This window comes from Geobacillus sp. DSP4a (genome assembly GCF_013096875.1).
In the GTDB taxonomy this organism is placed as follows: Bacteria; Bacillota; Bacilli; order Bacillales; family Anoxybacillaceae; genus Geobacillus; species Geobacillus thermophilus.
In genome coordinates this window covers 1-52,636 of the sequence record NZ_SDLD01000025.1, presented here as the reverse complement: position 1 = coordinate 52,636, position 52,636 = coordinate 1, and the positions used below count along the sequence as shown (strand labels likewise).

50 protein-coding genes, 1 pseudogene and 3 other annotated features are annotated in these 52,636 nt (G+C 55.6%); of the genes and pseudogenes, 44 read left to right on the top strand and 7 right to left on the bottom strand.

The genetic code is table 11. From position 1 onward, the window contains the following. The first annotated feature begins 285 nt into the window (after positions 1-285). Together ETC02_RS10300 and argH are read left to right on the top strand one after the other, a co-directional pair. Positions 286-1,506, top strand: a complete 1,221-nt coding sequence (locus tag ETC02_RS10300; protein ID WP_033008582.1) for an argininosuccinate synthase — start codon at positions 286-288, stop codon at positions 1,504-1,506. A 42-nt stretch (positions 1,507-1,548) separates the two neighbouring features. Beyond that, entirely contained in the window at positions 1,549-2,928 is a 1,380-nt protein-coding gene (argH, locus tag ETC02_RS10295; protein WP_050367674.1) for an argininosuccinate lyase, read from the top strand. Positions 2,929-3,014: 86 nt separating this feature from the next. Here argH and ETC02_RS10290 read toward each other — a convergent pair whose 3' ends face one another. After that, positions 3,015-3,461 (bottom strand): universal stress protein, encoded by a 447-nt coding sequence (locus tag ETC02_RS10290; protein WP_171698251.1) that lies wholly within the window; start codon positions 3,459-3,461, stop codon positions 3,015-3,017. Between the two features lie 112 nt (positions 3,462-3,573). On the opposite strand from ETC02_RS10290, the gene ETC02_RS10285 reads away from it, so the two are divergent. From ETC02_RS10285 to ald, 3 genes are all read left to right on the top strand, one after another. Beyond that, positions 3,574-3,714 carry a hypothetical protein gene (locus ETC02_RS10285; RefSeq protein ID WP_011232228.1) on the top strand — a complete coding sequence of 47 codons (141 nt, stop codon included), beginning with the start codon at positions 3,574-3,576 and terminating at the stop codon, positions 3,712-3,714. A gap of 96 nt (positions 3,715-3,810) precedes the next feature. Then, a complete protein-coding gene (locus ETC02_RS10280; RefSeq protein WP_050367672.1) occupies positions 3,811-4,575 on the top strand; it encodes an SDR family oxidoreductase in 765 nt (254 codons plus the stop codon). 88 nt (positions 4,576-4,663) lie between these two features. Continuing rightward, positions 4,664-5,782 (top strand): alanine dehydrogenase, encoded by a 1,119-nt coding sequence (ald, locus tag ETC02_RS10275; protein WP_050367671.1) that lies wholly within the window; start codon positions 4,664-4,666, stop codon positions 5,780-5,782. Between the two features lie 130 nt (positions 5,783-5,912). Here ald and ETC02_RS10270 read toward each other — a convergent pair whose 3' ends face one another. Beyond that, on the bottom strand, positions 5,913-7,004 hold the full coding sequence (locus ETC02_RS10270; RefSeq protein WP_050367670.1) for a M24 family metallopeptidase: 1,092 nt from the start codon (positions 7,002-7,004) through the stop codon (positions 5,913-5,915). Between the two features lie 139 nt (positions 7,005-7,143). Between ETC02_RS10270 and ETC02_RS10265 the strand changes: the two genes are divergently transcribed. Then, positions 7,144-7,824 carry a metal-dependent hydrolase gene (locus ETC02_RS10265; RefSeq protein ID WP_015375596.1) on the top strand — a complete coding sequence of 227 codons (681 nt, stop codon included), beginning with the start codon at positions 7,144-7,146 and terminating at the stop codon, positions 7,822-7,824. 115 nt (positions 7,825-7,939) lie between these two features. Beyond that, positions 7,940-9,247, top strand: coding sequence for a CBS domain-containing protein (locus ETC02_RS10260; protein WP_094239081.1), 1,308 nt, complete (start codon positions 7,940-7,942; stop codon positions 9,245-9,247). A gap of 71 nt (positions 9,248-9,318) precedes the next feature. On the opposite strand, the gene ETC02_RS10255 is transcribed toward ETC02_RS10260, so the two are convergent. Further along, positions 9,319-9,627 carry a YtpI family protein gene (locus tag ETC02_RS10255; RefSeq protein WP_033014458.1) on the bottom strand — a complete coding sequence of 103 codons (309 nt, stop codon included), beginning with the start codon at positions 9,625-9,627 and terminating at the stop codon, positions 9,319-9,321. 100 nt (positions 9,628-9,727) lie between these two features. On the opposite strand from ETC02_RS10255, the gene ETC02_RS10250 reads away from it, so the two are divergent. Then, the gene (locus ETC02_RS10250; protein ID WP_033008569.1) at positions 9,728-10,675 is read left to right on the top strand and encodes a DHH family phosphoesterase; all 948 of its coding nucleotides are present in this window, start codon (positions 9,728-9,730) and stop codon (positions 10,673-10,675) included. A 131-nt stretch (positions 10,676-10,806) separates the two neighbouring features. On the opposite strand, the gene ytrI is transcribed toward ETC02_RS10250, so the two are convergent. Together ytrI and ytrH are read right to left on the bottom strand one after the other, a co-directional pair. Continuing rightward, complete coding sequence (gene ytrI, locus ETC02_RS10245; RefSeq protein ID WP_050367668.1) at positions 10,807-11,310, bottom strand: sporulation membrane protein YtrI; 504 nt, start codon at positions 11,308-11,310, stop codon at positions 10,807-10,809. After that, on the bottom strand, positions 11,307-11,648 hold the full coding sequence (ytrH, locus tag ETC02_RS10240; protein ID WP_033008565.1) for a sporulation membrane protein YtrH: 342 nt from the start codon (positions 11,646-11,648) through the stop codon (positions 11,307-11,309). Before ytrH ends, ytrI begins: the two co-directional genes overlap by 4 nt. 112 nt (positions 11,649-11,760) lie before the next feature. Here ytrH and dnaE point away from each other — a divergent pair, with 112 nt between their 5' ends. The 6 genes from dnaE to pyk all read left to right on the top strand — a co-directional run bounded on the left by dnaE (position 11,761) and on the right by pyk (position 20,640). Further along, positions 11,761-15,039 carry a DNA polymerase III subunit alpha gene (gene dnaE, locus ETC02_RS10235; protein ID WP_171698250.1) on the top strand — a complete coding sequence of 1,093 codons (3,279 nt, stop codon included), beginning with the start codon at positions 11,761-11,763 and terminating at the stop codon, positions 15,037-15,039. 150 nt (positions 15,040-15,189) lie between these two features. Next, positions 15,190-15,792: a FadR/GntR family transcriptional regulator gene (locus ETC02_RS10230; protein ID WP_033014455.1), complete on the top strand. Its 603-nt coding sequence runs from the start codon at positions 15,190-15,192 to the stop codon at positions 15,790-15,792. 75 nt (positions 15,793-15,867) lie between these two features. After that, positions 15,868-16,740, top strand: a complete 873-nt coding sequence (accD, locus tag ETC02_RS10225) for an acetyl-CoA carboxylase, carboxyltransferase subunit beta (protein ID WP_033014454.1) — start codon at positions 15,868-15,870, stop codon at positions 16,738-16,740. After that, a complete protein-coding gene (gene accA, locus ETC02_RS10220) occupies positions 16,725-17,702 on the top strand; it encodes an acetyl-CoA carboxylase carboxyl transferase subunit alpha (protein WP_047818862.1) in 978 nt (325 codons plus the stop codon). The genes accD and accA overlap by 16 nt, the downstream gene beginning before the upstream one ends. A 187-nt stretch (positions 17,703-17,889) precedes the next feature. After that, on the top strand, positions 17,890-18,849 hold the full coding sequence (gene pfkA, locus ETC02_RS10215; protein ID WP_033014452.1) for a 6-phosphofructokinase: 960 nt from the start codon (positions 17,890-17,892) through the stop codon (positions 18,847-18,849). 27 nt (positions 18,850-18,876) lie between these two features. Next, positions 18,877-20,640, top strand: a complete 1,764-nt coding sequence (gene pyk / locus ETC02_RS10210) for a pyruvate kinase (protein WP_050367666.1) — start codon at positions 18,877-18,879, stop codon at positions 20,638-20,640. A 43-nt stretch (positions 20,641-20,683) separates the two neighbouring features. Here pyk and ytvI read toward each other — a convergent pair whose 3' ends face one another. Then, positions 20,684-21,802: a sporulation integral membrane protein YtvI gene (ytvI, locus tag ETC02_RS10205; RefSeq protein ID WP_044743526.1), complete on the bottom strand. Its 1,119-nt coding sequence runs from the start codon at positions 21,800-21,802 to the stop codon at positions 20,684-20,686. Positions 21,803-21,895: 93 nt separating this feature from the next. Between ytvI and ETC02_RS10200 the strand changes: the two genes are divergently transcribed. The 24 genes and pseudogenes from ETC02_RS10200 (at position 21,896) to ETC02_RS10085 (ending at position 45,774) form a co-directional block, all read left to right on the top strand. Then, positions 21,896-22,351, top strand: coding sequence for a DUF441 domain-containing protein (locus ETC02_RS10200; protein WP_044743525.1), 456 nt, complete (start codon positions 21,896-21,898; stop codon positions 22,349-22,351). 270 nt (positions 22,352-22,621) lie between these two features. After that, the gene (gene citZ / locus ETC02_RS10195) at positions 22,622-23,740 is read left to right on the top strand and encodes a citrate synthase (RefSeq protein WP_050367665.1); all 1,119 of its coding nucleotides are present in this window, start codon (positions 22,622-22,624) and stop codon (positions 23,738-23,740) included. 73 nt (positions 23,741-23,813) lie between these two features. Further along, positions 23,814-25,085, top strand: a complete 1,272-nt coding sequence (gene icd / locus ETC02_RS10190) for an NADP-dependent isocitrate dehydrogenase (protein WP_049624514.1) — start codon at positions 23,814-23,816, stop codon at positions 25,083-25,085. Positions 25,086-25,109: 24 nt separating this feature from the next. After that, on the top strand, positions 25,110-26,048 hold the full coding sequence (mdh, locus tag ETC02_RS10185; protein WP_033008547.1) for a malate dehydrogenase: 939 nt from the start codon (positions 25,110-25,112) through the stop codon (positions 26,046-26,048). Positions 26,049-26,129: 81 nt separating this feature from the next. Beyond that, positions 26,130-26,596 (top strand): annotated as a pseudogene (locus ETC02_RS10180) (MaoC family dehydratase). Between the two features lie 169 nt (positions 26,597-26,765). Continuing rightward, a complete protein-coding gene (locus tag ETC02_RS10175) occupies positions 26,766-27,473 on the top strand; it encodes a response regulator transcription factor (protein WP_050367664.1) in 708 nt (235 codons plus the stop codon). Beyond that, entirely contained in the window at positions 27,466-29,217 is a 1,752-nt protein-coding gene (gene pnpS, locus ETC02_RS10170; RefSeq protein ID WP_050367663.1) for a two-component system histidine kinase PnpS, read from the top strand. Before ETC02_RS10175 ends, pnpS begins: the two co-directional genes overlap by 8 nt. Positions 29,218-29,280: 63 nt before the next feature. Then, a complete protein-coding gene (polA, locus tag ETC02_RS10165; protein WP_171698249.1) occupies positions 29,281-31,917 on the top strand; it encodes a DNA polymerase I in 2,637 nt (878 codons plus the stop codon). Between the two features lie 97 nt (positions 31,918-32,014). Beyond that, a complete protein-coding gene (gene mutM / locus ETC02_RS10160) occupies positions 32,015-32,839 on the top strand; it encodes a DNA-formamidopyrimidine glycosylase (protein WP_050367661.1) in 825 nt (274 codons plus the stop codon). A 28-nt stretch (positions 32,840-32,867) separates the two neighbouring features. After that, on the top strand, positions 32,868-33,473 hold the full coding sequence (coaE, locus tag ETC02_RS10155) for a dephospho-CoA kinase (protein ID WP_050367660.1): 606 nt from the start codon (positions 32,868-32,870) through the stop codon (positions 33,471-33,473). Between the two features lie 116 nt (positions 33,474-33,589). Further along, positions 33,590-34,618, top strand: coding sequence for a glyceraldehyde-3-phosphate dehydrogenase (locus tag ETC02_RS10150; protein ID WP_050367659.1), 1,029 nt, complete (start codon positions 33,590-33,592; stop codon positions 34,616-34,618). 299 nt (positions 34,619-34,917) lie between these two features. Then, positions 34,918-35,292 (top strand): adenosylmethionine decarboxylase, encoded by a 375-nt coding sequence (gene speD / locus ETC02_RS10145; RefSeq protein WP_033008533.1) that lies wholly within the window; start codon positions 34,918-34,920, stop codon positions 35,290-35,292. A 126-nt stretch (positions 35,293-35,418) separates the two neighbouring features. Next, positions 35,419-35,817, top strand: a complete 399-nt coding sequence (locus tag ETC02_RS10140) for a hypothetical protein (RefSeq protein WP_033008532.1) — start codon at positions 35,419-35,421, stop codon at positions 35,815-35,817. A 67-nt stretch (positions 35,818-35,884) separates the two neighbouring features. Next, complete coding sequence (gene nrdR, locus ETC02_RS10135) at positions 35,885-36,346, top strand: transcriptional regulator NrdR (protein ID WP_033008531.1); 462 nt, start codon at positions 35,885-35,887, stop codon at positions 36,344-36,346. Between the two features lie 105 nt (positions 36,347-36,451). Then, a complete protein-coding gene (locus tag ETC02_RS10130; RefSeq protein ID WP_033014406.1) occupies positions 36,452-37,843 on the top strand; it encodes a replication initiation and membrane attachment family protein in 1,392 nt (463 codons plus the stop codon). Between the two features lie 11 nt (positions 37,844-37,854). After that, on the top strand, positions 37,855-38,787 hold the full coding sequence (gene dnaI / locus ETC02_RS10125) for a primosomal protein DnaI (protein WP_033010808.1): 933 nt from the start codon (positions 37,855-37,857) through the stop codon (positions 38,785-38,787). Positions 38,788-39,073: 286 nt separating this feature from the next. Further along, positions 39,074-39,949, top strand: a complete 876-nt coding sequence (gene ytxC / locus ETC02_RS10120) for a putative sporulation protein YtxC (RefSeq protein ID WP_050367658.1) — start codon at positions 39,074-39,076, stop codon at positions 39,947-39,949. A gap of 46 nt (positions 39,950-39,995) precedes the next feature. After that, positions 39,996-40,221, top strand: a binding site (T-box leader). A gap of 49 nt (positions 40,222-40,270) precedes the next feature. Continuing rightward, entirely contained in the window at positions 40,271-42,214 is a 1,944-nt protein-coding gene (gene thrS / locus ETC02_RS10115; RefSeq protein ID WP_033010805.1) for a threonine--tRNA ligase, read from the top strand. Between the two features lie 214 nt (positions 42,215-42,428). Continuing rightward, positions 42,429-42,560 (top strand) — a sequence feature (ribosomal protein L20 leader region). After that, on the top strand, positions 42,556-43,134 hold the full coding sequence (gene infC, locus ETC02_RS10110) for a translation initiation factor IF-3 (RefSeq protein ID WP_080729625.1): 579 nt from the start codon (positions 42,556-42,558) through the stop codon (positions 43,132-43,134). It overlaps the preceding feature by 5 nt. A gap of 13 nt (positions 43,135-43,147) precedes the next feature. Then, positions 43,148-43,348 (top strand): 50S ribosomal protein L35, encoded by a 201-nt coding sequence (gene rpmI, locus ETC02_RS10105; RefSeq protein ID WP_025949458.1) that lies wholly within the window; start codon positions 43,148-43,150, stop codon positions 43,346-43,348. Between the two features lie 25 nt (positions 43,349-43,373). Beyond that, positions 43,374-43,733: a 50S ribosomal protein L20 gene (rplT, locus tag ETC02_RS10100; protein WP_011887944.1), complete on the top strand. Its 360-nt coding sequence runs from the start codon at positions 43,374-43,376 to the stop codon at positions 43,731-43,733. 107 nt (positions 43,734-43,840) lie between these two features. After that, positions 43,841-44,092 (top strand): DUF1294 domain-containing protein, encoded by a 252-nt coding sequence (locus ETC02_RS10095; protein ID WP_041470570.1) that lies wholly within the window; start codon positions 43,841-43,843, stop codon positions 44,090-44,092. 15 nt (positions 44,093-44,107) lie between these two features. Beyond that, entirely contained in the window at positions 44,108-44,593 is a 486-nt protein-coding gene (locus ETC02_RS10090) for a dUTP diphosphatase (RefSeq protein ID WP_171698248.1), read from the top strand. A gap of 92 nt (positions 44,594-44,685) precedes the next feature. Continuing rightward, positions 44,686-45,774, top strand: coding sequence for a M42 family metallopeptidase (locus ETC02_RS10085; RefSeq protein WP_033010802.1), 1,089 nt, complete (start codon positions 44,686-44,688; stop codon positions 45,772-45,774). A 28-nt stretch (positions 45,775-45,802) separates the two neighbouring features. Here the strand turns inward: ETC02_RS10085 and sspI are convergent, their stop codons facing one another. Further along, complete coding sequence (sspI, locus tag ETC02_RS10080; RefSeq protein ID WP_015375579.1) at positions 45,803-46,012, bottom strand: small acid-soluble spore protein SspI; 210 nt, start codon at positions 46,010-46,012, stop codon at positions 45,803-45,805. Between the two features lie 127 nt (positions 46,013-46,139). On the opposite strand from sspI, the gene ETC02_RS10075 reads away from it, so the two are divergent. The 6 genes from ETC02_RS10075 (at position 46,140) to pheT (ending at position 52,501) form a co-directional block, all read left to right on the top strand. Next, entirely contained in the window at positions 46,140-46,883 is a 744-nt protein-coding gene (locus ETC02_RS10075; protein ID WP_033010811.1) for an HI0074 family nucleotidyltransferase substrate-binding subunit, read from the top strand. Between the two features lie 128 nt (positions 46,884-47,011). After that, complete coding sequence (msrA, locus tag ETC02_RS10070) at positions 47,012-47,536, top strand: peptide-methionine (S)-S-oxide reductase MsrA (RefSeq protein ID WP_013144533.1); 525 nt, start codon at positions 47,012-47,014, stop codon at positions 47,534-47,536. Further along, positions 47,533-48,285 carry a TrmH family RNA methyltransferase gene (locus tag ETC02_RS10065; protein ID WP_033010801.1) on the top strand — a complete coding sequence of 251 codons (753 nt, stop codon included), beginning with the start codon at positions 47,533-47,535 and terminating at the stop codon, positions 48,283-48,285. Before msrA ends, ETC02_RS10065 begins: the two co-directional genes overlap by 4 nt. 40 nt (positions 48,286-48,325) lie before the next feature. Continuing rightward, a complete protein-coding gene (locus ETC02_RS10060) occupies positions 48,326-48,697 on the top strand; it encodes a hypothetical protein (RefSeq protein WP_011232182.1) in 372 nt (123 codons plus the stop codon). A gap of 55 nt (positions 48,698-48,752) precedes the next feature. After that, positions 48,753-48,988: a binding site (T-box leader), on the top strand. A gap of 42 nt (positions 48,989-49,030) precedes the next feature. Then, complete coding sequence (pheS, locus tag ETC02_RS10055) at positions 49,031-50,065, top strand: phenylalanine--tRNA ligase subunit alpha (RefSeq protein WP_050367657.1); 1,035 nt, start codon at positions 49,031-49,033, stop codon at positions 50,063-50,065. 21 nt (positions 50,066-50,086) lie between these two features. Then, complete coding sequence (gene pheT, locus ETC02_RS10050; RefSeq protein WP_021322144.1) at positions 50,087-52,501, top strand: phenylalanine--tRNA ligase subunit beta; 2,415 nt, start codon at positions 50,087-50,089, stop codon at positions 52,499-52,501. The last annotated feature ends 135 nt before the right edge of the window (positions 52,502-52,636 follow it).

The following is a 52,636-nucleotide window of genomic DNA, read 5'->3' as shown; positions in this document are numbered from 1 at the left end:
CGCAAAGAGCCGTTCCGCCAACCACAACTTATTTAGTCTAGCCAAAAGGCAGACAGGTTATACGAGATGCCTAAAATCGGGCACCTCTGCTTTCCTATTGCCTTTTTTGGCCATTTTCAGTATACCCTCACGGATCAGGAGCGTATACCGCACTCACCAAGTGGTGGGGATTTTCACGGAATAAGTATTGAAAAATCACGAGAAAGCTGATAAAGTGATAATGTGTTCAATTTGAATATTTATTTATATTTAAGTATATTTATGTGACAGGAGAGGAGAACGACCATGGCAAATCCAAAATTGGTGTTGGCCTACTCGGGCGGTTTAGATACATCGGTGGCGATCAAATGGCTTCAGGAGCGCGGGTATGATGTGATCGCGTGCTGCTTGGACCTTGGGGAAGGAAAAGACCTCGATTTCGTGAAAGAAAAAGCGCTCAAAGTCGGCGCGATCAAATCGTACGTCATCGACGTCAAAGACGAGTTTGCGAACGAGTATGCGCTCATCGCTCTGCAGGCGAACGCCCTGTATGAAGGGAAATATCCGCTCGTCTCGGCGCTGTCGCGTCCGCTCATCGCGAAAAAACTCGTTGAAATCGCCGAGCTCGAAGGCGCGGTGGCGGTCGCCCACGGCTGCACGGGGAAAGGGAACGACCAAGTGCGCTTTGAAGTGTCGATCAACGCGCTCAATCCGGACTTGGACGTCATCGCCCCGGTGCGCGAGTGGAGCTGGTCGCGCGAGGAAGAAATCGAATACGCGAAACAGCACGGCATTCCGATTCCGGTCGACCTGGACAGCCCGTTTTCGATCGACCAAAACTTGTGGGGTCGCAGCAACGAGTGCGGCATTTTGGAAGACCCGTGGGCGGCTCCGCCGGAAGAGGCGTATGAGCTGACGGCTTCGCTTGAGAACGCGCCGGATGTGCCGGATGTCATCGAGATCGGCTTTGAACAAGGCGTGCCGGTGACGTTAAACGGCAAGGCGTATCCGCTCGCGCAATTGATTTTGGAGCTGAACGCGTTGGCCGGCAAGCACGGCGTCGGCCGCATCGACCACGTCGAAAACCGCCTTGTCGGCATTAAGTCGCGCGAAGTGTACGAATGCCCGGGGGCGATCACGCTCATCAAAGCGCATAAAGAGCTCGAAGACTTGACATTGGTGCGGGAAGTTGCACACTTCAAACCGATCATCGAGCAAAAAATCGCCGAAGTCATTTACAACGGCCTGTGGTTTTCGCCGCTCAAAGACGCGCTTGTCGCGTTTTTGAAAGAAACGCAGAAAAACGTCACCGGCGTCGTGCGCGTGAAGCTGTTTAAAGGCCATGCGATCGTCGAAGGGCGCAAATCGCCGTTCTCGCTCTATGATGAAAAATTGGCAACATACACGTCCGAAGATGAATTTGACCATCAAGCGGCGGTCGGATTCATTTCGCTGTACGGCCTGCCGACGAAAGTCAACAGCATCGTCAACAAGCAACACAAAGCGTCGGTATCGGCCGGCCAATAAGGAAAAGGAAGGAGGAAGTCGCATTCCTCTGCGGCGAGATTCGTGAAAAAACTTTGGGGCGGACGGTTTACGAAAACAGCGGAAGAATGGGTCGACGAGTTTGGCGCGTCGATCCCATTCGACCAGGAGCTGGTGGAAGAAGACATTGAAGGCAGCCTTGCCCATGTGACGATGCTTGGCGAGTGCGGCATTTTGCCGGCGGAAGATGTCGAGAAGATCAAGAGCGGACTCCTGCGGCTGCTCGAAAAAGCGAAGCGGGGGGAACTCGAGTTTTCCGTCGCGTATGAAGACATTCATTTAAACATTGAAAAAATGTTGATCGACGACATCGGCCCGGTCGGCGGCAAGTTGCACACCGGACGGAGCCGGAACGACCAAGTGGCGACCGATATGCATTTATACTTGCGCAAGCGCGTTGAAGAGATTCTCAGTCTCATCCGCGGGCTGCAGCGGGCGCTTGTCGCTCAAGCCGACAAACATGTCGACACGATCATGCCCGGGTATACGCATTTGCAGCGGGCGCAGCCGATTTCGTTTGCCCATCATTTGCTTGCGTATTTTTGGATGCTCGAGCGGGACTATGAACGTTTTTCTGAGTCGCTGAAACGGATTAACCGCTCGCCGCTCGGCGCCGGGGCGCTCGCCGGAACGACGTTTCCGATCGACCGGCGGCGGACGGCGGAGCTGTTGGGCTTTGCCGATCTTTACGAAAACAGCTTGGATGCGGTGAGCGACCGCGACTTCATCATCGAGTTTTTAAGCAACAGTTCAATGCTCATGATGCACTTGTCGCGGCTCGCTGAAGAGCTCATCCTTTGGTCGAGCCAAGAGTTTCAGTTCATTGAGCTCGATGATGCGTTTGCGACCGGCAGCAGCATCATGCCGCAAAAGAAAAACCCGGACATGGCCGAGCTCATCCGCGGCAAAACCGGCCGCGTGTACGGCCATTTGATGGCGCTTCTCACGGTGATGAAAGGGCTGCCGCTCGCCTACAACAAGGACATGCAAGAAGATAAAGAAGGCATGTTTGATACAGTAAAGACGGTCGTCGGGTCGCTGAAAATTTTCACCGGTATGATTGAGACGATGAACGTGCGCACGGACGTGATGGAGCGGGCGACGAAACAAGACTTTTCAAACGCGACCGAGCTTGCCGATTACTTGGCGGCCAAAGGCATGCCGTTCCGCGAGGCGCATGAGGTCGTCGGCAAGCTCGTGCTGCTTTGCATTGAGAAAGGCGTCTTTTTGGCCGATTTGCCGCTTGACGTGTATAAGGAGGCGTCGCCGCTCTTTGACGCAGACATTTATGACGCCTTGAACCCGCGCACGGCCGTCAACCGCCGCAACAGCGCCGGCGGCACCGGTTTTGCCGAAGTGCGCGCGGCGCTGGCGAAGGCGAAACAGTTGCTTAGCACCCCGTAACGGCGGGGTGTTCTTTTTTGACCGTCACATGTTTTCGCATCGGACAAGGAAGTTTTTCGGTCCATCTGCTTCATGTGACGAAGACATTATTCTTTCGGCGTCCTTACAACGAGCACATCGCATTTCGCATGGCGGACGATGTTTTCGGAAACGCTGCCGATCAAGAGCCGTTCGACAGCGTTTAAACCGGTCGCCCCGCAAATGATGAGGTCGGCTTTGTATTTCGGAGCGACGTCTTTGGCGATTTTCACTTTCGGCGAGCCGAATTCGACCGCGGTGTTCACATCGTCGAGTCCAGCGGCGACGGCTTCGTTTTTATACCGCTCAAGCAATTCGTTCGCATACTGTTCCGAACGTTCGGCGAGGGCATAATCGTGCGCTTCAACGGTCGTAAAGCCGCGCAAGTCGATGATGTGGGACAAAATGAGTTTCGCTCCGTTTCGCTTGGCGATTTGGATCGCTTTTTTCAACGCCCATTCCGCTTCTTTCGAGCCATCGACGGCGACGACGATCGTTTGGTAGGTCATGGTCATGTTCTCCCTTCCCTTTGGTTAAAAATGCCATCTCTATATATGGTATACCCATCGCCCTTTGACGAGAAACTAGGCCATATATTGAGATTTTGTGAACAGGGGAGGAAGAGCAATGGAAAAGCGGTATAACGACTGGCAGTACGATGAGGAGGAAGTGCGGACGATCACCGAGCAAATTACCGAGTCGTATGAAAGCGGCATTGTTGACGAGGATGAATCGTATTACGACCCGCGCCGCGAAGTCGGCGAATAGCCATAGCGCCTGCGCGTTATGGTTATTTTTTTGTATTCGCTCCGGTTTGTAGTAAAGTAAAAATGAGACAGCAAATCGCGACGAGGAGGGAGAAGGGTGCGGCATGCGTTGATCACGGCCGGAGCGAAAGGATTGGGGAGAAAAGTGACCGAGCTGTTGCTTGATCAAGGCTACTCGGTGACGGTGAACTACCGGAGCGATGAGCAGGCGGTGCGCTCGCTTGCCGAGAAGTACCGCGGCGCCGCTGACCGCCTCCAGTTTGTGCAGGGAGATGTGACGGACAAAAACGATTTAGCGGCGCTTGTGGACGCCGCCATGGAGCGGTTTGGCCGCATTGACTGCCTCATCAACAATGCAGGGCCGTACATTTTTGAGCGGAAAAAGCTGGCCGATTATACGGAAGACGAATGGTACGAAATGATTGAAGGCAATTTGAGCTCGGTCTTCCATTTAGTGAGGCGGACGATCCCGATTATGCGAAAACAGCGGTTTGGCCGCATCATTACGTACGGATTTCAAGGAGCGGCGGATGCCCCGGGCTGGGTGCACCGTTCGGCGTTCGGCGCGGCGAAAGTCGGGCTTGTATCGCTGACGAAAACGATCGCCCTGGAAGAGGCGGAATATGGCATTACCGCCAATATGGTGTGCCCAGGCAATATTGTCGGCGCCATGAAAGAGGCGGGGATCGCCGACGCCCGCGCGAGAAGGGATGCGGAAACGCCGGTCGGACGCCCGGGGACTGGCGAAGATATCGCCCGCGTGATCGCGTTTTTATGCGAGGACGACTCGGATTTCATCACCGGCGCCGTCATTGACGTCACCGGCGGAGCGAACGTCATTTACCGCCACCTTTTCCGTTGAGACCAGCGCCTCCTCCTTTTTCGTTTGCTTTTGCGCGAAACGGGGCACAATAAAAGGAAGAAGTGGGAAGGAAAAAGGAGGAAATGTGATGAAGATCGGCATTCCAAAGGAGATCAAAAACAATGAAAACCGTGTCGCCATTACTCCGGCAGGCGTGATGACGCTCGTCAAAGCGGGGCATGACGTGTATGTGGAGACGGAAGCCGGCGCTGGGTCGGGGTTTTCCGATTCCGAGTATGAAAAAGCCGGGGCAGTGATCGTGCCGAACGCGGAAGATGCTTGGGCGGCGGAGATGGTGTTGAAAGTGAAAGAACCGCTGCCTGAGGAGTTCCGCTATTTCCGTCCTGGGCTTATTTTGTTTACGTATTTGCATTTGGCCGCGGCCGAAGCGCTCACGAAAGCGCTCGTCGAACAAAAGGTGGTTGGCATCGCCTATGAGACGGTGCAGCTGGCGAACGGCTCGCTGCCGCTGTTGACGCCGATGAGTGAAGTCGCCGGCCGCATGTCGGTGCAAGTCGGCGCCCAGTTTCTCGAGAAGCCGCACGGCGGGAAAGGCATTTTGCTTGGCGGCGTGCCCGGAGTGCGGCGCGGCAAAGTGACGATCATCGGCGGCGGAACGGCGGGGACGAACGCGGCGAAAATCGCGGTCGGTCTCGGGGCAGACGTGACGATTTTGGATATTAACGCCGAGCGGATGCGCGAGCTCGATGATTTGTTCGGCGACCACGTGACGACGCTCATGTCCAACTCGTACCATATCGCCGAGTGCGTGCGCGAATCGGATTTGGTCGTCGGCGCCGTCTTGATCCCGGGGGCGAAAGCGCCGAAGCTGGTGACGGAAGAGATGGTGCGCTCGATGACGCCGGGATCGGTGTTGGTCGACATCGCCATTGACCAAGGCGGCATTTTCGAAACGACCGACCGCGTCACGACGCATGACGATCCGACATACGTCAAGCACGGCGTCGTCCATTACGCCGTCGCCAACATGCCGGGCGCTGTGCCGCGTACGTCAACATTCGCGCTTACGAACGTCACGATCCCATACGCCTTGCAAATCGCCAACAAAGGCTACCGCGCCGCTTGCCTCGACAATCCGGCGCTGTTAAAAGGGATCAACACGCTCGATGGGCACATCGTGTACGAAGCGGTCGCGGCGGCGCACAACATGCCGTATACGGATGTTCATTCGTTGTTGCACGGATGAAATCATGAAGATGGAGCCGCCTTGATGGCGATGAGAAAACAAAGCTGTTCGAATCGGCTTGGGGATCGAGCCGGTGGACAGCTTTGTTCGTGCGCTTATTCGCAGAAGCTTTTGCCAATGGTTTTTCTCGTTATACAATGATCAATTCCTTCGAAAACGACGTCAACACCTCAACGCCGTTGTTCGTGACCGCGACATCGTCTTCAATGCGCACGCCGCCGATGGATGGGACGTAAATGCCCGGTTCGATCGTAAACACCATGCCGGGAGCGAGCGGGTCGGGGTTGGCGCCATGAAGCGATGGGTATTCGTGGATTTCGATTCCTAAGCCGTGCCCGACGCGGTGGGTGAAGTACGGGCCGTAGCCGGCTTGTTCGATGACGTTTCGAGCGGAGCGGTCGATCTCCTTCATCGCGGTTTGCGGGCGGCAGGCGTCGATCGCCGCCTGCTGGGCGCGCCGAACGGTATCGTACATGAGCCGCTGTTCGTCGCTTGCCGTCTGACAGACGACGGTGCGGGTAATGTCGGAGCAATACCCATCGACGATGACGCCCAAATCGAACAGCACGAAATCGCCCGGTGCGACCGCCGCCGTTCCCGGCACGCCGTGCGGATCGGCTGATTTGGCGCCTGCAAGCACGGTCGTGGGAAACGACATCCCTTCAACGCCGAGTTTTTTCAGCTCATATTCAATGACGGCGACAAGTTCAAGCTCCGTCACGCCCGGGCGAATGGCCGAGACGCCGATTTCGACCGCTTTGTCAGCCAGCTCTGCCGCCTGGCGCAGCGCTTTCATTTCCTGCTCATCTTTGATCAGGCGAAGCTGGCGCAGCTTTTCTTCGGCATCGAGCCATTGGGCGTTCGGAAACAGCGCCGAGAGCCGCTCGAAACGGGCGAACGACAAATCGTTTTTTTCGACGGCAATCGAGACGGCCTTGACACCGCGCGCTTTGAGATGGCGCTCGATCTCTTCCCACGGGTCGGCGCTGTCGTCGTAGCTGATCACCGTATGCCCAAAGCCGCTCCGGCGGGCGCGCGGGACTTCCATTTGCGGGCAGACGAGCGCGGGCTCGCTGTCAGGAAAGACCAAAAGCGCCAGCAACCGTTCGTGCGGGTCGCACCGAAATCCGCTCAAATAAAACACGTTCGCACTTGACGTGACGAAGGCGAATGAACTATGTTGTTGAAGCCAAGAGGAAAATGCTTGCAGCCGTTTGTTCATCGTCCCATTCCTTCCTTTTTTCACTGTTGTCCATTTTGAGCGTACCAAGAAACGGGCCGTTTGTAAATGGACAGGCAGGAAAAGAAGGGAATGGATGGGCGGCGGCGAATCATGTGTAGTGGAAAGGAGAGATGTGACGATGAAAATCAGCTACCATGGCCATTCGGTTGTCCGCATTGAGACGAACGGAAAAACGATTTTGATCGACCCGTTCATCACCGGCAATGCGACGACCGATTTGAACGCGGCGGATGTGAAAGCGGATGTCATTTTGCTCACGCACGGGCACGGGGATCATGTCGGCGATACGGTGGAGATCGCCAAGCGGAACAACGCCCTTGTCGTGGCCACATTTGAGCTGGCGACGTATTTAAGCTGGCAAGGCGTCGAGACGTTTGGCATGAACATCGGTGGGGCGCGCGAATTTGACTTTGGCACGGTCAAGTTGACGCAGGCGTTCCACAGCTCCGGGTTTGTGACCGAGGACAAGCAAATCATTTATTTAGGCATGCCGACCGGCATTTTGTTCACGGCCGAAGGGAAAACGATCTACCATGCCGGCGACACCGGGCTGTTTTCCGACATGAAGCTGATCGGCGAGCGCCATAACATCGATGTCGCCTTTTTGCCGATTGGGGACAGCTTCACGATGGGGCCGGAAGACGCGGCCGTTGCCGCCGAGTGGCTCGGAGCGAAACTCGTCGTGCCGATCCATTACAACACGTTCCCGCCGATTGTCCAAGACCCCGAACGGTTCGTCTCGCTTCTACCGTCGGGTGTCGGCCGTGCTCTGAAGCCAGGCGAAAGCATCGAGCTGTAACAGCGGCGCCCTTCCCACTTTGGGAAGGGCGCTTTCTGATGGCCGGCGCGATCGTTGAATCCCCGCTGCTGAGCCCTGTATAATGAAAGTAACAATGCGTAAAGGGTGAAGACCGTTGGCGACCAAACATGAACAAATTTTAGAATACATCCACCGGCTGCCGATCGGCGAGAAAATTTCCGTCCGGCAGATCGCCAAGGAAATGGGCGTGAGCGAAGGAACGGCGTACCGAGCGATCAAAGATGCGGAGAACAAAGGATACGTAAGCACGATCGAGCGCGTCGGCACGATTCGGATCGAGAAAAAGCGGAAGGAAAACATTGAGAAGCTCACGTACGCTGAAGTCGTCAACATTGTCGACGGACAAGTGCTCGGCGGGCGGGAAGGACTGCACAAGACGCTCAACCGCTTCGTCATTGGGGCGATGCAGCTGGAGGCAATGATGCGCTATACGGGTGCAGGGGATTTGCTTATCGTCGGCAACCGGACGAAGGCGCACGAACTGGCGCTTGAAGCCGGGGCGGCTGTGCTCATCACCGGCGGGTTTGACACGGCCGACCACGTGAAAAAGCTCGCCGATGAGCGGCAGCTGCCGATCATTTCGACGAGCTATGACACGTTTACGGTTGCGACGATGATCAACCGGGCGATTTATGACCAGCTGATCAAAAAGGAGATTGTGCTCGTTGAGGACATTGTCACCCCTGTCGAGAAAACAGCCTATTTATATACAGACGATCCCGTCGAGCGCTGGTATGCGCTAAATCGCGAGACGCGCCATACCCGGTTTCCGGTCGTCGACGACCAGTTGAAAGTGCAAGGTATTGTGACGGCAAAAGACGTGCTGGATGTCGACCGGCAGCTGCCGGTCGAAAAGGTGATGACGAAGCAGCCGATTACGGTGAACGGAAAAACATCGGTCGCATTTGCCTCGCACATCATGGTATGGGAAGGGATTGAACTGCTTCCGGTCGTTGATGACCATAACCGGCTGCAAGGGATCATCAGCCGCCAAGACGTGTTAAAAGCGCTGCAAATGGCGCAGCGCCAGCCGCAAGTCGGCGAGACGATCGATGACCTCGTCACCGCCCAGTTCCGCGAGTCAGGCGACAAAGAAACGCTGTTTCGCTGCACGATCACGCCGCAAATGACGAACTATTTAGGGACACTCTCGTACGGCGTGTTTACGACGATCGTCACCGAAGCGGCGGCGCGGATGCTGCGGGCGTACAAACGCGGCGATTTGGTGATGGAAAGCATTACGATTTATTTCATCAAGCCGGTGCAAATCGACACTACAGTCGACGTGCAGGCGAAGCTTTTAGAGCTCGGGCGCAAGTTCGGAAAAGTGGACGTCGAGGTGTACAATGAAGGCGCCATCGTCGGGAAGGCGATGATGATGTGCCAGCTGATCGACCGGTAATCGACAACGAAAAAAGGATGTCCGCCCTTTGTTGCTGGACATCCTTTCCCTTTCGCTGTGAACGGTTATGGTCAGCTTTGTTTCGCCGCTTTTTCCGCCTCTTCGATCGCCTGCGGCAGATAGCAGCGGTAGGCGCGGCAGCCGGCCCAGACGCTGCCGGCGCCTAGGGCGATAAAGATGGAGGAGATGATATAGGTGACAGTTGTCTGATACAAAAACAATTGGTTGACTCCGAACAAGGCGACAAACAGCCCGAGCGCCATGCTCGATTTCGCCGAGAGGAAGCGGCGCTCCATCGGGCGCTGCGAGCGAACGTAGCGGATTTTATAATAGACGTAAAACGAAAAGGAAAATATAATGAAAATAACCAATACGGGCATGCTGGCTCCCTCCGTAGTCCGTTTCTTTTTCCATTGTACATAGAAGCGCGGAAAAATGCCAGCGGTTGAAAATGACAAGCCATAAAAAGGGGACGAAGTGATGAAAGACGTTTGCCGGGACATTCTTGAAACGATTCGCCAATTTGATACGATCATCATCCATCGCCACGTGCGCCCGGACCCGGACGCGTACGGGTCGCAAGGCGGGCTGGCGGCGCTGCTTCGGGCGTCGTTTCCGGAAAAACAAGTGTATGCGGTGGGGACGGATGATCCATCGTTGTCATTTTTACGTCAAATGGATGTCATTGACGATGGCGCCTATGAACAGGCGCTCGTGATTGTCTGTGACACGGCGAACGAAGAGCGGATTTGTGACAGCCGCTACCGGCTCGGGCGGAAGCTGATCAAAATCGACCACCATCCGAACGATACGCCGTACGGCGACATCATGTGGGTTGACACCGACGCCAGCTCGACGAGCGAAATGATTTACGAACTGTATTTGGCCGGCAAAGACGACGGGCTGACGATGACCGCCGAGGCGGCGCGCCTGATTTACGCCGGCATTGTCGGCGACACGGGCCGTTTTTTGTTTCCGCGCACGAGCGAAAAAACGTTTCGCTATGCCGGAGAGCTCATTTCGTACGGCTTTTCGCTGACGGAATTGTATGACGGGCTGTACCGGACGAGCCTGCCGCTCGCCCGTTTGAGCGGTTATGTGCTGTCGAATTTCACGATCGATGAAGGAGTGGCGGCGGTGAAAATGCCGCGGGCGCTGCTTGAAGAATACGGCGTCACCCCGCTTGAAGCGTCGCAGCTTGTCGGGCTGCTCGGCAACATTGATGGCATCATCGCCTGGGTGTTTTTCGTTGAGGAGGAGAAGGAGATTCGCGTGCGTTTTCGTTCGAAAGGGCCGGTCATCAATGTCGTCGCCAAGCGGCATGGCGGCGGCGGCCATCCGCTGGCGGCCGGCGCGTCGATCGCTTCATGGGAAGAAGCCGACCGCATTGTTGAAGAGGTGAGAGCCGTTTGCCGGGCGGAACGGTAACAGAAGGGGGCGAGAAGGACGTCATGCGGCGCCGCCCCCTCTTTTGCCGCCTGATGCAGTGTCCGGCGCTCTTGTCGGCGTCGGGGTGTCGGTTTGTTTTGGCTTTTCTCGTTTGTCGGCTGCATGGCGTGTTAAGGGAGCGGCTTCAATTTCACTTCCACAGCCAAAAAGGTGAAAATGGTGAGCGTATGAATTTCCAGCCGGTACGCTTTTTCGTGGATCGTATACGTTTTGTTTTCAATTGCCCGCTTGATCAGCTCGCGGCTGTTGTACACCGTTTCAATATCTTTGGTGATTAAATGGGACAAATCTTCTTTCACACTGTCTTCGATGCGGAACGCTGTGTACGAATCAAGCTTGTATTGCTCGGCGTTGACAAGATGGACGGACACGTCCTGCACGGTCAGCTTTTTTTTCATTTCTTTGTTGTAATGGATATAGTCTTCTTGCCAAATGCGAATTTCATTTTGCAAGTCGGCGATCTGCTCGTTCAGCTCATTGACGTGCCGCACCTGCTTTTCCTGCAGGACGCCGAAAATGTACAAAAAGACAAACCAGCTGATGAGCGCCCCAATCGCTACGCCGGCGAAAAAACGCTGCCATGACGGATATTGGTAATACGGAGGAATTCTCATGGCGAAATGTGCTCCTGTGTCAGCCACGTAATGATCGCCACTCCTGTTTGCGCGCCGCCCATGGCGGACAAAATGAGCAAAAACTGCCGCACAATGTCTTTTGTTTCCCCGAGAAACAGCCCTCGCTCGACGACGTAAAACGTATCAAACGTTCCGCCGATGGCGGCGACGACCGCCCAAATGCGCAAGTCGCCGGCAAACCGGTACATGGCCGTCAGCGGCTGGCCGCCGCTCAAAAATGCGCCGAGCGCGCCGATGATGGCGCCTCCAAGCAACACGCCGACCGCGATAAAATAGCTTTGGATCAACGCCGGCAAAAACGCTGCTTTTTCGTCCATCGTTTCCCCGCCCTTTCTTTCTCTTTTACTATGTATATCAACGAATGGGACGGAGCATGCAGCCAATGGAAAAGTTTTCGTCCGCAGACGGATGAATAAGGGAGGGCTGTCTATGACGTTTGTGCACTTGCATGTGTCAAGCGGCTATAGTTTGTTTCAAAGCACGGCCACCGTGGAAGCGCTGGCGGCCAAGGCGAAACAGCTCGGCTGCCCCGCCTTGGCGTTGACCGACCGCAACGTGCTGTATGGCGCTCTGCCCTTTTACAAGGAGTGCCAGCGCCATGGCATCCGTCCGATCATCGGCGTGACGGCCGATATTGCTCTCAGCGGGGACGGCGCCTATCCGCTCGTGCTGTTGGCCGCCAATGAGGAAGGGTACCACCATGTAATCGAAATCAGCACGATGATCCAAATGGGAGAAGAAAAGCAGATCGATGAAGACGCCCTCCGCCGGTTGAGCGGTGGAATTGTCGCCATCACCCCGGGGGCTGAAGGGCGGGTCGAGTCGCTGCTGGCCGCCGGGGAATGGCAGCAGGCGAAAGCGGTGCTCGCCCGCTATCAACAGCTGTTCCCTGGCTGTTTGTATGTGGCTGTCCAGCGCGGCGAGCGGACGCGCGCACCGTACGAAGGAGCGTTGCGGCAGTTGGCGGAAGAAGCCGGGGTTCCGGTCGTGGCGACGAATGACGTCCGTTATGTTGAGCGCGGCGACGCCGCAGCGTGGCGCTGCCTGCAGGCGATCAGGCTCGGCGTGCCATTTGCTGACGTCCAAGAGGATGGCGGCCGTTATTTGGCGGCGCCGGATGAGATGGCGCGCCGGTTTGCTGACTTGCCAGAAGCGCTTGAGAACAGCGCGGCGATCGCTGATCGGTGCGAACTGCACATCCCGTTTGGCGGCTGGCGGCTGCCGAAATTTCCGGTGCCTGACGGCGAGACGGCGGACGGGTATTTACGCCGTCTGTGCGAACAAGGGCTCGCCCGCCGTGTGCCGGGCGCCGATGAGCGTTACTGGAAGCGTCTGCGGCATGAGCTTGATGTCATTCAGGCAATGCGCTTTAGCGATTATTTTTTGATTGTCGCCGATGTGATTGCCTACGCCCGCCAACGTGGCATTCTCATCGGACCGGGCCGCGGTTCGGCGGCCGGCTCGCTCGTCGCCTATGCTTTGGCTATTACCGATGTCGATCCGATCCAATACGGGCTGTTGTTTGAGCGGTTTTTGAATCCGGAGCGGGTGTCGGTGCCGGATATTGATCTTGATTTTCCCGATGACCGGCGCGAAGAAATGATTCGCTATGCGGCGGACAAATACGGGCGCGACCGCGTCGCGCAAATCATTACGTTTGGGACGTTCGGCGCCAAGTCGGCGCTGCGCGAGACGGCGAAAGCGCTCGGCATTCCCGGGCGCGAGGCGGAGCGGGTTGTGTCGCTTTTGCCGGATAAACAAGGGGTGACGATCCGCCAATGGCGCAGCGAGTCGACCGCGTTCCGCCGCGCCGCCGAAACGGTGCCGGACGGCAATCAGTGGCTGGATATCGCACAAACGCTCGAAGGGCTGCCGCGCCATACATCGATTCACGCGGCTGGCGTCATCATCAGCCCTGAGCCGCTTGTGCGCCAAGTCCCGTTGCAGCCAAGCCATGGCGAATGGCCGCTCACGCAATACGCCATGGGGTCGCTCGAGGCGCTCGGCCTTCTCAAAATGGATTTTCTCGGCTTGCGCACGTTGACGCTGCTCGGGCAAATGGTGCGTCTCATCGAACGGCAGACAGGAAAGCCGTTTGATGTGCGTCGCGTTCCGCTTGACGACGAAAAAACGTATGCGCTCCTGAGCGCCGGAGAGACAAACGGCATTTTTCAGCTTGAATCAAGCGGAATGAAGCGTGTGCTTGCGGAATTGCGGCCGTCGGAGCTGGAAGACTTGGTCGCTGTCAACGCCTTGTACCGGCCGGGGCCGATGGACATGATTCCTGCTTATATCCGGCGCAAGCGCGGAGACGAGGCGATTTCGTATATCCATCCTGACCTTGAGCCGATTTTGGCGCCGACTTACGGAGTGCTGATCTACCAAGAGCAAATTATGCAAATCGCCGCCCGCATGGCTGGGTTTTCGCTCGGACAAGCGGACGTGCTCCGGCGGGCGGTGGCGAAAAAAGAGAAGGCGCGTCTCGCTGAACAGCGGGAGGCGTTTGTCGCCGGCTGCACGGCGAACGGCTATCCAAAGGAAGTTGCCGAGGAATTGTACCGGCATATCGTCCGCTTCGCCGATTACGGCTTCAACCGGAGCCACGCGGTCAGCTATGCGCTGTTGTCGTATGCGATGGCCTACATTAAAGCTCACTATCCGCTTTGTTTTTACGCGGCCATGCTCTCGGGCGCTTCCGGCGACCGGGAAAAAACGGCTCTTTACGCTAGCGAAGCAGCGCAAAAAGGGATTCCGCTGCTGCCGCCATCCGTCAACCGGAGCGGCTATCGGTTTGCGATCGAAGGCAAGGCGATCCGCACCGGGCTGGCGGCGGTGAAACATGTCGGCACAGCGGCGAGGCTCATCATCGAAGAGCGTCGGGAGCGCGGACTGTTTGCCGATTTTTTCGATTTCGCCATCCGCCTGTTGCCGAAAGGATTGCCGCGCCCGGCGCTTGAGGCGCTCGTTTTGGCCGGCGCGTTTGATGAAATGGACAGGGAGCGGGCTTCGATTTTAGCGAGCATTGACGTGGCGGTCGAACACGTGCAATTGGTCGGGCCGTACTTGGACACAGGCGGATTGTCGCTGAAGCCGAAATACATGGATGCCCCCCCGCTGCCGCCGGATGAGCGGCGGAAACGGGAAAAAGAGTTGCTCGGGTTTGCCGTCACCCCGCATCCGGCCGCGGTCTGCCGCCCGCTGTTTCAAGCGGCCCGGGCGGTGCCGATTGCCGAAATGCACGGTTCGGCGGCCGTGGTCGGCGGCTATGTGGCCAAACAGCGGAAAACGAGAACGAAACGGGGGGAGGAAATGGCGTTTGTGACAATTAGCGATGAAAGCGGGGAAGTGGAGGCGGTCGCCTTTCCGTCCATTTATGCCCGCGCCTCCGATGAGCTGGCGGAAGGAAACTTTGTGTTGCTTTTTGGAACGGTCGACCGGCGCGCAGGCAGGCGACAGCTCATCATCCGCCGCGCCGGCCTCCTGCCCGTGTCGGCGCTATACATTAACGCGAGCCGGGCCGATGAGGCCAAATTGTCCAAGCTGAAACAGCTGCTTGAGCAGCAGCGCGGCGCTACGCCGGTCTATTTGTATGACGAAGCGAAGCGGACGCTTCTCCGTCTTCCGGAGCAGTACGCCGTCGCGCTCACAGCGCCGCTTGTCGATGGGCTGCTCGCCTTATTCGGCTTCGGGCGCATTGCTGTGAAATAACTTCCCCTTTACTATTTCGCTATTTTATTATATCGTTATAACCATTAGGTGGTCAGACCAGTGCATCTGGCTGCGGTTGAACGGCATGCCGCCCACGCATGGAGTATGGCATGAACCGAAAAGGAGGGGTCTCCGTTCAACGATGAAAAAGTGTACGCCGAGACGTTGAAGCATATCCATCGTCTCGTTGTCGAGGATGGCCTTGTCCCGGGCGACAAGCTGCCGTCAGAACGCGAGCTGGCCGAGCGGCTCGGCGTCGGCCGCTCGTCGGTGCGCGAGGCGCTGCGGGCGCTTGAGTTTCTCGGCCTGATTGAGACGCGGCGCGGCGAAGGGACCTACTTGTGCGAGGTCGGCGGACATCAGCTGATTGAGTTGCTGGCGATGTTTTTGCTTGAAAATGAACGGGCGAAAGCGGATTTGGCGGAAACGAAATGGCTGATCGAACGGCTGCTGCTCGAGCTCGCTTGCCTCCGCTGCAGTGAAGATGCGCTGGAGAGGCTGGAAAAAACCGTTCGCCAAAAACCGACTGATTTCACGCCGTTTTTTCAGGCGGTTGCTGAGGCGGCTGACAACTACTTGCTCATCCGCATTTGGCGGGCGCTGTCTGGGTTTGCCTCCGCCTGTGCGCCCGACCGGCCGCTTGCCGACTCGTTTTATGACCAGCTGTTAGCAGCATTGAAAAAACGCGATCCGGCTGAAGCTGCTGCTGTCTGGGAGAGGCACCGGCCTTCGCCGTTGTCGAAACAGAACTGACACCGTTTGACAAACAACCGCTTGCATTTTCGATAAAGTAGTAGAGAGGCGAAAACGCAAAGGAGGAGCTCCCTCGTGTGGAAAGATTTATTTGCCAAAAAGAAGAAGTATGCGTCGCTTTCTTCCGAGCAAGTGAGGCATGAGGTGCCGGAAGGCGTGATGACGAAATGCCCGCAATGCAAAAAAATTATGTATACAAAAGAGTTGGTGAAAAATTTGCGCGTTTGCCTAAGCTGCGGCTACCATCATCCGATGCCGGCGCGCGAACGGATCGAGAGCGTGCTGGATGACGGCAGCTTTCGCGAATATGATGCCGATATGATTTCTGTCAACCCGATCGGGTTTCCGGGCTACATAGAAAAACTCGAGGAAGACCGGCGCAAGTCGGGATTGAACGAGGCGGTCGTGACCGGCGAAGGGACGCTTGACGGCCATCCGCTCGTCATTGCGGTCATGGATTCCTCGTTTCGCATGGGCAGCATGGGCTCTGTTGTCGGCGAAAAAATCACCCGTGCAGTCGAACAAGCGCACGATAAAGGTGTGCCGTTTCTCATTTTTACCGCTTCCGGCGGCGCCCGCATGCAAGAAGGAGTGCTAAGCCTAATGCAAATGGCGAAAACGAGCGCCGCGCTCAAACGATTCAGCAACGACGGCGGCTTGTTCATCTCCGTCATGACCCACCCGACAACAGGCGGCGTGTCAGCGAGTTTCGCCTCGCTTGGCGATTACAACTTCGCCGAACCAGGTGCGCTCATCGGCTTTGCCGGCCGCCGCGTCATCGAACAGACGGTGCGCGAAGAGCTGCCGGAAGACTTCCAGACGGCGGAGTTTTTATTAAAGCACGGTCAGTTGGATGCCGTCATTCACCGCCATGAGCTGAAAGAGACGCTGGCGACTGTGCTTCGCATTCACACGGGAGGAGGGGAATCAGGATGGTGGCGGAACTAGAATTCGAAAAGCCGCTTGTTGAGCTGCGCCGCAAAATTCAAGAGCTGAGAGAGTTTATGAAAACGGCCGATGTCGATTTGTCGGCGGAAATCGAGAAACTGGAGGCGCGGCTCGCCAAGCTGGAAAACGACGTGTATGCCAATTTGACGCCGTGGGATCGCGTGCAAATCGCCCGCCATCCGCAGCGGCCGACGACGCTTGATTATATTGAGCGGCTGTTTACGAACTTTCTCGAATGCCATGGAGACCGTTGTTTTGGCGACGACGAAGCGATCGTTGGGGGCATTGCCGAATACGACGGGCTGCCGGTGACAGTCATTGGCCACCAGCGCGGCAAAGATACGAAAGAAAATTTGCGCCGCAACTTCGGCATGCCACACCCGGAAGGCTACCGGAAGGCGCTGCGGCTCATGAAGCAGGCAGAAAAGTTTTCGCGGCCGATCATCTGCTTTATCGACACGAAAGGCGCCTATCCGGGCAAATCGGCCGAAGAGCGCGGGCAAAGCGAAGCGATCGCCCGCAACTTGTTTGAAATGGCAGGGCTCACCGTGCCGGTCGTCTGCATCGTCATCGGCGAAGGCGGAAGCGGCGGGGCGCTCGCCCTTGGCGTCGGCAATCATATTCATATGCTTGAAAATTCCACGTACTCGGTCATTTCGCCGGAAGGGGCGGCTGCCATTTTATGGAAGGATGCGTCATTGGCGCAACGGGCGGCGGAAACGATGAAAATTACCGCCCATGACTTAAAAGCGCTCGGCGTCATTGACGAAATCATTCCGGAAGTGAAAGGCGGCGCCCACCGCAACGCTGACGAGCAGGCAAAGGAAATGGACCGCGTGCTGCGCCGGTCGTTGAAAGAGTTGTTGGCGCTTGACGGCGAGGCGCTCGTCCGGCAGCGCTATGAAAAATTTAAACAAATCGGCCAAGTGTCGTTTTTGCAGGAAACGATTCGGGCAAGATAAGGAAAAAGCTGTCTCGACTTTCGGGGCAGCTTTGTTCTGTCCATGAAAAAATTTTGTTCATGTAAACCGTTTCAACAAGGCGTCGCTGTTGTGTTCCGCTCATGTTCATGGTACATTAAGGTTGTTCAAGAGCGACAGATGTATGAGGTCGGACGTGTTGAACTTGATACATAATGAGGTGAAATGAGTGAAACGCATTGGTGTGTTGACAAGCGGCGGCGACTCGCCGGGAATGAATGCGGCCATTCGCTCGGTTGTCCGCAAAGCGATTTACCACGGTGTGGAAGTGTACGGCGTTTATCACGGGTATGCCGGACTGATCGCCGGCAACATTAAAAAGCTGGAAGTCGGCGATGTCGGGGATATTATCCACCGTGGCGGCACGATACTCTATACGGCCCGCTGTCCGGAATTTAAGACGGAAGAAGGTCAGAAAAAAGGGATCGAGCAGCTGAAAAAGCACGGCATTGAAGGGCTGGTCGTCATCGGCGGCGACGGTTCGTACCAAGGGGCGAAAAAACTGACCGAGCACGGCTTTCCGTGCGTCGGCGTGCCGGGGACGATTGACAACGACATTCCGGGCACTGATTTTACGATCGGGTTTGACACGGCGCTCAATACGGTCATTGACGCCATCGACAAAATCCGCGACACGGCGACGTCGCACGAGCGGACGTACGTCATCGAAGTGATGGGCCGCCATGCCGGCGACATCGCCTTATGGTCGGGGCTGGCCGGCGGGGCGGAAACGATTTTAATTCCGGAAGCCGATTATGATATGAACGACGTCATCGCCCGCTTAAAGCGCGGCCATGAGCGCGGCAAAAAACATAGTATCATCATCGTGGCGGAAGGGGTTGGAAGCGGCGTCGACTTCGGCCGGCAAATCCAGGAAGCGACCGGCTTTGAGACGCGTGTGACGGTGCTTGGCCACGTGCAGCGCGGCGGGTCGCCCACGGCGTTTGACCGCGTGCTCGCGAGCCGCCTCGGCGCCCGGGCGGTCGAGCTGTTGCTCGAAGGAAAAGGCGGGCGCTGCGTCGGCATCCAAAACAACCAGCTCGTCGACCATGACATCGCGGAGGCGCTGGCCAACAAACATACGATCGATCAGCGGATGTACGCATTGTCGAAAGAATTGTCCATTTAAGTCCCGAGGGGAAAGGAAGAAGACAAGATGAAGCGGAAAACGAAAATCGTCTGCACGATCGGGCCGGCAAGCGAGAGCGTGGACAAGCTCGTGCAGCTGATGGAAGCGGGAATGAACGTGGCGCGCCTAAACTTTTCGCACGGCGATCATGAAGAGCACGGGCGGCGCATCGCCAACATTCGCGAAGCGGCGAAGCGAACGGGCCGAACGGTCGCCGTTTTGCTTGACACGAAAGGGCCGGAAATCCGGACGCACAATATGGAAAACGGCGCCATTGAGCTGAAGGAAGGGGCAAAGCTCGTCATTTCGATGAGCGAAGTGCTCGGCACGCCGGAAAAAATTTCGGTCACCTATCCCGGCTTAATCGATGATGTGTCCGTCGGCGCGAAAATTTTGCTTGATGACGGGCTCATCGGCCTGGAAGTCAACGCGATCGACAAGCAAGCGGGAGAAATCGTCACGACCGTGTTAAACGGCGGCGTGCTGAAAAACAAAAAAGGAGTCAATGTGCCGGGTGTCAAAGTCAACTTGCCGGGCATCACCGAGAAAGATCGGGCTGACATTTTGTTTGGCATTCGCCAAGGGATCGATTTCATCGCCGCCTCGTTTGTGCGCCGGGCGTCCGATGTGCTGGAGATCCGCGAGCTGCTTGAGGCGCATGACGCCCTCCATATCCAAATTATCGCCAAAATTGAAAATGAAGAAGGCGTCGCTAACATTGACGAAATTTTAGAAGCCGCCGACGGCCTGATGGTGGCGCGCGGCGATTTGGGCGTGGAAATTCCGGCTGAGGAAGTGCCGCTCATTCAAAAACTGCTCATTAAAAAGTGCAACATGCTCGGCAAGCCGGTCATTACGGCGACGCAAATGCTCGATTCGATGCAGCGCAATCCGCGTCCGACGCGGGCGGAGGCGAGCGACGTCGCCAACGCCATTTTTGACGGCACCGACGCCGTCATGCTTTCCGGGGAAACGGCGGCCGGCCAGTATCCGGTCGAAGCGGTGAAAACGATGCACCAAATCGCGCTCCGCACCGAACAGGCGCTTGAGCACCGCGACATTTTGTCCCAACGCACAAAAGAAAGCCAAACGACGATCACCGACGCCATCGGGCAGTCGGTCGCCCACACCGCGCTCAACTTGGATGTGGCGGCGATCGTGACGCCGACCGTGAGCGGAAAAACGCCGCAAATGGTGGCGAAGTATCGCCCGAAAGCGCCGATTATTGCCGTGACGTCAAATGAAGTGGTATCGCGCCGGCTGGCGCTTGTGTGGGGCGTGTATACGAAAGAAGCGCCGCATGTGAACACGACGGACGAAATGCTCGATGTCGCCGTCGATGCGGCGGTGCGCTCCGGGTTGGTGAAGCACGGCGACTTGGTCGTCATCACGGCTGGCGTGCCGGTCGGCGAAACGGGTTCGACGAACTTAATGAAGGTGCACGTTATCAGCGATCTTCTCGCCAAAGGGCAAGGCATCGGCCGCAAGTCGGCGTTCGGCAAGGCCGTTGTAGCGAAAACAGCGGAAGAAGCGCGGCAAAAAATGGTCGACGGCGGTATTTTAGTCACTGTCAGCACCGATGCCGACATGATGCCGGCGATCGAAAAAGCGGCAGCCATCATTACTGAAGTGGGCGGGTTGACCAGCCATGCGGCGGTCGTCGGTTTGAGCCTTGGGATTCCAGTGATTGTCGGAGTGGAAAACGCAACAACCTTGTTTAAAGATGGGCAGGAGATTACGGTGGACGGCGGGTTCGGGGCCGTCTATCGCGGCCATGCCAGCGTGTTGTAACGCGGACTGAAACAGCCTTGGCCAGTGGAGCCAAGGCTGTTTTTTACAAAGTCGGCCTGCCGACGATAAAGCGCCAAATGTCGCGGAAGACGTTGGCGCTGTGGAGCGTGCGGATGATGACGAGCGCGACCGGACCGGCGATGAGGCCGAGGAAGCCGAGCAGCTTGAAGCCGACAAACAAGGCGATGAGCGTCGCGAGCGGGTCGAGCCCGATCGAGGAGGAGAGCACTTTCGGCTCCATAATTTGCCGTTGGACGAGAACGACGATATACAAAACGCCGAGCCCGATCGCAAACGGGATGTCGCCGCTGATGGCGGCGTAAATGATCCAAGGCACGAAGACGATGCCGGTCCCGAGGTAGGGCAAAATATCGACAAAGCCGATGATCAACGCGATCGTAATCGCGTAATCGACGCGCAAAATGAGCAAGCCGATCAACACGATGACCGTCGTAATCGAAATGAGCGTCGCTTGCGCTTTAATAAAGCCAAACAACGCCCGCTTCAAATCCAAAAACACCGTTTTCCCGCTCGTGCGGGCTTTCGCCGGCAGCCAACGCTGCGCCATCCGCATTAAGCGGTGCCAGTCTTTGCTGATGAAAAAGGTCGCCAACAGTGAAAAAATAAATACGGTCGCCGCGTTTGGCAGCCAGGCGATGAGCTGGGGAATGTTTTGCAGCACGCGCTGAATGAATTCGCCGACCGTCGTCGCGATTTGCGTTCCGACCGCCTGAATGTTTTGCATGATCGTATCTTGTTGATCGGCGTTCAAGCTTTTAAACAAGACGGCCAAGTCTTGGTAAAGCGGGATAAGCTGATTGGCGGCAAACGATTCGATGTACGCGACGAGCGCCTGGAATTTTTCCGGCACCACATTGGCCAAATATTGCGTTCCCGAAACGATCTCAGCGATCAACAGCGTCACCAGCCCGGCGACAGCGGCGAACAAGACGATGAGCGTGGCGCTGACCGCGAGCCAGCGCGGCATTTTCACCTTTCGTTCCAACAAGTCGACGACCGGGTTGATGAGAAAGGCGATGAAAAAGGCAATGATAAACGGGTACGTCAATGTTGCGGCATAGTAGGCGGCGGCAGCGCCGAACGCAACGATCGCGATGACGATGAGAAAACGCAAAAAACGGTCAACATATATTCGGGACAATGTTTCACCCCCACTCGTTTTCCATACTGATATATTACATGTTTCTTTACGAAGAAGCAAAAAGACAAGCTTCAGAGGAAAGGGCGAACAATCATGAACGAACCCGTCTTGTTTTTGCTCGGGCTGCTTTTGGTCGGCCTATTGGCGAAAAACAAATCATTTATTGCCGCGATTGTCGTGCTGCTTGCCATTAAACTCGCCGGCCTCGATCAGCGGCTGCTCCCGTTGATCCATGCCAAAGGCCTCAACTGGGGCATTACGCTCATTACGATCGCCGTGCTGGCGCCCATTGCCTCCGGGGAGATCGGCCTTAAGCAGCTTGCCGGCTCGCTGCAATCGTTGGCGGCCTGGGTGGCGCTTTTATCCGGCATTCTTGTTGCGTTGATCGCGAAAGGGGGCGTGACGCTTTTGGCGAATGACCCACATATCACCGCGGCGCTTGTGTTTGGCACGGTCATTGCGGTGTCGCTGTTTCACGGGGTGGCGGTCGGTCCGTTGATCGGCGCGGGGATTGCCTATATGGTCATAAAAATGGTAGAATATTTTTGAACTGGGGCGGGGAACGTTATTCTTATGTAATGTCTTTTGCCAGGACGATACATTTCCGTTCACAAAAGTCTGATAATTGTTTATAATAGTAGGCGTAAGCTAGTTTTTGGGTCAAACGGCGCCCCCCGCCACAGCGCGGCGGCATCCGCGCGGTGATGTAAGCACTTTCGATAGCGTGCGCTTGTTTTTTGCGCCTGTTTCGAGCAAGCGCTCACCGGCCGTAAAGCGGCAAGCAGGAACGAGGAACTATAAAGAAAAGGGGAGATTGACATGACGGTAACCCGCGGTTTGGAAGGAGTTGTAGCGACAACCTCTAGCATCAGCTCAATCATCGACGATACATTGACGTATGTCGGCTATGACATCGACGATTTGGCTGAAAACGCTTCCTTTGAAGAAGTCATTTATTTGCTTTGGCACCGCGAGCTGCCCACGAAAGAACAGCTCGAGGAGCTGAAACAGCAATTGGCGGAAAATGCCGACATCCCGCGCGAGATCATCGAACACTTCAAGCTCTATCCGATTGAGAACGTGCATCCGATGGCCGCGCTGCGTACTGCCGTCTCGCTTCTTGGCCTGTACGACGAAGAAGCGGACGTGATGACGAAAGAAGCGAACTACCGGAAAGCGATCCGCCTGCAGGCGAAAATTCCGACGATTGTCACTGCCTTCGCCCGCGTGCGCAAAGGGTTGGAACCGGTTGCGCCGCGCAAAGATTTGAGCTTTGCCGCCAATTTCTTGTATATGCTGACCGGCAAAGAACCAGACGACATCGCCACGGAAGCGTTCAACAAGGCGCTCGTGCTGCACGCCGACCATGAGTTGAACGCGTCGACGTTTACGGCGCGCGTCTGCGTAGCCACGCTGTCCGATATTTATTCCGGCATCACGGCGGCGATCGGCGCGTTGAAAGGACCGCTTCACGGCGGGGCGAACGAAGCGGTGATGAAAATGTTGATGGAAATCGGCACGGTCGACAACGTCGAGCCGTACATCCGCACGAAGCTCGCCAACAAAGAAAAAATTATGGGCTTCGGCCATCGCGTCTATCGGAAAGGCGACCCGCGCGCCAAGCACTTGAAGAAAATGTCGGAAAAACTGACGAAGCTCGTCGGCGAACCGCACTGGTACGAAATGTCGACGAAAATCGAGGAAATTGTCACGTCGGAAAAAGCGTTGCCGCCGAACGTTGACTTTTATTCCGCTTCGGTTTACCATTGTTTAGGAATCGATCATGATTTGTTTACGCCGATTTTTGCCGTGAGCCGGACATCGGGATGGTTAGCCCATATTTTGGAACAATATGACAACAACCGTCTCATCCGTCCGCGCGCCGAGTACACCGGCCCGGGCAAGCGGGCGTACGTGCCGATCGACGAGCGCGGCTGAAATAAGTGGACAAGGCGGTGAAGGCGAGCCTTCACGCCTTTTCAATAAAAAACTGGCATTGGGGGTTTTACTCGTGACGCAAGGGGAAAAAATTACTGTCACCAATGGTGTGCTCAATGTTCCAAACAATCCGATCATTCCGTTCATTGAAGGGGACGGAACCGGACCGGACATTTGGGCGGCCGCTTCGCGCGTGCTGGAAGCAGCGGTGGAAAAAGCGTACAAGGGCGAGAAAAAAATCGTTTGGAAGGAAGTGCTCGCCGGCGAAAAAGCGTACAAGCTGACGGGCAGCTGGCTTCCGGATGAAACGCTTGAGACGATCCGCGAATACATAATCGCCATTAAAGGGCCGTTGACGACGCCGGTCGGCGGCGGCATCCGTTCGCTCAACGTCGCGCTCCGCCAAGAGCTCGACCTGTTTGTCTGCCTGCGTCCGGTCCGCTACTTTCCTGGCGTTCCGTCGCCGGTCAAACGTCCGGAAGACACCGATATGGTCATTTTCCGCGAGAACACGGAAGACATTTACGCCGGCATTGAATACGCCAAAGGAACGCCGGAAGTGAAAAAAGTGATCGACTTCTTGCAAAACGAAATGGGCGTGCGCAAAATCCGTTTCCCGGAAACGTCCGGCATCGGCATTAAGCCGATTTCCGAACAAGGGACGAAACGGCTTGTGCGCGCGGCGATCAACTATGCGATCGAACACGGCCGCAAGTCGGTGACGCTCGTCCATAAAGGGAACATTATGAAGTTCACGGAAGGCGCGTTTAAAAACTGGGGCTATGAGCTTGCCGAACAAGAATTCGGCGATAAAGTGTTCACGTGGGCGCAATACGATCGGATCGTCGAAGCCGAGGGCAAAGAGGCGGCGAACAAAGCGATGGCGGAAGCGGAAGCAGCCGGCAAAATCATCGTCAAAGACGTTATCGCCGACATCTTCCTGCAGCAAATTTTGACGCGTCCGCGCGAATTTGACGTCATTGCGACGATGAACTTAAACGGCGACTACATTTCCGATGCGCTCGCAGCCCAAGTCGGCGGCATCGGCATCGCGCCGGGGGCGAACATCAACTATGAAACCGGCCACGCCATTTTCGAGGCGACGCACGGCACGGCGCCGAAATACGCCGGTCTTGACAAAGTCAATCCGTCGTCCGTCATTTTGTCCGGCGTCATGATGTTTGAGCATCTCGGCTGGAACGAAGCGGCGAAGCTCATCATCCAGGCGATGGAAAAAACGATTGCCGCCAAAATCGTCACGTACGACTTTGCCCGCCTGATGGAAGGGGCAACCGAAGTGAAATGTTCGGAATTTGCCGATGCGCTCATCCGCAATATGGACTAATTTAATGAAAGGGATGGCAAAACGATGGCGATGAAACGGAAGAAGATCTCGGTGATCGGCGCCGGATTCACGGGGGCGACGACAGCGTTCCTGCTGGCGCAAAAAGAGCTTGGCGACATCGTATTGGTCGATATTCCGCAGTTGGAAAATCCGACGAAAGGGAAGGCGCTTGACATGCTCGAGTCGAGCCCGGTGCTCGGCTTTGACGCCAACATTATCGGTACGTCGGATTATGCCGACACGGCCGATTCCGACATCGTCGTCATTACGGCCGGCATCGCCCGCAAACCGGGGATGAGCCGCGACGACTTGGTGACGACGAACCAAAAAATTATGAAACAAGTGACGAAAGAAGTCGTCAAATACTCACCAAACTGCTACATCATCGTCCTGACGAACCCGGTCGATGCGATGACGTACACGGTCTTCAAAGAGTCCGGCTTTCCGAAAAACCGCGTCATCGGTCAGTCGGGGGTGTTGGACACGGCGCGCTTCCGCACGTTCGTCGCCCAAGAGCTGAACATTTCGGTGAAAGATGTCACCGGCTTCGTGCTGGGCGGCCATGGCGATGACATGGTGCCGCTCGTCCGCTACTCGTACGCCGGCGGCATTCCGCTCGAGAAGCTCATTCCGAAAGACCGTTTGGACGCCATCGTTGAGCGGACGCGCAAAGGCGGCGGCGAGATCGTCAACTTGCTCGGCAACGGCAGCGCCTACTACGCGCCGGCCGCCTCGCTCGTCGAAATGGTCGAAGCGATTTTGAAAGACCAGCGCCGCATTTTGCCGGCGATCGCCTACCTTGAGGGCGAGTACGGCTATGAAGGGATTTACCTGGGAGTGCCGACGATCTTGGGCGGCAACGGCATCGAGAAAGTGATCGAGCTCGAGCTGACCGAAGATGAAAAAGCGGCGCTGGCCAAATCGGTCGAATCGGTCAAAAACGTCATGCGCGTGTTGGAATAACGAAAAGGCGAAAATTCGGGCGTTGTCCCGAATTTTTGCCCGTGATGACTGAAAGCGCTTTCTAGACAAAGGGGTGGGAACGTGTTGAAAAAACGGAAATCCGGGAGAACGATCAGGGAGATTCAGGTTGGAGAAAAACTTGTCTTTCAGGCGTCCATTGAGGACAAAGACTTGCTTCTTTACCTTGGACTGACCGATGATGCCAACCCGCTTTACATCCAACATGACTACGCTTCGCAGACGCCGCTCGGCCGGCCGGTTGTGCGCCGATTATGCTGACGGGGATGATTACGTCGGCGGTCTCCAAATATTTGCCCGGTCCGGGAAGCTACATCACCCGGCAGGACATCCGCTTTCTCCGCCCGGTTTACCATTATGAGACGCTCGAATTTTTGCTCGAAGTGACCGGGGTGGATGAGGAAGGCCATTGCGTCACCTTGGCCGTGACCGCGACGCGCGGGACGGAGACGGTGCTGGATGGAACGTTGTCCGTCTGTCCGCCGCACGCCTTGCCGCGCTTTGATGGCCGGGTTTTAGAAAATTTTTGACCGGAATCGTGTTTCGCCGGCGGCCAAAAGCCGGCGACAACGTGCGAGAGACTGTTCCTTGCGGGGCTGCTTGCCCGCCGGGGGAGCAGTCTCTTTATTTTTTTCCGTGACAAATCGCGAGTTATGGTATCATAAGGGCAGAAACTATCGGATGAAACGGAGGAGCGGTATGGAAAAAAAAATTTTAGTCGTTGATGACGAACAGCCGATCGTGACATTGTTGGCGTACAACTTGGAGAAAGCCGGCTTTCAAGCTGTGGCTGCCTATGACGGCGAAGAAGCGCTCGCCAAAGTGGCGTCCGAACAGCCGGCGCTCATCATTTTGGACTTGATGCTGCCGAAGCTTGACGGTGTCGAAGTGTGCAAGCGGCTCCGTCAGCAGCAAATCATGACGCCGATTTTAATGCTGACGGCCCGCGATGACGAGTTTGACAAAGTGCTTGGCCTCGAGCTTGGCGCCGACGATTATATGACCAAGCCGTTCAGCCCGCGGGAAGTCGTTGCGCGGGTGAAGGCGATCTTGCGCCGTACGGAGATTGCACAGCCGGCGGCGGAGGAGGGCGAGCGGCTTGCCGTCGGCCGGCTCGAGATTTTTCCAGAGCGATATGAGGCGGCGATCAGCGGCAAGCCGCTCGAGCTGACGCCGAAAGAATTTGAGCTGCTCCTGTATTTGGCGCGGCATAAAGGACGGGTGCTGACGCGCGACCAGCTGCTCAGCGCGGTATGGAACTATGATTTTGCCGGCGATACGCGCATTGTCGATGTCCATATCAGCCATTTGCGCGAGAAAATCGAAGAGGACACGAAAAAACCGGCATACATCAAAACGGTGCGCGGCCTCGGCTACAAACTGGAGGAGCCCAAGCGGCATGGATAGCTTGCGCAACCGGCTGTTGTTTTGGCTCATCACGCTCATCGTCACGGTTTTGATCGCCCTCGGTTTGCTGCTTGGACAACTGCTCAAACAGTTTTACGCCGAGACGATGAACAAGCGGATGGAAAAAGAGGCGAAAGCGCTCGCCATTTTGCTTGAAAACGAGCCGCTTGAGCAAATTCGCATCGACTTGCACGACATGGGGAACGAGCTGTCATCGCGCATCACGGTGCTTGACCGAAATGAACAAGTGCGCTTTGACAGTGGGCGCATCGCGGCGATCAGCGATGAAGACCATGAACGCATCATCCGCACCATTTTGCGCAAACAGCAGTTTCCGCGCTTTTCGGTTATTGAAAAAGCGAATGATGTATACTATTACATCGCTCCATACGGACGCGGCTCGGAGCGGGACGGCTATGTCGTGTTAAGCACGCCGACGAGCTCGCTGAAAAAAGTGAACCAGCAAATTTGGGGCGTGCTCACGAGCAGCCTCGGCATGGCGCTTGTTGTCATGATCGCCCTTGTCTTTAAAATCGCCAACCAATATATGCGGCCGATTGAAGCAGCGACGAAGGCGGCATTTGAACTCGAAAAAGGCAACTATGCCGCCCGTGTGCCTGATGGCGAATATAAAGAAGCCGGCATGCTCGTCCGCTCGATCAACCGCCTCGCCCGCAACTTGCAGGAGATGAGCCGGGCGCGGGAAATCCAAACCGACCGGCTTCATACGCTCATTGAAAACGTCGGCAGCGCGTTGTTGTTTATTGACCATCGCGGGCATGTTCATTTGCTCAACCGCACGTTCCAAACCTATTTTCATCTTGAGCCATCCGCCTGCTTGTACCGTCCATATGCCGATGTGCTGCCATACCGCGACGTTGTCCGGCTTATTGACGACATTTTTATTACAGAAACGCCTATCCGCCGGCAAATGCGATTGACGGTCGGCATTGAGCGGAAGCATTTCGATGTGTACGGCGCCCCGATTATCGGCACGAACGCCGAATGGAAAGGGATCGTCGTCGTGTTCCACGACATTACCGAGCTCAAGCGGCTCGAGCAAATCCGCAAAGACTTTGTCGCCAACGTGTCGCACGAGTTGAAAACGCCGGTGACGTCGATCCGCGGATTCGCTGAGACGCTGCTTGACGGGGCGATGAAAGACGAAGCGGCGCTTGAGCATTTTTTGACCATCATTTTAAAGGAAAGCGAGCGTCTGCAGACGCTCGTTGAGGAGCTGCTTGATCTGTCAAAAATTGAGCAGCAAGGGTTTCGGTTGAACATGGAGGACGTCGACGTCGCCCAAGTGATGGTGGAGGCGGTGGCCGTGTTTCGCAAGCAGGCAGCGGAAAAAGGAATCGACTTGCGCGCCGAGGCGCCGCCCGGTTTGACGATCCGCGGCGACAGGAACCGGCTGAAGCAAATTTTGCTCAATTTGCTCGCCAATGCGTTGGCGTACACGCCGGAACGGGGGAACGTCGCCGTTTGGGCGGAAGAAACAGATGGAGAAGTGCTCATCCATGTGAAAGATACCGGCATCGGCATTGAAGAACACGAAATCCCGCGCATTTTCGAACGCTTTTACCGCGTCGACAAGGCGCGCAGCCGCAACTCAGGCGGGACGGGGCTGGGCCTTTCGATCGTCAAGCACTTGGTCGAGGCGCATCGCGGCTACATTACGGTGGCGAGCGAAGTCGGGCGCGGCACCGAGTTTACGATTCATTTCCCGAAGCCGGAGCGGTAGCCGGCTTCTTTTTATGGCCGCCCGCCGGCGTGGTACAATAGAACAAGGAATGTCCGAGGAGGGATGATGTTGAAAAACAAGCTCGTCTTAATTGACGGCAACAGCGTGGCGTACCGCGCCTTTTTCGCGTTGCCGCTTTTGCATAACGATAAAGGGATTCATACGAACGCAGTCTACGGGTTTACGATGATGTTAAACAAAATTTTGGCGGAAGAGCAGCCGACCCACATTCTCGTGGCGTTTGACGCCGGGAAAACGACGTTCCGCCATGAAACGTTCCAAGACTATAAAGGCGGGCGGCAGCAGACGCCGCCGGAACTGTCGGAACAGTTTCCGCTGCTGCGCGAATTGCTCAAGGCGTACCGCATCCCCGCCTATGAGCTCGACCATTACGAAGCGGACGATATTATCGGAACGATGGCGGCGCGGGCTGAGCGAGAAGGGTTTGCAGTGAAAGTCATTTCCGGCGACCGCGATTTAACCCAGCTTGCTTCCCCGCAAGTGACGGTGGAGATTACGAAAAAAGGGATTACCGACATCGAGTCGTACACGCCGGAGACGGTCGCGGAAAAATACGGCCTCACCCCGGAGCAAATTGTCGACTTGAAAGGATTGATGGGCGACAAATCCGACAACATCCCTGGCGTGCCCGGCATCGGGGAAAAAACAGCCGTCAAGCTGCTCAAGCAATTCGGCACGGTCGAAAACGTACTGGCATCGATCGATGAGATCAAAGGGGAGAAGCTGAAAGAAAATTTGCGCCAATACCGGGATTTGGCGCTTTTAAGCAAACAGCTGGCCGCTATTTGCCGCGACGCCCCGGTTGAGCTGACGCTCGATGACATTGTCTACAAAGGAGAAGACCGGGAAAAAGTGGTCGCCTTGTTTCAGGAGCTCGGATTCCAGTCGTTTCTCGACAAGATGGCCGTCCAAACGGATGAAGGCGAAAAGCCGCTCGCCGGGATGGATTTTGCGATCGCCGACAGCGTCACGGACGAAATGCTCGCCGACAAAGCGGCCCTCGTCGTGGAGGTGGTGGGCGACAACTATCACCATGCCCCGATTGTCGGGATCGCCTTGGCCAACGAACGCGGGCGGTTTTTCCTGCGCCCGGAGACGGCGCTCGCCGATCCGAAATTTCTCGCTTGGCTTGGCGATGAGACGAAGAAAAAAACGATGTTTGATTCAAAGCGGGCGGCCGTCGCGTTAAAATGGAAAGGAATCGAACTGCGCGGCGTCGTGTTCGATCTGTTGCTGGCCGCTTACTTGCTCGATCCGGCGCAGGCGGCGGGCGACGTTGCCGCGGTGGCGAAAATGCATCAGTACGAGGCGGTGCGATCGGATGAGGCGGTCTATGGAAAAGGAGCGAAGCGGACGGTTCCTGATGAACCGACGCTTGCCGAGCATCTCGCCCGCAAGGCGGCGGCCATTTGGGCGCTTGAAGAGCCGTTGATGGACGAACTGCGCCGCAACGAACAAGATCGGCTGCTGACCGAGCTCGAACAGCCGCTGGCTGGCATTTTGGCCAATATGGAATTTACTGGAGTGAAAGTGGACACGAAGCGGCTTGAACAGATGGGGGCGGAGCTCACCGAGCAGCTGCAGGCGGTCGAGCGGCGCATTTACGAACTCGCCGGCCAAGAGTTCAACATTAACTCGCCGAAACAGCTCGGGACGGTTTTATTTGACAAGCTGCAGCTCCCGGTGTTGAAAAAGACAAAAACCGACTATTCGACTTCAGCCGATGTGCTTGAGAAGCTTGCACCGCACCATGAAATCGTCGAACATATTTTGCATTACCGCCAACTCGGCAAGCTGCAGTCAACGTATATTGAAGGGCTGCTGAAAGTGGTGCACCCCGTGACGGGCAAAGTGCACACGATGTTCAATCAGGCGTTGACGCAAACCGGGCGCCTCAGCTCCGTCGAACCGAATTTGCAAAACATTCCGATTCGGCTTGAGGAAGGGCGGAAAATCCGCCAGGCGTTCGTGCCGTCGGAGCCGGACTGGCTCATCTTTGCGGCCGACTATTCGCAAATCGAGCTGCGCGTCCTCGCCCATATCGCGGAAGATGACAATTTGATTGAAGCGTTCCGGCGCGGGTTGGACATCCATACGAAAACAGCCATGGACATTTTCCATGTGAGCGAAGAAGACGTGACAGCCAACATGCGCCGCCAAGCGAAGGCCGTCAATTTTGGCATCGTGTACGGCATTAGTGATTACGGTCTGGCGCAAAACTTGAACATTACGCGCAAAGAAGCGGCTGAATTTATTGAGCGATATTTTGCCAGTTTTCCAGGTGTAAAGCAATATATGGACAACATTGTGCAAGAAGCGAAACAAAAAGGGTATGTGACGACGCTGCTGCATCGGCGCCGCTATTTGCCCGATATTACAAGCCGCAACTTCAACGTCCGCAGCTTCGCCGAGCGGACGGCGATGAACACACCGATCCAAGGGAGTGCCGCTGATATTATTAAAAAAGCGATGATCGATCTAAGCGTGAGGCTGCGCGAAGAACGGCTGCAGGCGCGCCTGTTGCTGCAAGTGCATGACGAACTCATTTTGGAGGCGCCGAAAGAGGAAATCGAGCGGCTGTGCCGCCTCGTTCCAGAGGTGATGGAGCAAGCCGTCGCACTCCGCGTGCCGCTGAAAGTCGATTACCATTACGGTCCGACGTGGTACGACGCCAAATAAAAGCGGTCTGCCCGCCAGCTGCTCGGTTTTTCACGGGGCCGCGCAATGAGCTGTTGCTTTAAAACAGGTGCACGAACAGGAAAAGGAGGGAGGCGCCATGCCGGAACTGCCGGAAGTGGAAACGATCCGCCGCACGCTGTTGCCGCTTGTCGCTGGCAAAACGATTGAAGAGGTGCGGGTGTTTTGGCCGAATATCATTCGTCATCCGCAAGACCCGGCGGCGTTTGCTGCCAGGCTGGCCGGGCAGACGGTGTGCGGCATCGATCGGCGCGGGAAATTTTTGAAATTTTTGCTTGACCGGGATATACTCATCTCCCATTTGCGCATGGAGGGGCGCTACGCGGTCGCCCAGTCCGATGAGCCGCTTGAACCGCATACGCACATTGTGTTTCGTTTTACAGACGGCAGTGAGCTTCGTTATCGCGATGTACGCAAATTCGGAACCATGCACGTGTACGCGAAAGAGGAAGCAGACTGCCGGCCGCCGCTCGCTCAATTAGGGCCGGAACCGCTGTCCCCAGCGTTTTCTCCGGCGGTGTTGGCCGCAAAAGCGGCGAAAACAAAGCGGACGGTGAAAACGTTGTTGCTTGATCAAACGGTCGTGGCCGGGTTTGGCAACATTTATGTCGACGAAGCGCTGTTTCGCGCCGGCATTCTCCCTGGACGGCCGGCTGCTTCGCTGACGGATGAAGAACTTGCACGGTTGCACGAAGAAATGGTGGCGACGATCGGCGAGGCGGTCATGAAAGGGGGAAGCACGGTGCGCACGTATGTGAATACGCAAGGAGAAGCCGGAATGTTCCAGCATCACCTGTTCGTATACGGCCGCAAAGGGGAGCCGTGCAAACGGTGCGGCACCCCGATTGAGAAAATGGTTGTCGCCGGCCGCGGCACGCATTATTGCCCGCGTTGCCAACGCTAGGCAGCAGACAAAAAAGGAGGGGTGCCGAATGGCATTCACGATCGGATTAACCGGTGGAATTGCGAGCGGCAAAAGCACGGTCAGCGCGATGATGCGCGAGCTCGGCCTTCCGGTCATCGATGCGGATGAGGCGGCGCGCGCCGTCGTCCGCCCGGGGGAGGAGGCGTACCGGCAAATCGTCACTGCATTCGGTCCGGGCATTTTGCGGGCGGACGGCGAAATCGACCGAGCCAAACTCGGGGCGATCGTCTTTAACGACGAACAACAGCGGAAAGTGCTCAACGCCATCGTTCACCCAGCGGTGCGGAAAAAAATGCTGGCTGAAAAAGAAGCGCACATCCGCTCCGGAGCGAAGACCGTCGTCCTAGATATTCCGCTGTTATTTGAAAGCGGGCTGACTCATTGGGTGGATAAAGTGCTTGTCGTGTACGTCGACGATGACGTTCAGCTCCGCCGGCTCATGGCGCGCAACGGTTTCACCGAAGAGGAAGCGCTCGCCCGCATCCGCTCCCAGTGGCCGATGGCGGAAAAAGTGAAACGGGCCGATGCGGTGATTGACAACAACGGGACGATCGAAGAGACACGCCGGCAGTTGCTGGCCATTTTGCATCAATGGGACGCCTTGGGAAAATAGGCGTCTTTTTTGCTGCGTTTTATTGATTTTGTTCTCCACATTTCATAAAAATATGATATACTATTTATGTGGATGAAAATAAATAGTATAACATATATGAGAGGAGAACAAGGTGAATGAAGGCGAAAGTGGCGATTAACGGATTCGGACGAATTGGACGGATGGTATTCCGGAGAGCCATCAATTCTCCCGACCTTGAAATTGTGGCGGTGAATGCCAGCTATCCGCCGGAAACGTTAGCCCATTTGGTGAAATACGACTCCAACCACGGCAAATTCGACGGCGATGTCGCCGCTTTGGAAGACGGATTGCTTGTCAACGGCAAAAAGGTGAAATTGCTGAACTTGCGCGATCCGCAACAATTGCCGTGGAAAGAGCTTGATATTGATATTGTGATTGAAGCGACCGGCAAATTTAACGCCCGCGAAAAGGCAAGCCTTCACTTGGATGCTGGGGCGAAACGCGTCATTTTAACCGCTCCGGGCAAAAATGAGGATGTGACGATTGTCGTCGGCGTCAATGAACAGATGTTGGATATTGACCGTCATTTTATCATTTCCAACGCTTCGTGCACGACGAACTGCCTCGCCCCGGTCGTGAAAGTGCTTGATGAAGCGTTCGGAATTGAAAACGGCCTGATGACAACTGTTCATGCTTATACGAACGATCAAAAAAACATCGACAATCCGCATAAAGATTTGCGCCGCGCCCGTTCATGCGCCCAGTCGATCATCCCGACGACGACGGGAGCCGCGAAGGCGCTCGGGCTGGTGTTGCCGCATTTAAAAGGAAAGCTTCATGGCATGGCGTTGCGCGTTCCGACGCCGAACGTGTCGCTTGTCGATTTGGTCGTTGACGTCAAGCGGGATGTGACGGTCGAGGAAGTGAACGAAGCTCTTCTCCGCGCAGCCAATGGTCCGCTGAAAGGCATTTTGGATTTCACGATGGAGCCGCTTGTGTCGATCGATTTCAACACGAACCCGCATTCGGCGATCATTGACGGTTTGTCGACAATGGTGATTGACGGCCGGAAAGTGAAAGTGCTCGCCTGGTACGACAACGAGTGGGGCTATTCGTGCCGCGTCGTCGACTTGACCAGCCTTGTCGCCGCCAAAATGAATGAGCGTCTTCATGTGAGCGCTTAAGCAGTTTTTCTTCCAATCTCGCAATCGTGAAAAGATGCGAAAAGCGTCCGATCCGCCCGTGTGGCGGTGTGGGCGCTTTTTCCTTTTGGCATGCGAAAAATTAAAAAAGCCTGTTGCAAAAACCCCCTAAACAAAGTATACTATGTTTCGTGAACTTCTTAACGGCAAAGGTAATGTGACTACTTAAAGGGTTAGGACCTCTTAGGACTAACTTTCCCCCGTGGTAGTTATACATGCCATTTTGCAACCTACAAATCTGTTTTTTATTTGAGAAAATTGGTTAAAAGGGGGACTTTCGCATGGATACGATGGGTCGTCACGTTATCTCGGAACTTTGGGGATGCGACTTTGACAAACTGAACGATATGGACTTTATTGAAAAAACGTTTGTAGACGCCGCATTAAAGTCGGGAGCGGAAATTCGCGAAGTCGCGTTCCATAAATTCGCTCCGCAAGGCGTAAGCGGGGTCGTCATTATTTCCGAATCCCATTTAACGATTCATACGTTTCCGGAACACGGCTATGCCAGCATTGATGTGTATACATGCGGCCATTTAGACCCGACCATCGCCGCGGATTACATCGCCGAAAAGCTTGGCGCGCAAACGCGGGAAACGATTGAGCTGCCGCGCGGCATGCGCCCGATTGAAGTGAAAAAGGCGCACGCGCTGTAATTCCATAACAACGGAAGCAAAAGGAGCGTAAACAGGACGCTCCTTTTTTTACGCTTTCGGCGGTGCCATGGCGGCCAAAATCATGGTATGATGGTGAAAAAAAAGAACGATTAGGGAGACGTGGCTATGAGCATGTGGAAAAAGTTGAAGTATGCGTTGACGAACCATTGCGAAACGCGGGAAAACCATGAGGACGCCGAGCTCCGGAGCCATTACTACAAAGCGGCCCACCGCGCTGTCATCGACGCGGTGAAAGAGCTGCTCGCTTCGCTGCCTGACGCCGAGCTGCTTTCCGTTTCCGAAGAGCGCGGCGAGCTTTGCGCCCAAACGCGGCGTGGCCCCAAGCTGTTTATCGTCGCCACCGTCATTTCCGTCCGCCCGTTTGAAACGGCGGTGGACTTTTCGGTGACGACCGAGACAAAGTTCTTGCCGTTTGATTTTGGCCGCAGCCGGGCGGTCATCCTTGAGTTATACCGGAAGCTTGACGGCCGCCTGCCGTATATTGGTTCTGGCCTCAATAGCTGACTATGGCTTGTCTGCCCTCTGCCATTCCGGTATGATAGAAGATAAGAAGAGGAACGGAGTGGATGTTATGCGATGTCCGTCATGCCATCACCAAGGCACGCGCGTGCTTGACTCGCGCCCGGCCGAAGAAGGCCGCTCGATTCGCCGCCGGCGCGAGTGCGAACAATGCCACTATCGATTTACGACGTTTGAGCGGGTCGAGGAACCGCCGCTGATTGTCGTCAAAAAAGAAGGGACGCGCGAGGAGTTCAGCCGGGAAAAAATTTTGCGCGGTTTGATCAAAGCGTGTGAAAAACGGCCGGTGGCGCTTGAGCAATTGGAAAAAGTGACGCAGGAAATCGAGCGCGAGCTGCGCAGCCAAGGCGTATCGGAAGTAAAAAGCGAAACGATCGGCGAAATGGTCATGGAGCGGCTGTCGCGCATCGATGAGGTGGCCTATGTCCGCTTCGCTTCCGTCTATCGGCAGTTTAAAGATATCAACGTATTTATCGAAGAGCTAAAAGAGCTGATTAAAAAAGGACAACGGTAAAAGGGCTCGGGCGGGAATGCGGCAGGCCCTTTTTTCAGCTTATTTTTCGGCCGGGAAGGCGAGAGGTGGATGGAAACGAATATGGCAGAATGGAAGGTCGGAGCGATGCCACACCATTGGAAAGAGTTGTTGGCCGTTGATCGGTATATGGTGCAAAGCCGCACTGCGCTGCACGATGCGGACCGAAAAGTGTTGACTATGCTGTATCAGCCGCTGATCGGCCATCGTGCGCTCGCCTTATATATGACGCTTTGGGGGGAGCTCGAGCTGCTTGGCGGCCGGGAAGCGACCCACCATCGGCTTATGGCGCTCATGCAGTGCGGTCTGCCGGACATTTACAGCGAGCGGCTGAAGCTCGAAGGCATCGGGCTGCTGAATACGTACGTCCACGCCCCCGAGGCGGAAGAGCCGAAGCAGTTTGTGTATGAGCTGCGCCCGCCGCTGGCGCCGGATCAATTTTTCCGCGACGAAATGCTCGGCGTCTTTTTGTACCGGCAAGTCGGCCGTCATATGTTTGCCCAGCTGAATGACTGTTTTGCCTGCCCGGTTGTGGATGAGACAAAGTTCACCCGGGTGACGCGCGCGTTTTCGGACGTATTTTCGTCCGTTCATGCTGAACAAATCGTCGCGGGATTCAATGAAGAGGCCGGGCGCGAGCTCGAGCCGCCGGATGGAAAAGTGCACATGGGGCGGGACGAGGCGTCGTATGCGCTCGATGACGGCGTGTTTGATTTTGAGCTGTTTTTTGCCGGCTTGTCGAAACAGATGGTGCCGCGCCGGGCCGTAACCGCGAAAGTGAAAGAAGCGATCAAAAAGTTGGCATTTTTGTACGGCATCCCGCCGCTGGAAATGCAAAAAATTGTCCTCGGCGTCATCGATCCGGCATACGAGATTGACATTGACGCCCTGCGCCGGGCGGCCCGGGAGTGGTATGAGATCGAGCACGGCGGCGCCGCCCCGCGCCTTGTCGAACGGGTGCAGCCGCTCGCTTACCGGACGATGGAATACATCGAGCCGCGCACAAAAGAGGAGGCGTTGATGAAGCAGCTCGAGACGATCTCCCCGCGCCAGCTTCTGAAGGAAATTTCCGGGGGAGCGGAGCCGTCGCTCGCCGATTTGCAATTGATCGAAGATATTATGTTTCAACAGCAGCTTCTTCCGGGCGTCGTCAATGTGCTGATTTATTACGTCATGCTGCGGACGAATATGAAACTATCGAAAAAATATGTCGAGAAAATCGCCAGCCATTGGGCGCGCAAAAAGGTGCGCACCGTCAAAGAGGCGATGGAGCTGGCTAAAGAGGAAGCAAAGACGTACCAAAACTGGGCGAATGAAAAAGAAAAAGGGACGCGGACAGTGCGCAAAGTCGTGCGCACCGAAATCGTCCCCGACTGGCTGAACATGGATTACAGCCAGCCGGATGATGACGACTTTGATGTGGAACAGGCGCGCAAAGAGCTCGAGGAACGGCTGAAAAAATACCGTGATGGATCGTAGGTGTAAAGGCGATGGAACGAGTAAATCAACTGTTGCAGCGGCTGTTCGGAAACGAAGGGTTCCGGCGGCGCTATGAACAAATGCGGCGCTATATTTTGACGCATCCGGACGTGCAGCCGTTTTTGCAGGCGCACGAGCAGCAGCTGTCGCGCGATGCGGTGGACCGAAGTTTAATGAAGCTGTACGAATTTATCGAGCAACATGGCCATTGCCGCCAGTGCCCAGGGCTCGAGCAATGCCCAAATATGCTGCCGGGGTATCATCCGAACTTGGTGGTCGCCGGCGGGCGAATTGACGTTGAATACGACCGCTGCCCGAAAAAAGTGCAAGATGATGAACGGAGAAGGCAGGAAGCGCTCATTCAAAGCATGTTCGTGCCGCGGGAAATTTTGCAAGCTTCGCTGTCGGATGTGGATCTTAGCGACGATGGGCGCATTAAAGCCATCCAGTTTGCAGAGAAGTTCGTGACGGAGTACGAGCCGGGGAAAAAAATGAAAGGATTGTACTTGTACGGGTCGTTCGGCGTCGGCAAAACGTATTTGCTCGGGGCGATCGCCAATGAACTGGCGAAACGGAACATTCCGTCGCTCATCGTCTATGTGCCGGAGCTGTTTCGCGAGCTGAAGCATTCATTGCAAGATCAGACGATGAACGAAAAGCTCGATTATGTGAAAAAAGTGCCGGTGCTCATGCTCGATGACCTTGGAGCGGAGGCGATGTCGAGCTGGGTGCGCGACGATGTGCTCGGCCCAATTTTGCAATACCGGATGTTTGAAAATTTGCCGACCTTTTTCACCTCCAACTTTGATATGAAGCAGCTCGCCCACCATTTGACGTATTCGCAGCGCGGCGAGGAAGAAAAAGTGAAAGCCGCCCGCATTATGGAGCGGATCCGCTCACTCGCGCACCCGGTTGAAATTACCGGGCCAAACCGCCGCGAATGATGGATAAGCGGTCAAACGGCGCGCTTAAGGCGTCCCCTGACGCAAGGGGGCGCCGTTTTTCTGCGCTGGGGCGGAAAGGATGCATTCTCCGCCAGCCGCCAAGGAGCGGGGCATCTTGGCGAATGAACCCGTTGCGAATGTCTGTGCGCTCCGTCCGCCGCAGCCGCCGAGCGGCGCATCCCTGTAGGCGGGAAACGTTGGACGTTTTGCGCTTTTTTAGTCTAAACAGCTGATTGTCCCCATATATATAAACCAAGCGTTGATCTCGGAGAAGGGGGGACAGCGGGTGATCGAAATCCATTTTGACAAGGCAAGCGAGGCGGAGAAACTGTTTTGGCTGCTGAATGAACGGAAACGGGATGCCTGTCCGCTGTTTCACGCCGCTTACGACGGAAACAAGATCGTGGCGGTTTACATATACGGCGACGAGAAGCACGTGCTCGAGACGTATATCATACCAGCCATGACTGCATTTGTGCAGTCTGTCCTCGAAGACCGGCTGTTGTTGTCGATCATTTCCGGTGTCTTTTATTTTCGCGACCGCGAGGAACAGCAGCAAATTTTGGCGCTCGCCCATTCGTTTTTGGACGGTGAACGGCGCGATTATCAGAAAGGGACGGAGTTTGCTGCTTCGCGCATGGCGCTGCTGCGCGAGGCGTGCGCTTCGTTTTTGCGCGACGGGCTGTCCTTCTCGTTTTCGTCGTTTGTCACCTTTCGGCTGAAGCCGTACATCGAGCGGCTTGAACATTATGTCGGGCTCGCGATTGACGAGTACAAATTGGAGCAAGAGTATCAAACTTTCGTGCAAATGCTGCGCGAATGCCTGGTTGGCCGGACGCCGCAATGGCCGCGCCTGTATTTGGTGCACGACCCGCCGCACTTCGTGTTTTACGACCGCCACCGCCGCGAGCTGTCGGCGGCGGAAGTGAAACAGCTGATCGACCGCCATCTCGTCGTCAGCCAGCCGATGTATATCGATTCTTCGGTGCTCGCGCCGCTTGTCTCGCTTGCTCCGGCGGAAATTGAGCTGTATACCGACCACCCGGATGACGGCATGGTGCAGACGCTGCAAAACGTGTTTCAAGAGCGGCTTCGCCTCCGCCGCCGCGCTGATTTTTCCCGCTTGTTTGTCGCCAGCGCCGGAAATGGGGAAGAATCTTGATTTTTCTTTTCGGTTCCGCTATAATATCGTACATGAATAACCGCATAGACAAGCGATGACGAGGATATGGGTGCATTTTTACGGTTTCCAGAGAGGGAAGGCGGCGGCTGGAACCTTCCTAACACGAAAAATGCGCTTACCCCCTCAGAGCTGCGGCAGCGAACGGAGCGCCCAGTAGTTGCCGCCGGTGGCTAGCCGTTATTGTTGTTGAGCCATGGCGTTGTGTTGCCATGGGAAGAAGGGTGGAACCACGACGAAAACTCGTCCCTTTTGAGGGAGGAGTTTTTTTCTTTTTTAATTATGACAAAGGAGTGATTGCCGATGCCAGACATGATTCGCATCACGTTCCCGGACGGGGCGCAAAAGGAGTTTGCGAGCGGGACATCGACCGAAGACATCGCCGCGTCGATCAGTCCGGGGCTGAAGAAAAAAGCGATCGCCGGGAAACTGAACGGCCGGTTCGTCGATTTGCGCACGCCGCTTCATGAGGACGGCGAGCTGGTGATTATCACCCAAGATATGCCAGAGGCGCTTGATATTTTGCGCCATAGCGCCGCCCATTTAATGGCGCAGGCGATCAAACGGCTGTATCGCAACGTCAAGCTCGGCGTCGGACCCGTTATTGAAAACGGCTTCTACTATGATATCGATATGGAGCATAAGCTGACGCCGGACGATTTGCCGAAAATTGAGGCGGAAATGCGCAACATTGTCAAAGAAAACTTGGATATCGTCCGCAAAGAAGTGAGCCGTGAAGAAGCTATCCGGCTGTATGAAGAAATCGGCGATGAGTTGAAGCTCGAGTTGATCGCTGATATTCCGGAAGGCGAGACGATTTCCATTTACGAGCAAGGCGAGTTTTTCGACCTTTGCCGCGGCGTGCACGTGCCGTCGACCGGCAAGATCAAAGAATTCAAGCTGCTCAGCATCTCGGGGGCCTACTGGCGCGGTGACAGCAACAACAAAATGCTGCAGCGCATTTACGGGACAGCGTTTTTCAAGAAGGAAGATTTGGAGCGCTATCTGCATCTTCTCGAAGAGGCAAAGGAGCGCGACCACCGCAAATTAGGAAAAGAGCTTGAGCTGTTTGCGACGTCGCAAAAAGTCGGGCAAGGCTTGCCGCTTTGGCTGCCGAAGGGGGCGACGATCCGCCGGATCATTGAACGGTATATCGTCGACAAAGAAATCGAGCTTGGCTATGACCATGTGTATACGCCGGTGCTCGGCAGCGTCGAGCTGTACAAAACGTCAGGACACTGGGACCATTACAAAGAAAACATGTTCCCGCCGATGGAAATGGACAATGAACAGCTTGTGCTGCGTCCGATGAACTGCCCGCACCATATGATGATTTACAAAAGCAAGCTGCACAGCTACCGTGAGCTGCCGATTCGCATCGCCGAACTTGGCACGATGCACCGCTACGAAATGTCCGGAGCGCTTACCGGCTTGCAGCGCGTCCGCGGCATGACGCTTAATGACGCCCATATTTTCGTGCGCCCTGACCAAATCAAAGACGAGTTTAAACGTGTCGTCAACTTGATTTTAGAAGTATACAAAGATTTCGGGCTTGACGAGTACTCGTTCCGCTTGTCATACCGCGATCCGCATGACAAAGAAAAATATTACGACGACGATGAAATGTGGGAAAAAGCGCAACGAATGCTGCGCGAAGCGATGGACGAGCTCGGTCTCGACTACTATGAGGCTGAAGGGGAAGCGGCGTTTTACGGGCCGAAGCTCGATGTGCAAGTGCGCACGGCGCTCGGCAAAGACGAAACGCTCTCAACGGTGCAGCTCGACTTCCTCTTGCCGGAACGTTTTGACCTTACGTACATCGGCGAAGACGGGAAGCCGCACCGCCCGGTTGTCATCCACCGCGGCGTCGTCTCAACGATGGAGCGGTTTGTCGCGTTCTTGATCGAAGAATACAAAGGCGCGTTCCCGACATGGCTCGCCCCGGTTCAAGTCAAGGTGATCCCGGTGTCGCCGGAGGCGCACCTCGATTACGCCTATGACGTGCAGCGGACGCTGAAAGAACGCGGCTTCCGCGTTGAAGTCGACGAGCGCGACGAAAAAATCGGCTACAAAATCCGCGAAGCGCAAATGCAAAAAATCCCGTACATGCTCGTTGTCGGCGACAAAGAGGCGGCCGAGCGAGCGGTCAACGTCCGACGCTACGGCGAAAAAGAGAGCCGGACGATGGGGCTTGATGAATTTGCCGCCTTGTTAGCGGAAGACGTGCGGGAAAAACGGGCGAAATAAGGAACGACCTATGGCGGTCTGACGCGTTTCGGACCGCTTTTTTTTCGCGCGCAGGCGGAGGCTGGAGCGCATTGTTGCGGTCAACTGAAAATTTTCTCTTGCTAACGAAGTGAGAATCCATTATAATAAAGGACGTTGTGTTTATCAAGAGCCGCTCCTTGACATGTCATCGCCAAGGTGGTATAGTGTATAAAGTGGAATGATTGCTTGTTTGTAACGAAAGCAGAAGCGCCCGCTTCTCACCTGACCGACGCTAAGAAGGCTGTTGGCAGGTTGTTACGGTTCGCCAACTTTTTGTCCGAACGTCGTGCGCGGGTGCTTTGTGCATCCGCGCTTTTTCGTTGAGAGCGGGCTCTGCCGGCAAACAAGCCAGTTGGAAAAAACCTTGGAGGTGGCTCATTATTAGCAAAGATTTCATTATCAACGAGCAAATTCGTGCCCGGGAAGTGCGCTTGATCGATCAAAACGGCGACCAACTTGGCATCAAGTCGAAGCAGGAAGCGCTCGAAATTGCGGCGAGACGCAACTTGGACCTCGTGCTTGTGGCGCCGAACGCCAAACCGCCTGTTTGCCGCATCATGGATTACGGGAAATTCCGCTTCGAGCAGCAGAAGAAAGAAAAAGAAGCGCGCAAAAAGCAAAAGGTCATCAATGTGAAAGAAGTGCGCCTCAGCCCAACGATCGAGGAGCATGACTTCAACACGAAACTGCGCAACGCGCGCAAGTTTTTGGAAAAAGGCGATAAAGTGAAAGCGACGATCCGCTTCAAAGGACGGGCGATCACCCATAAAGAAATCGGACAGCGCGTCCTTGACCGCTTCTCGGAAGCGTGCGCCGACATCGCGGTCGTCGAAACGGCGCCGAAAATGGACGGGCGCAACATGTTTCTCGTGCTCGCACCGAAAAACGACAACAAGTAAGGAGGAAACTGTGATGCCAAAAATGAAAACTCACCGCGGCTCGGCGAAACGGTTCAAAAAGACGGCGAGCGGCAAATTGAAACGCGGCCATGCGTATACGAGCCACTTGTTTGCCAATAAAACGAAAAAACAAAAACGCCAGTTGCGCAAAGCGACGCTCGTTTCGCCTGGCGATTTCAAACGCATTCGCCAAATGCTCGACAACTTGAAATAACGACCGACTATAGGAGGGAACGATTATGCCACGCGTAAAAGGTGGACCAGTGACGCGCAGACGTCGCAAAAAAGTGTTAAAACTCGCAAAAGGCTATTTCGGCGCGAAACACGCGTTATATAGAGTTGCGAACCAGCAAGTGATGAAATCGCTCATGTATGCGTATCGCGACCGCCGTCAACGGAAGCGTGATTTCCGCAAACTGTGGATCGCCCGCATCAATGCGGCGGCCCGCCAAAACGGCCTGTCGTACAGCCGTTTGATGCACGGCTTGAAATTGGCCGGCGTCGAAGTCAACCGGAAAATGCTCGCCGACTTGGCGGTCAACGACCAAGCGGCGTTTGCCCAACTCGCCGATTTGGCGAAAGCGAACTTGAATAAGTAACCATGACGGCCATCCTGACAAAGGGTGGCCGTTTTTCTTCGGCAACGAAATGGGGGGCTTGAAAGCCGATCAGCGCTGCTGTTTTTCTGTCAAGGAAAGGGATGGATATGGTACAATACGGAATAGCGATCAATCTTCTTGCCTTTTTTATGATGGGGCTCGACAAACAAAAAGCGAAACGCCGCCGCTTTCGCATCGCCGAGCGGACGCTTTGGCTGCTGGCGTTTGCGGGCGGGGCCATCGGTGCGGCAGCTGGAATGTACACGTTTCGCCATAAAACGCGCCATCGGGCTTTTGGCTATGGCTTGCCGCTGTTGGCAGCGGTGGAGCTGTTTCTCTATTGGCGATGGATGAGGTAGAAAGGGGAGGAGAGAATGAATTGGCCTTTGCTTTACGATATGCAGCGCATGTTGGATGAGCGGATTGAAACAGAGCACGGCCTTATGCATGAGGACTTGTTCAATCGGAAAATGCTTGCGTTTCTCGTCGAACTTGGGGAGCTGGCCAATGAGACGCGCTGTTTTAAATTTTGGAGCGTGAAACCGTCGGCGCCGGCGGAACGGGTGCTGGAGGAATATGTCGACGGTTTGCATTTTTTGCTGTCGCTCGGGCTGGATTGCGGGCTGTTTTATGAAAGCCGGGAGCTTCCGGCTGTCGAGCGGCCGCTTGTTGAGCAGTTTTTGGCCGTCTTTCGCGCCGCCGAGCGGTTCGGGGAGACGAGAGCGCGAGGGGAATATGATGCGCTGTTTGCGGAGTATTGGCGGCTTGGCGTGGCGCTCGGTTTTTCTTCCGACGACATCGAGGCGGCGTATCGGCGGAAAAATGAAGTGAACCACAAGCGGCAAAACGAGCGCTACTGATCTTTTTTCGGGTGGCGAATGATTCATTTTGCCAATCGTCAGCCTTTTCAAGTATAATAAAAAAGTGGACAAAACCGGAAAGGGGTGCCAAGATGGTGAAGCTCGATGAAACGTTGACAATGCTGAAAGCGTTGACCGATGCGAAAGGCGTCCCCGGCAATGAGCGGGAAGCGCGCGATGTGATGAAGACATACATAGCTCCGTATGCGGATGAAGTGACAACGGATGGCCTCGGCAGCTTGATCGCCAAAAAAGAAGGGAAATCAGGCGGGCCGAAAGTGATGATCGCCGGCCATTTGGATGAAGTCGGCTTTATGGTGACGCAAATCGACGACAAAGGATTCATCCGCTTCCAAACGCTTGGCGGATGGTGGAGCCAAGTAATGCTCGCCCAGCGCGTGACGATCGTGACGAAAAAAGGCGACATCACCGGCGTCATCGGCTCAAAGCCGCCGCACATTTTGCCGCCGGAGGCGCGCAAAAAACCGGTCGACATCAAAGACATGTTCATCGACATCGGCGCGACAAGCCGCGAGGAAGCGATGGAGTGGGGCGTCCGCCCGGGCGATATGATCGTGCCGTATTTTGAATTTACGGTATTGAACAATGAAAAAATGCTGCTCGCGAAAGCATGGGACAACCGGATCGGCTGTGCGGTCGCCATCGATGTGCTCAAGCAGTTAAAAGGCGTCGACCACCCGAACACCGTATACGGCGTCGGCACGGTGCAAGAGGAAGTCGGCTTGCGCGGTGCGCGCACAGCGGCCCAGTTCATTCAGCCGGATATCGCGTTTGCTGTTGATGTCGGCATTGCCGGCGATACACCGGGCGTGTCGGAAAAAGAAGCGATGGGCAAACTCGGCGCCGGCCCGCACATCGTCCTGTACGACGCGACGATGGTGTCGCACCGCGGCTTGCGCGAATTCGTCATCGAAGTGGCGGAAGAGATGAACATTCCGTACCATTTTGATGCCATGCCGGGCGGCGGTACGGATGCGGGAGCAATTCACTTAACCGGTATCGGCGTTCCGTCGCTCACGATCGCCATTCCGACGCGCTACATCCACTCGCACGCCGCCATTTTGCATCGCGACGATTATGAAAACACGGTCAAGCTGCTTGTCGAAGTAATCAAACGGCTTGACGCCGACAAAGTGAAACAACTGACGTTTGACGAATAAAAACACCGGCCGATTCGGCCGGTGTTCGTCATTGTTTAACCGCCTGCTCGAGCGTGGTGAGCATCATGTCTTTTTGCTGTTCATTGGCGTGCGTCCAAATGGCTTCAAAGAGGACGCCGAGGCCGGGCAAATATTTTTCCTCGCCACGCTGGATCGCGTCCTCGATTGTATTCTCGAGCTGTTCTTTCGAGTTGTTGGCGACGTTGTGCATAATGGCTTTCCGCAAGTTCAAATCCATTTGTCTCACCTCATTGGCCGTATTGTACACCGTTATCGTTTGCCAATGGCGGCGGATTTATACATGGAGCGGCTCTCGTATATGGTATAATAGAGGAAAAACTAGACCGAAATGAGTGATGGCGACGATGGACGAGAAACCGCTCTATGGATTGGAACGAACGGTATTTCGCCAACTGCTCCATCTATTTTCCCGTTATGCTGATGTCATTGAAAAAGTCATTTTGTTCGGCTCAAGAGCACGAGGCGATTACAAGGAAGGATCGGATATCGATTTGGCGATCCAATTTCGAAAACCGGGAGGCCCGCTGTACCTCCTGCAATCGGACTTGGATGAACTTCCGATCATTTATCCGATCGATGTTGTTGATTACAATCAAATTCACAACGAACAGCTAAAAATGAATATTGACCAAGAAGGAAAGACGATTTTTCAAACGAACGAGCACGGGAAGGTGATGGTCACCATGAGCCGGCTGATGGATCGATTTTACGATTTCGAACGGGCGCTCTCCAAACTCCGGCAAAGTGCCGCAAGAGACGCTCAAACGGATGACCTTGTTGTTGATGCGACCATTCAACGCTTTGAATTCACGTACGAACTAGCATGGAAATGGATGAAACTTTATTTGGAGCATCAGGGATACGCTGAAGTGACGAGTCCGAGGAAAACGATTCGCGAGGCGTTTCGGGAAGGGTTGATTCAAGACGGAGAGACATGGCTTCGCATGCTGGAAGACCGCAACCGGACGTCCCATACGTATGACGAAGAAACGGCGATGGACATTTACGAACGCATCCGTACACACTATATCCCGCTGTTTGACCGCTTGCTTGACGAAATGAAACAACGGCTTGACTCAGCGACATGAGCGGCCGGCGTGCGGAACGGAACGAGCCTGGCTTTGTGAAGGAACTTGGCTTTGGTCGTGAAAGATGACAACGGCGCACATTTTGTTATAATCAAATGAAGAAACTTGACGCATGAGGTGACGACACAATGGAAAAAGCGACATTCGCCGGCGGCTGCTTTTGGTGCATGGTGACGCCGTTTGAGGAGCTTGACGGCATTTACGGCATCGTCTCCGGCTATACGGGCGGGCATGTCGAAAACCCAACATACGAGCAAGTGAAAACCGGCACGACCGGCCATTACGAAGCGGTGCAAATCACGTTTGACCCGGACGTCTTTCCGTATGAGCGGCTGTTGGAGCTGTATTGGTGTCAAATCGACCCGACCGATGACGGCGGCCAGTTTCACGACCGCGGGCCGCAATACCGGACGGCGATTTTTTACCATAACGAAAAACAGCGCCAGCTCGCCGAGCAGTCAAAGCGGGCGCTCGAGGAAAGCGGGCGCTTCTCGAAGCCGATTGTAACGAAAATTTTGCCGGCGACGACGTTTTACCCGGCGGAAGAGTATCATCAAAACTACCATAAGAAAAATCCGGAGCATTACAAGCAAGACCGCGCCGCGTCCGGGCGCGACGAGTTTATCGCCAAACATTGGGGGACGAAACGGTGAAGCGGATCGAATCGCCGAAAAATGCGCGCGTCAAACAATGGAAAAAGCTGCTGACCAAAAAAGGGCGCGATGAGACCGGATTGTTTTTGCTTGAAGGGTTTCATCTTGTCGAAGAGGCTGTAAAAAGCCGAGCGCCGCTTGTTGAGCTGATGGTGGACGAGCGGACAGCCATCCCGCCCGGCTGGGACGTCAGCGTCCCGGTTGTGATCGTGACCGAAGCGGTGATGAAGGCGATCAGCAGCACGGAGACGCCGCAAGGCATCGCCGCGGTGTGCCGACAGCTGCCGGCCGAGCTTGAAGGCGTGAAGACCGCCTTGCTCATTGACGCCGTGCAAGACCCGGGCAATCTCGGGACGATGATTCGCACCGCCGATGCCGCCGGGATCGATGCTGTCATCCTTGGCGAAGGGTGCGCCGATGTGTACAATCCGAAAGTCGTGCGGGCGACGCAAGGGTCGCTGTTTCATCTTCCGGTTGTCAAAGGCGATTTGGCGCAATGGATCGCGCGTTTCAAGGAGCAGGGCATTCCGGTGTACGGAACGGCCTTGGAGAATGCCGTCGATTACCGCACCGTTCCGCCTTCGTCTTCCTTCGCCTTGCTCGTCGGCAATGAAGGAAGCGGCGTCCGGCGCGAATGGCTCGAGATGACGACGGAAACCATCTACATCCCGATTTACGGCCAAGCCGAGTCGCTGAATGTCGCCGTCGCGGCCGGAATTTTGCTTTATTCCTTGCAGGCGGTGCGGTAAAATAGAATCGAAAATCAATAGGACAAGGGAGCGGAGACAGATGGATGGCGAACTGCGGGCGTTATTGAACGCTGTGCTCGAGCGTCTTGATGTTCAAGGGGCCTACATCGAACAAATGCGCATGGATATCGTCAAGCTGCAAGGAAGCGTGAAACAACTCGAAGACAAAGTCGATCGCCTTCAAAGTGATGTGGACGCCATGAAAAAAGACATGGACGCCATGAAAAAAGACATGGATGCCATGAAAAAGGACATGGATGCCATGAAAAAGGACATGTTGGGGGTCAAAAAAGATGTCGCCGCGCTCAAGGAAGGGCAAGTGCGGCAGGAAAAAATTATGGAGCGCCTTGCCATCCGCTCGATTGAACAGGAAGCGGAAATCGATGAGCTGCGCAAAGAAATTTCGGCCTGACCTTGCCTTTGCCTACTCATTTGCGTATAATGAATAGCGACAATTTTCCATACGGACAACAACGATGACGGAGAAAAGTAGCTTGCTGCTCGCCATCCAGGGAGAAAACGCCGGAGACTGGGAGCGTTTTTATGGCCGACGCAAGTGAAGTTCACCTCCCGAGTTGGCACCGGGACCATCCCAAAAGGGGATGTAAAGGTGTTCCGGCTTTCGGCCGTTATCGCAATGAAGCGAACAGCACATTTGTGCTGTTAACAAGGGTGGTACCGCGAGCAACAACTCGTCCCTTACCGGGGGGGCGGGTTTTTTATTTTGGATAGAGGAGGGACTCAAGTGAAAGAACGGCTGTACGAGCTGAAGCAAGAAGCGCTTCGCCGAATCGATGAGGCGAAAGACGTCAAAGCACTGAATGACGTGCGCGTCGCCTATTTAGGCAAAAAAGGGCCGATCACCGAAGTGCTGCGCGGCATGGGGGCATTGCCGCCGGAAGAGCGCCCGAAAATCGGCGCGCTTGCCAATGAAGTAAGAGAGGCAATCCAACAGGCGCTGGAAGCGAAACAAGCGAAACTGGAACAGGAGGAAGTGGAGCGGAAGCTGGCTGCCGAGGCGATTGATGTGACGCTGCCGGGCCGGCCTGTGAGTCTTGGCAACCCGCATCCGCTGACGCGTGTCATTGAAGAAATTGAAGACTTGTTTATCGGCATGGGCTATACGGTCGCCGAAGGGCCGGAAGTGGAGACCGACTATTACAACTTTGAGGCGCTCAACTTGCCGAAAGGCCATCCGGCCCGCGATATGCAAGATTCGTTTTACATCACGGAAGAGATTTTGCTTCGCACCCATACGTCGCCGATGCAGGCGCGGACGATGGAAAAGCACCGCGGGCGCGGCCCAGTGAAAATCATTTGCCCGGGCAAAGTGTATCGCCGCGACACCGATGATGCGACGCATTCGCACCAGTTTACGCAAATTGAAGGATTGGTTGTTGACCGGAACATCCGGATGAGCGATTTGAAAGGGACGCTGCGCGAATTTGCCCGCAAGCTGTTCGGGGAAGGGCGCGACATCCGCTTCCGGCCGAGCTTTTTCCCGTTCACGGAACCATCGGTCGAAGTTGATGTGTCCTGCTTCCGCTGCGAAGGGCGGGGCTGCGGCGTCTGCAAAGGCACCGGTTGGATCGAAATTTTAGGAGCCGGCATGGTGCATCCGAACGTGCTTGAGATGGCCGGTTTTGATTCGAAAACGTACACCGGCTTTGCGTTCGGCATGGGGCCGGAGCGGATCGCGATGCTGAAGTATGGCATTGATGACATCCGCCATTTCTATCAAAACGATCTACGTTTCTTGCGGCAATTTTTGCGTGTGTAACAGAAAAAGGAGGAGTTGGGAATGCTCGTTTCTTACCGTTGGCTAGGGGAATACGTCGATTTGACGGGCATCACCGCCAAAGAGCTCGCGGAGCGGATTACGAAAAGCGGCATTGAAGTCGAGCGGGTCGAAGCGCTTGACCGGGGAATGAAAGGAGTCGTCATCGGTCATGTGCTCGAGTGCGAGCCGCACCCGAACGCGGATAAACTGCGGAAATGCCTTGTCGACTTGGGAGAGGACGAACCCGTGCAAATCATTTGCGGCGCCCCGAACGTCGCCAAAGGGCAAAAAGTCGCCGTCGCCAAAGTCGGGGCGGTGCTGCCGGGCAATTTCAAAATCAAACGGGCGAAGCTGCGCGGGGAAGAATCGAACGGTATGATTTGTTCGCTCCAAGAGCTTGGCGTCGAAACGAAAGTCGTGCCGAAAGAATACGCGGACGGCATTTTCGTCTTTCCAAGCGACGCGCCGATCGGCGCCGATGCCATCGAGTGGCTCGGCTTGCATGACGAAGTGCTTGAACTGTCCTTGACGCCCAACCGCGCCGATTGTTTAAGCATGATCGGCGTCGCCTATGAAGTCGCCGCCATTCTCGGCCGCGATGTAAAACTGCCGGAAGCGGCGGTCAAGGAAAACAGCGAACATGTCCATGAATACATTTCCGTGCGCGTTGAGGCGCCGGAAGACAATCCGCTGTACGCCGGGCGGATTGTGAAAAACGTCCGGATCGGCCCGTCGCCTCTTTGGATGCAAGCGCGTTTGATGGCGGCCGGCATTCGCCCGCACAACAACGTCGTCGACATTACGAACTACATTTTGCTTGAGTACGGCCAGCCGCTTCATGCGTTTGACTACGACCGCCTCGGTTCGAAGGAGATTGTCGTCCGCCGTGCAAAAGCGGGCGAAACGATCATCACCCTTGATGATGTCGAGCGGAAGCTGACGGAAGAACATCTCGTCATCACCAACGGCCGCGAGCCGGTCGCCTTAGCCGGCGTGATGGGCGGGGCGAATTCGGAAGTGCGCGACGACACGACGACCGTGTTCATTGAAGCGGCGTACTTTACAAGCCCGGTCATCCGCCAAGCGGTGAAAGACCACGGGCTGCGCAGCGAGGCGAGCACCCGATTTGAAAAAGGGATCGATCCAGCGCGGACGAAAGAAGCGCTCGAGCGCGCCGCGGCGTTGATGTCGGAATACGCCGGCGGCGAGGTCGTCGGCGGCATCGTCGAAGCGAGCGTGTGGCGCCAAGACTCAGTGGTGGTGACGGTCACGCTCGAACGCATCAACGGCGTCCTCGGCACGGCAATGTCGAAAGAGGAAGTGGCCGCGATTCTTTCGAACTTGCAATTTCCGTTTACGGAAGACAACGGAACGTTCACGATCCACGTCCCGTCGCGTCGGCGCGACATTGCAATTGAAGAAGATATCATTGAAGAAGTCGCCCGTTTGTACGGCTACGACCGCCTGCCGGCGACGCTGCCGGTGGCCGAGGCGAAACCGGGCGGACTCACGCCGTACCAGGCGAAGCGCCGCCGCGTCCGCCGCTATTTGGAAGGAGCCGGCTTGTTCCAAGCGATCACGTATTCGTTGACGAGCCCGGACAAAGCGACGCGCTTTGCGCTTGAGACGGCCGAACCGATCCGCTTGGCGCTGCCGATGAGCGAAGAGCGGAGCGTTCTTCGACAAAGCTTGATTCCGCATCTGCTCGAAGCGGCGAGCTACAACCGCGCCCGCCAAGTCGAGAACGTCGCCTTGTACGAAATCGGCTCTGTCTACTTGTCCAAAGGAGAACACGTCCAACCGGCGGAAAACGAGCGGCTTGCCGGCGTTCTCACCGGCTTATGGCACGCCCATTTGTGGCAAGGCGAGAAAAAAGCGGCTGATTTTTACGTCGCCAAAGGCGTTCTTGACGGGTTGTTCGACTTGCTTGGGCTGTCCAAGCGCATCGCGTACCGCCCGGCGAAACGCGCCGATTTGCATCCCGGACGGACGGCGGACATTGTGCTTGACGGCCGGGTCATCGGCTTTGTCGGCCAGCTCCATCCGGCCGTGCAAAAAGAGTACGATTTAAAAGAAACGTACGTCTTCGAGCTCGCCTTGGCCGAGCTGTTGAACGCCGAAAGTGAAGCGATCCGCTACGAGCCGATTCCGCGATTCCCGTCCGTCGTGCGCGACATTGCCTTGGTCGTCGACGAAAACGTCGAAGCTGGCGCCCTCAAGCAAGCGATCGAAGAAGCCGGGAAACCGCTTGTCAAAGACGTCTCCCTCTTTGACGTCTACAAAGGCGACCGCCTGCCGGACGGGAAAAAATCGCTCGCCTTCTCGCTCCGCTACTACGATCCGGAGCGGACGCTCACGGATGAAGAAGTCGCCGCCGTCCACGAGCGGGTGCTCGCCGCGGTCGAGAAACAATTTGGCGCGGTGCTGCGCGGGTAAAACGAAAAGGGGCTGACCCAAAACGCGAATGCGTTTTGGGATCAGCCCCCACTTTTTTGCCTCAAATATAGAAGAATCGCCCTTTTTTCTGGTAGAATAGAGTCACCAAAACCACTACCACCGAAAGAAGGGCGA

Excerpts from the sequence above, each read along its gene's own strand:
- ETC02_RS10300 (WP_033008582.1), top strand. The coding sequence starts at position 286 with ATGGCAAATCCAAAATTGGTGTTGGCCTACTCGGGCGGTTTAGATACA.
- ETC02_RS10290 (WP_171698251.1), bottom strand. The coding sequence starts at position 3,461 with ATGACCATGACCTACCAAACGATCGTCGTCGCCGTCGATGGCTCGAAA.
- ETC02_RS10285 (WP_011232228.1), top strand. The coding sequence starts at position 3,574 with ATGGAAAAGCGGTATAACGACTGGCAGTACGATGAGGAGGAAGTGCGG.
- ald (WP_050367671.1), top strand. The coding sequence starts at position 4,664 with ATGAAGATCGGCATTCCAAAGGAGATCAAAAACAATGAAAACCGTGTC.
- ETC02_RS10270 (WP_050367670.1), bottom strand. The coding sequence starts at position 7,004 with ATGAACAAACGGCTGCAAGCATTTTCCTCTTGGCTTCAACAACATAGT.
- ETC02_RS10265 (WP_015375596.1), top strand. The coding sequence starts at position 7,144 with ATGAAAATCAGCTACCATGGCCATTCGGTTGTCCGCATTGAGACGAAC.
- ETC02_RS10255 (WP_033014458.1), bottom strand. The coding sequence starts at position 9,627 with ATGCCCGTATTGGTTATTTTCATTATATTTTCCTTTTCGTTTTACGTC.
- ETC02_RS10250 (WP_033008569.1), top strand. The coding sequence starts at position 9,728 with ATGAAAGACGTTTGCCGGGACATTCTTGAAACGATTCGCCAATTTGAT.
- ytrI (WP_050367668.1), bottom strand. The coding sequence starts at position 11,310 with ATGAGAATTCCTCCGTATTACCAATATCCGTCATGGCAGCGTTTTTTC.
- ytrH (WP_033008565.1), bottom strand. The coding sequence starts at position 11,648 with ATGGACGAAAAAGCAGCGTTTTTGCCGGCGTTGATCCAAAGCTATTTT.
- dnaE (WP_171698250.1), top strand. The coding sequence starts at position 11,761 with ATGACGTTTGTGCACTTGCATGTGTCAAGCGGCTATAGTTTGTTTCAA.
- accA (WP_047818862.1), top strand. The coding sequence starts at position 16,725 with ATGGTGGCGGAACTAGAATTCGAAAAGCCGCTTGTTGAGCTGCGCCGC.
- pyk (WP_050367666.1), top strand. The coding sequence starts at position 18,877 with ATGAAGCGGAAAACGAAAATCGTCTGCACGATCGGGCCGGCAAGCGAG.
- ETC02_RS10200 (WP_044743525.1), top strand. The coding sequence starts at position 21,896 with ATGAACGAACCCGTCTTGTTTTTGCTCGGGCTGCTTTTGGTCGGCCTA.
- citZ (WP_050367665.1), top strand. The coding sequence starts at position 22,622 with ATGACGGTAACCCGCGGTTTGGAAGGAGTTGTAGCGACAACCTCTAGC.
- mdh (WP_033008547.1), top strand. The coding sequence starts at position 25,110 with ATGGCGATGAAACGGAAGAAGATCTCGGTGATCGGCGCCGGATTCACG.
- ETC02_RS10175 (WP_050367664.1), top strand. The coding sequence starts at position 26,766 with ATGGAAAAAAAAATTTTAGTCGTTGATGACGAACAGCCGATCGTGACA.
- pnpS (WP_050367663.1), top strand. The coding sequence starts at position 27,466 with ATGGATAGCTTGCGCAACCGGCTGTTGTTTTGGCTCATCACGCTCATC.
- polA (WP_171698249.1), top strand. The coding sequence starts at position 29,281 with ATGATGTTGAAAAACAAGCTCGTCTTAATTGACGGCAACAGCGTGGCG.
- mutM (WP_050367661.1), top strand. The coding sequence starts at position 32,015 with ATGCCGGAACTGCCGGAAGTGGAAACGATCCGCCGCACGCTGTTGCCG.
- coaE (WP_050367660.1), top strand. The coding sequence starts at position 32,868 with ATGGCATTCACGATCGGATTAACCGGTGGAATTGCGAGCGGCAAAAGC.
- ETC02_RS10150 (WP_050367659.1), top strand. The coding sequence starts at position 33,590 with ATGAAGGCGAAAGTGGCGATTAACGGATTCGGACGAATTGGACGGATG.
- speD (WP_033008533.1), top strand. The coding sequence starts at position 34,918 with ATGGATACGATGGGTCGTCACGTTATCTCGGAACTTTGGGGATGCGAC.
- ETC02_RS10140 (WP_033008532.1), top strand. The coding sequence starts at position 35,419 with ATGAGCATGTGGAAAAAGTTGAAGTATGCGTTGACGAACCATTGCGAA.
- nrdR (WP_033008531.1), top strand. The coding sequence starts at position 35,885 with ATGCGATGTCCGTCATGCCATCACCAAGGCACGCGCGTGCTTGACTCG.
- ETC02_RS10130 (WP_033014406.1), top strand. The coding sequence starts at position 36,452 with ATGCCACACCATTGGAAAGAGTTGTTGGCCGTTGATCGGTATATGGTG.
- dnaI (WP_033010808.1), top strand. The coding sequence starts at position 37,855 with ATGGAACGAGTAAATCAACTGTTGCAGCGGCTGTTCGGAAACGAAGGG.
- thrS (WP_033010805.1), top strand. The coding sequence starts at position 40,271 with ATGCCAGACATGATTCGCATCACGTTCCCGGACGGGGCGCAAAAGGAG.
- rpmI (WP_025949458.1), top strand. The coding sequence starts at position 43,148 with ATGCCAAAAATGAAAACTCACCGCGGCTCGGCGAAACGGTTCAAAAAG.
- rplT (WP_011887944.1), top strand. The coding sequence starts at position 43,374 with ATGCCACGCGTAAAAGGTGGACCAGTGACGCGCAGACGTCGCAAAAAA.
- ETC02_RS10095 (WP_041470570.1), top strand. The coding sequence starts at position 43,841 with ATGGTACAATACGGAATAGCGATCAATCTTCTTGCCTTTTTTATGATG.
- ETC02_RS10090 (WP_171698248.1), top strand. The coding sequence starts at position 44,108 with ATGAATTGGCCTTTGCTTTACGATATGCAGCGCATGTTGGATGAGCGG.
- ETC02_RS10085 (WP_033010802.1), top strand. The coding sequence starts at position 44,686 with ATGGTGAAGCTCGATGAAACGTTGACAATGCTGAAAGCGTTGACCGAT.
- sspI (WP_015375579.1), bottom strand. The coding sequence starts at position 46,012 with ATGGATTTGAACTTGCGGAAAGCCATTATGCACAACGTCGCCAACAAC.
- ETC02_RS10075 (WP_033010811.1), top strand. The coding sequence starts at position 46,140 with ATGGACGAGAAACCGCTCTATGGATTGGAACGAACGGTATTTCGCCAA.
- msrA (WP_013144533.1), top strand. The coding sequence starts at position 47,012 with ATGGAAAAAGCGACATTCGCCGGCGGCTGCTTTTGGTGCATGGTGACG.
- ETC02_RS10060 (WP_011232182.1), top strand. The coding sequence starts at position 48,326 with ATGGATGGCGAACTGCGGGCGTTATTGAACGCTGTGCTCGAGCGTCTT.
- pheT (WP_021322144.1), top strand. The coding sequence starts at position 50,087 with ATGCTCGTTTCTTACCGTTGGCTAGGGGAATACGTCGATTTGACGGGC.